Genomic DNA, 53,910 nt, shown 5'->3' on the forward strand with positions numbered 1-53,910 from the left:
GCGGCGTTTTCAAAGCCGTCAGTGACGGAAGGAGACCTTAGTCTTCCTTCGGCGTCAGGATCTGCTTGCCGTTGTACATGCCGGTCTTCAGATCGACATGGTGCGGACGGCGGAGCTCACCGGTGTCCTTGTCCTCGACGAACGAGTTGGCGCCCAGGGCGTGGTGCGACCGGCGCATGTTCCGGCGAGAAGGCGAAGTTTTTCTTTTGGGAACGGCCATCGAAGTGACTCTGCTCGCTGAGCGTGAAAATTAGGAGCGGCGACTAGGGTTCGACCCAGGCCGCCGCGTGAGCGGGGGCTTATGCCCGAATCTCTCCACGGATGCAAGCACCCGGGGAAAAAGCGTCACACAAGCCTTCCGTGCTCCTTCGCCGCGGCGATGAAGCTTGCGAAAAGCGGGTGTGGCGCGAACGGGCGGCTCTTCAGTTCCGGGTGGTACTGGACGCCGATGAACCACGGATGGTCGTCCCGCTCGACGATCTCGGGCAGCACGCCATTGGGCGAGCGGCCGGTCAATTTCAGGCCGGCGTCCTCCATCAGGTGGGCGTAGCCGATATTGACCTCGTAGCGGTGCCTGTGGCGCTCGCTGATCTCGGTGCCGCCATAGATCTCGGCGACCTTCGAACCGGCCGTCAGGACCGCCTCGTAGGCCCCCAGGCGCATGGTGCCGCCCAGATCGTCGTTGGCGCGGCGCTGGACGGTCTCGTTGCCCTTGATCCACTCGGTCATGATGCCGACCACGGGACGCTCGGTCGGACCGAACTCGGACGAGCTGGCGTCCTTGATGCCGGCGACGTTCCGCAGGGTCTCGATCACCGCCATCTGCATGCCGAAGCAGATGCCGAAGTACGGCACCTTGCGCTCGCGAGCGAACTGGGCCGCGCGGATCTTGCCCTCCGCGCCCCGCTCGCCGAAGCCGCCGGGCACCATGATGGCATGGGCGTTTTCGAGACGGGCCGCGGCCGCGCCCTCGTCGCCCTCGAAGGTCTCGCTCTCGACCCAGTCCAGGTTGACCTTGACCTTGTTGGCCAGGCCGCCGTGGTGCAGGGCTTCGATCAGCGACTTATAGGCGTCCTTCAGGACGGTATATTTGCCGACGACGGCGATGGTGACCTCGCCGTCGGGGTGCTGAACGGTGTCGTCGATGGTCTTCCAGCGCGTCAGGTCCGGCGCCGGGGCGTCGTGCATGCCGAAGACGTCGAGAACCTCGGCGTCCAGGCCTTCCTGGTGATAGTCGATCGGCACGGCGTAGATGGACGATGAGTCCATCGCCTGAATGACCGCGCTGGGACGCACGTTGCAGAACTGCGCGATCTTGCGCTTTTCCTCGGCCGGAATCTCCTGCTCGCAGCGGCACAGCAGGATGTCGGGCTGGATGCCGATCGAGCGCAGTTCCTTGACCGAGTGCTGGGTCGGCTTGGTCTTCATCTCGCCGGCCGTCTTGATGAACGGCAGCAAGGTCAGGTGCACGTAGCAGCTCTGGCCGCGCGGCAGGTCCTGGCGCAGCTGGCGGATGGCCTCGAAGAACGGCAGGCCCTCGATGTCGCCGACGGTGCCGCCGATCTCGACCAGCACGAAGTCGACCGGCTTGCCGCCCGTCTCGTCCATGGCGGGCGACAGGACGAAGTCCTTGATCTCGTTGGTGACGTGCGGGATCACCTGGACGGTCGCGCCGAGATAGTCGCCGCGGCGCTCCTTCTCGATGATCGTCTTGTAGATCTGGCCCGTCGTGATGTTGTCGGCCTTCTTGGCCGACACGCCGGTGAAGCGCTCGTAGTGGCCAAGGTCCAGGTCGGTTTCCGCCCCGTCGTCGGTCACGAAGACCTCGCCGTGCTGATACGGGCTCATCGTGCCCGGATCGACGTTGAGATAGGGGTCGAGCTTACGAAGGCGAACCGTGTAGCCACGCGCTTGCAGCAGCGCGCCGAGCGCCGCCGAGGCCAAACCCTTGCCAAGCGAGGAAACCACGCCGCCGGTGATGAAAATGTACCGCGTCATGGGCGATCAGATTACCCGTGATTCGACGACGCCGGTGAAAAGACCTGCGTTCATCAACAAGATTAAACCCCCGAGGTTGCCCTCGGGGGTCGGTTCAGATCCGTCTTGGGACGGTTATTGTTTCGGTTGCTCAGTCGGCGGAGCCGCGACCGTCGGGGTCGCTGCGGGCGCCGGAGCCGTCTCGGCCGGCTTGGCCGCCGCCTTCGGAGCCGCGGCCGGCTTCTTGGCCGCTTGAGTCGGGGCCGGCGCCGCCGGTGCCGGAGCCAGCAGCGAGGGCTGCGGCGCGGTCGGGGCCGGGGCGTTGATCTGCGGGGCCGGAGCCTGGATGGCGCCCGGCTGGGCGGCCGCCGGATCGGTCGCGGGAGCCTGAGGCAGCGGCGCCGCGTTCAGGGTCTTGGCGTCCAGGCTCTGGATGTTCAGGCGGTCGGTGACCGAGCCGCCGGTGTTGGAGCGACCGGTCAGGATCGTCAGCGTCAGGCTGATCACGAGGAAGATGGAGAACAGGATCCAGGTGATGCGGGTCAGCAGGTCGCCGGCGCCGCGGGCGGTCATGAAGCCGGTGTTGCCGCCGCCCATGCCCAGCGCGCCGCCTTCCGAGCGTTGCAGCAGGACGACCCCGATCAGACCGAGGCAGACGACGATATTGATGGCCAGCAGGACGCCGATGAGCATGACGAAGTTGTTCTCGATCCGGGCGCGGGCGAAATGCCACGCGAAAAACGAAGCGGCCCCTCTACCACTAGAGGCGGCTACGCGCCATAGCTGGGAAGCGTGCTCTCCCACGCAAGCCCCCCAAGTCCCTTAAGTCCCCCAAGCCAATTCTCCGGACCGCATGATCCTCGAGACCGAACGCCTGACCCTCGCTCCCCTGACGGTCGACGACGCGCCCCTGATCTATCCGTTCCTCAGTGATGCGGAAGTGATGTCGAACCTGGACCAGGAGCCGATCGAGGATCCTGACGAGGTGACCAGCCGCGTCGCCGCCCAGGTCGACCAGATGGTCGCCGGCGACGCCGCCTACTGGTGCATCCGCCATACGACCAGTGGCGCGTTCCTGGGCTATTGCGAGTTCATCGACATCGACAAGCGCCACGACCGGGCCGAGATCCGCTTCGTGGTCGACCGCAAGGGCTGGGGCCAGGGCTTCGGCGCCGAGGCGGTCAGCGCCCTCCTCGCCTATGGGGCCAGCAGCGGCCTCAAGAGCCTGGTGGCCAGCACCCACGTCGGCGACAACCGCGCCGAGCACCTGCTGCAGAAGCTGGGCTTCAAGGCCGAGGGCTATCTGAAAGGCGCCGTGCACCGCGACGGCGAGCGTCGCGACCGCCGTCTCTACGCCCTGGATCTGTAGTCGGAAGTCTAGAGTCTGGGTGCGGCGATCAGTATTATCGACCCGAGAGATTAACGCAGGCATGGTCTGCGTTAACCGTCGCACCCCGAATCGGGTGCGTCCGGAACGGAGATCCCGATGCGCTCGCCCGCCGACATGGACATCGTCCAGATCGACATCAGCACCAAGTGCCACTTGGCCTGCAGCAATTGCACGCGGCTGATCCCGCACCAGACCCAGCGCCGCGACATGGAGCTGGAGACCTTCGAACGCTCGGTAAAGAGCATGGAAGGCTGGAACGCCCCGAACAAGGTGATCGGCGTCATCGCCGGCGAACCCACCCTGCACGGCAATTTCGAGCAGATCTCGCGCCGGTTCGCCGAGCTGTGGGGCGGCCCGAACACCAATAACGGCAAGGCGCCGATCAAGGACTTCAACGACTTCGCCACGCAGCGCCTGTTCGACCGCTCGAACGGTCGCGGGCTTTGGACCAGCCTCGGGAACGGGTTCTACAAGAACTACGAGACCATCATGGAGGTCTACAGCCACTTCAACACCAACACCCACGAGACCGCGGGCCAGCACCAGGCGCTGCTGATCAGCCGCAAGGACTACACCCAGGCGACCGGCATGTCGGACGCCGAGTGGGAGTACAACCGCGACAACTGCTGGGTGCAGAAGCTGTGGTCGGCGACGATCAACGACAAGGGCGCCTATTTCTGTGAAGTGGCCGGCGCCATCGACCGCCTGTATTTCGACGGCCAGCGCGCCTGGCCGGTCGAGCACGGCTGGTGGCAGCGCACGCCCGAAGACTTCAAGGACCAGCTGGACCTCTGCAACTATTGCGGCCTGGCCCAGCCGGGTCCGTCGCAGCTTGACCTGCTGGACCGCGACATCATCTCGGCCGAGCACAAGCAGATCCTCAAGAAGCTGGGCAGCCCGGCGATCCGCAAGCGCGCCTATGAGATGTTCGACCCCGCCCTGCACATGCAGAAGCGCCAGGTCGAGACCCGCGACAATTACGTGGGCGACGCCAGCTCGGGCCGCCGCGTCGGCATCGGCCACAACTCGACCAAGCCGCGCAAACTGGCCTGCGTCCTGACCTCGGTCGGCTACGGCGACGACCTGGCCCTGACCCTGCCGCAGAACATGCGCGAGTTCGACGAGATGATCGTCGTCACCTCCAGCGACGACCTGCGCACCCAGGAAGTGGTCAAGGAAAACGGCGCGACCCTGGTGATCTCGGACCGCTGCTTCGACGACGACCACGCCTTCAACAAGGGCAAGATGCTGAACGACGGCCTCAAGGGGCTGAAGGACGCGGACTGGATCGTCTTCACCGACGCCGACATCGTCATGTTCGAGGGCTTCTACGAGCTGTTCATGTCGCACTCGTGGAACCCGGGCTGCCTGTACTTCACCAGCCGCGTCGACAGCCAGAAGGTCGAGGGCAAGGGCGAGCAGACCAATTTCGAGCCGAACGGCTACTTCCAGCTGTTCAACGCCAAGGCCACGGCCATCCGCGACAGCTGGCCCAATATCGTCAGCGAGAACTTCTGCTCGGCCGGCAGTGTCGACAGCTGGTTCTATCAGCAATGGCGCCGCGACAACCTGTTCGGCATCAGCGACATCCCGGTCCAGCACATCGCCAGCGCCCGCCTGGGCGAGAACTGGAACGGCAAGCAGGCCAAGCCCAAGAAGTGGCGCCAGTTCGGCATCCTGACCACCAACGGCTTCACCTCGCTGGACTCGACCGCCACCCAGGTGCCCGAGACCATCCGCCTGACCGACACCTGTAATGGCGACACGATCGAGCTGCACCGCGACGACCTGGACAAGCACGTCCACATCGGCCCCAACGGCCTGGTCTTCGGGGGCAAGGATATCGGTCACATGCACGTCCACGTGGCTTACTTCGCGGATTGATGGAGTCTTCTCCCTTCCCCTTGATGGGGAAGGGTTGGGGATGGGGTGACCTGCTGAGCTGGACGCCGTGCGCGGCATCCGACGCCGTAGTCACCCCCACCCCTGCCCCTCCCCCATCGAGGGGGAGGGAACGTGTTTCATCGCCCTCGCGCCCCGAAGCTGCGAGTGGGTGGAAAGGGACGCGGAGCGCCGGGCCGCGCCCGGACTGTGTTTGAGTTAGTACCGTTTCGACGAAGCCAGACGCTCCGCGCGATCGTTATCCGCCAGCGTCCCGTCAGGTGGCCCTGTTCAGGCCTTACCGGGAGCCGGACCCCGCCGTTTCCGGCAAGTTCCAACGGTCGAAGAAGGCGAGCCAAAAATGGCTAAGACACACCCCTTTGCCTTCGACCACGCCAACGGCGGGCGGGTTCAGCCAGCACGCTGAAGCCCCGGACCGTCCGAGTATCCCCCTCGGACCTTCACCGCTCGATCACACCCCGCCGCCGCAACGGTCGCTGGCCATGCGCCCTTTCCTCGCGACGAGGTGGGACCATTGTCGAGGGGTTCTGAGCGCGGATCATTCGGAGGCGCGTAAAATCGACAGGGCGTTGATTTTACAGAAGTCTATATCGCGAATTCCGAGGATAGAGGCCGCTTAATCCCCATAAAGCTCCCTCTCTCTTAGAGAGAGGGTTGGGGTGAGTGGTTAGGACGTCTGACGGAGTGCCGGCACGCCGTCGACCGGCGTACCCACTCACCTCCCACCGCTTCGCGGCGGGCCCCTCCCTCTCTCCATGAGAGAGGGGTTTTTCCATCGAATCCGCTATGCCTGCGCCCCTGGTCTCCGGAGTACCCGCCATGCCGTTCCGTCAGTTCGTGGCGCTCGCCTTGTCCGTCGTCGCGTTGGCAATCTGCGGAACCGCCTCCGCCGCCGAATACGGCTTTAAGGATCTGCTCAAGGACCCCGGCGTTCCGCGCCTCGGCGCGACAGCTCCCGACGTCGTCATCGTGATGTACGGCGACTACAACTGCGGCTACTGCAAGCGCATGGAGCCGGTCCTGGCCGATGCGCTGAAGACCGACAGCCGGCTGGCCGTCGTCCACAAGGACTGGCCGATCTTCGGCGACGTGTCCGAGCACGCCGCGCGGGTGGCGCTGGCGGCGACCTATCAGGGCCAGTACGAGGCCGTGCATCGGGCCTTCATGCTCTCGCCTACCCGCCTCAGCGACAAGCCGATGGTCGACGCCGTCGCCAAGCAGGCTGGCGTGGACTGGGCCCGACTGACCCGCGACCTCAAGGCCCGCGGCGGCGAGATCGACGCCATCCTGGCGCGCAACGCGCGCGAGGCGGCGCTGCTGCAATTTCAGGGCACGCCCGGCCTGGTGATCAACGGCTATCTCATCCCCGGCGCGCTGTCGGGCGAGGAGCTGAAGGGCGTGCTCCAGAAGATCCGCACCGCCAAGAAGCCGGGGGTCTAAGAGCCCCTACTCCTTGGCCAGTTTCGCCAGCACCGCCAGGATCTTCTCGGCCGCGTCCAGGCGCTGAGCGGGGGTGTCCCACTCGCCCTTGACCACGACCTTCTGGTCCGGACGCACCTTCCAGATGATGCTGTTCTTGCCGACGTACTGCATCAGCCCCAGCGGGTTGGCGTAGGTGTCGTTGCGGAAGCTTGCGACGGCGCCCTTCGGGCCGACATCGATCTTGGCGACATTGGCTTCGCGGCACAAACCCTTGATGGCGACGACCTTGAGCAGGCTGTCGGTCTCGGGTGGCAGCGGGCCGAAGCGGTCGATCATCTCGGCGGCCAGGGCTTCGCGATCGGCGGCCTGCTCGGCGTCGGACAGGCGGCGATAGAGCGACAGGCGGACGTTCAGGTCCGGGACGTACTCGTCCGGGATCATCACGGCCGCGCCGGTGTTGATCTGCGGCGACCAGCCCCGATCCTCCAGCAGGGCTTCCTGACCTTGGCGTTGGCGGAGTTCGGCGACCGCGTCCTCCAGCATCTGCTGGTAGAGCTCGACGCCGATCTCCTTAATGTGGCCGCTCTGCTCGTCGCCCAACAGGTTGCCGCCGCCGCGCTGGTCCAGGTCGTGACTGGCCAGCTGGAAGCCGGCGCCCAGGCTGTCCAGCGACTGCAGCACCTGCAGGCGCTTCTCGGCCGACAGGGTCAGCGACTTCTCGACCGGCGTGGTCAGATAGGCGTAGGCCCGGGCCTTGGACCGGCCGACGCGACCCCGGATCTGGTAGAGCTGGGCCAGGCCAAACATGTCGGCGCGGTGGACGATCAGGGTGTTGGCCGACGGGATATCCAGCCCACTTTCGACGATAGTCGTCGCAAGAAGCACGTCGTACTGGCCCTCGTAGAAAGCCGTCATCACGTCTTCCAGCTGGGTGGCCGCCATCTGGCCGTGGCCGACGACGTACTTCACCTCGGGCACCTGGGTGCGGAGGAACTTCTCGATGTCCTCCAGGTCCTTGATGCGCGGCACGACGTAGTAGGACTGGCCGCCGCGATACTTCTCGCGCAGCAGGGCCTCGCGCAGGGTCACCGGGTCGAACGGGCTGATATAGGTGCGCACCGCCAGGCGATCGACCGGCGGGGTGGCGATGATCGACATCTCGCGGATGCCCGACAGCGCCATCTGCAGGGTGCGCGGGATCGGCGTGGCGGTCAGGGTCAGCATGTGCACGTCGGCGCGAAGCTCCTTGAGCTTCTCCTTGTGCTTGACCCCGAAGTGCTGCTCCTCGTCGACGATGACCATGCCCAGGTCCTTGAACGAGACCTGCTTGGACAGCACCGCATGGGTGCCGACCACGATCTCGATCGTGCCGTCGGCCAGGCCTTCGCGGGCCTCGGCGGCTTCCTTGCCGGTGACCAGGCGCGACAGGCGCGTGACCTTGATCGGCCAGCCCTGGAAGCGGTCCTTGAAGGTCTTGTAGTGCTGGCGGGCCAGCAGCGTCGTCGGGCAGACGATGGCCACCTGCTTGCCGCTCATCGCCACCACGAAGGCCGCGCGCAGGGCCACTTCGGTCTTGCCGAAGCCGACGTCGCCGCAGATCAGGCGGTCCATCGGCTTGCCGGACGCCAGGTCCTCCAGCACGTCGTGGATGGCGCTGAGCTGGTCGTCCGTCTCCTCGTAGGGGAAGCGGGCGCAGAACTCGTCGAACACGCCCTGGGGCGCGTCAGTCTCTTCGACGGACTTCAGCTGCCGGGCGGCGGCGATCTGGATCAGGCCCTCGGCCATGACCCGCAGACGCTCTTTCGCCTTGGCCTTGCGACCCTGCCAGGCCGCGCCGCCCAGCTTGTCCAGCTGCACGCTCTCGGGGTCCGAGGCGCCGTAGCGGGTCAGCAGGTCGATATTCTCGACGGGCAGGTACAGCTTAGCCTCGCCGCCGTACATCAGGTCCAGGCAGTCGTGCGGCGCGCCCTGGACGTCGAGGGTCTTCAGGCCCTCGTAGCGGCCGATGCCGTGGTCGATGTGGACGACCAGGTCGCCTGGCGTCAGGGCCGAGGCCTCGGCCAGGAAGTTGGCGGCGCGGCGCTTCTTGCGCGGGCGGGCCAGGCGGTCGCCCAGGATGTCGGTCTCGGAGATGACCGCCAGCTGGTCGGTCTCGAAGCCATGGTCCAGCGGCAGCACGACCCGCTGCGGGGTCTTCGGGTCATTGGCCTTGGCAGCTTGCCAGTAGCCGGCATAGGGGATCTTCTTCAGGCCATGGTCGGCCAGCATGGTCCCCAGGCGCTCGGACGAGCCCTCGGACCACGAGGCGAACAGCACCCGCTTGCCCTCGGCGGCCAGCTTCTTGGCGTGGTCGGCGGTGGCCTCGAACAGGTTGACGCTGTCCTGGGCGCGCTCGGCGGCGAAGACCCGGCCCAGTTTGGCGCCCATGTCGACCACGTCCAGGCCCTGGGGCTGGAACGGTGTGAACAGGCGGTGCGTGCGGTCGGTGAGCTCGCGGTCCCACTCGGCGGCGGTCAGGTAGAGAGCCTCAGGGGCCAACGGACGATAGGCCGACTTGCGGTCGGCGCTGGCGCGGGCGTCATAGGCGTCGGCGATCATCGCCAGGCGTTCGTCGCGGGCCTCGGCGGCCTGGTGGTCGACGCCGATCAGGGATCCGGCCGGCAGATAGTCGAACAGGGTCGCCATCCGCTCGTAGAACAACGGCAGCCAGTGCTCGAGCCCGGCGCGACGGCCGCCCTCGCTGACGGCGGCGTACAGCGGATCATCGCCCGGCGCGCCGAACTCGGCGACATAACCCTTGCGGAACCGCGAGATGCCGTCGGCGTCCAGCAGAGCCTCGCTGACCGGCAGCAGGTCGATTTCCTTCAGCTGCCTGGTCGAGCGCTGGGTCTCGGGATCGAAAGCGCGGATGCTTTCCAGCGTGTCGCCGAACAGGTCCAGACGCACCGGCTCCTCGGCGGCCGGCGGATAGACGTCGATAACGCCGCCCCGGATCGCGAACTCGCCACGCTCCGACACCGTCGAGGCGCGGGTGTAGCCGTTGACGGCGAAATAGCGTTCCAGATCCTTGATATCGACGACATTGCCGACCTTGGCCGAGTAGGAGGCGCGCAGCAGCACGTCCTTGGTCGGCACGCGCTGCAGCAGGGCCGGCGCGGCGATGACCAGGATGGCCGGCTTGCTCTCGCCCAGGCCTCGGGCCAGGCGCGACAGCGTCGCCATCCGTGTGGCCGAGACGCCCGAGGACGGACCGATGCGGTCGTAAGGCAGGCAGTCCCACGACGGGAACAGCACGGCCTCGATCTCGGGCGCGAAGAACTTCAGGGCGTCGATGAAGGCGCCGGCGCGAGCGGTGTCGCGGGCCACGAACGCCGTCAGGCCGCCGCGCGCCCGGGCGATGTCGGCCATCACCAGCGCGTCGAAGCCCTCCGGCGCGCCGGCCAGGGTCAGGCCGCCCGCGGCCTTGGCGATCTGTTTGGCGTCGTAGCTCATGCTTTTAAGCGCCGTCTCCGGTCGGGCGCGAGGCGTGCGCCTCGAACCTGAACGCACGGATCATCGCCAGGACGTCCGTCTCGAACTTTTCAGGGGTCGGCTCCTGGCCGACGATCCAGGCGTAGATCTCGCGGTCCGACTCCTCGAGCAGGGTCTCCAGCGTGTCGATCTGCTCTGGGGTGAGGTTCGGGCCATGGACATCCGCGAACGGGCCCAGAATGAGGTCCGCTTCCCGGAAGCCGCGATGCCAGGCGCGGAAACGAAGGCGCCGAAGGCGGGAGTCGTGGTCGATCGTCATGTGCTGGCGGATATAGAGGGGCCTTAAGGCTTGCGCCACTCCATGATGAGGTACCAGGGCACGCGCCGGTATCTGTCAGCACGCTCGGCCGGCCCACCATGCGGCGCGGGCTCGTCGAAGTGGGTCAGGACAAGCCCCTGGCCCAGGAACCAATGCATGTAGTCCTTCAGCGGACGGTGCCAGTTGAGGATACGAATGCCGCGCCATTCCTCCCAGCTGGCGCGAGGCTCCAGATAGTGGTCGATGGCGAACTGGGTCTTGTGGCCCAACACGTTCTTTTGCCAGCCCCCATGCGCGCGGGCCGTCGAGAAACTGGTCAGATTGGCGATCAGCAGCGTCCCACCAGGCCTCAGGACCCGGGTCATCTCGGCGATGGCCCGGTCGGCGGCTTCGATGTCGATCAAGGACAAGCAGCTGACCACCAGATCGAAGCTGGCGTCGGGGAAGTCCAGGACCTCGGCTTGGCCGTGGACATAGATCCCGTCCGGATCCTTCGCTCGCGCCGCGTCCAGCAACTCCGCGGTCGGGTCCAGGCCCACGGGGGCGAAGCCCTCGCGGCGCAGGATCCGGCAGAACCGCCCTTCCCCGCAGCCCACATCCAGGGCCTGGCCGGGCGTCAGCAAGCGCAGGCGCTCGGTCATAGGCGCGTCCAGCACCCACTGGCGTCCGTAGTCTCCAGCCTCGCCCATGTCGGCGATCCAGGCCTTGGCGGAATCTTTCCAGCCGTTGTCGCTCATCTTCCGAATACCCCCTATCGCCTTGTGGCGATTGACTTTGCCGACTTTACGCCTATTTATCCCCACCTTCGGAGCAGGTCTGGCGAATCCGCGCCGCCCGCTCGCCCAAGCACGGGCGGCTCCGATCAGACCAGCGTGTAATGACCGAATTTACCGACCTCGGGCTTTCGCCCACGACCCTGCAGGCGGTCGCCGACACCGGCTATACCACTGCGACGCCCATTCAAGCCCAGGCCATTCCGGTCGCCCTCGCGGGCCAGGACGTGCTTGGCATCGCCCAGACGGGCACCGGCAAGACCGCCGCCTTCACCCTGCCGCTGATCGACCGCTTGCAGTCGGGCCGCGCCAAGGCCCGCATGCCGCGCGCCCTGGTCATCGCCCCGACCCGCGAACTGGCCGACCAGGTGGCCGCCAGCTTCGAGAAGTACGCCAAGGGCACCAAGCTCTCGTGGGCGCTGCTGATCGGCGGCGTCTCGTTCGGCGACCAGGAAAAGAAGCTGGACCGCGGCGTCGACGTACTGATCGCCACGCCGGGCCGCCTGCTCGACCACTTCGAGCGCGGCAAGCTGCTGATGACCGGCGTGCAGTTCCTCGTCGTCGACGAAGCCGACCGCATGCTGGACATGGGCTTCATCCCCGACATCGAGCGCATCTTCAAGATGACGCCGCCCAAGAAGCAGACGCTGTTCTTCTCGGCCACCATGCCGCCGGAAATCACGCGCCTGACCAAGCAGTTCCTGAAGGACCCGGTGCGGATCGAGGTGGCCAAGCCCGCCACGACCAACGCCAACATCACCCAGCTGCTGGTCAAGGTTCCGACCTCTGACCCCAAGGCCAAGCGCCTGGCGCTGCGGGCCCTGGTCGAGAAGGCCGGCATCGAGACCGGCATCGTGTTCTGCAACCGCAAGACCGAAGTCGACATCGTCGCCAAGTCGCTGAAGGTGCACGGCTTCGACGCCGCTCCGATCCACGGCGACCTGGACCAGAGCCAGCGCATGAAGACCCTGGCGGACTTCCGCTCGGGCGCGCTGAAGATCCTGGTGGCCTCGGACGTCGCCGCGCGCGGCCTGGACATCCCGGCCGTCAGCCACGTGTTCAACTACGACGTTCCGCACCACGCCGACGACTACGTCCACCGCATCGGCCGCACCGGCCGCGCCGGCCGCACGGGCGTGACCTACATGCTGGTCACCCCGGCCGACGACAAGGGTTTCGACAAGGTGGTCAAGCTGATCGGCTCGACCCCGGACGAAGAGAAGCTCGAGCTCGACTACTCCAACGCCGTGACCGTCAAGCGCGACGGCGACCGTGACCGCAAGCGCGGTGGTCGTGATCGCGGTGGTGATCGCCCCGACCGTGGCGACCGTCCGTCCCCGCGCAGCCGTGGCCGTCGCACCGAAGAAGCCGCCGCCGACGCGCCGGCCGAGGCCGTCGTCGCCGCGACTGAAGCGCCCGAAGCCGCTGTAGCCGAGGAACGTCCCGCCCGCGAGCGCCGCCCGCGCCGCGAACGCGATCGCGCCCCGCGCGCCGACGCCGCTCCGGCGGTTGAAGCCGAGCGTCCCGAACGCGCGGAACGTCCTGAGCGTGCGGAGCGCCCTGCCCGCGCTGAACGTCCGGAGCGTGCTGAACGCGCCGAGCGTCCGGAACGTAGCGAACGCCCTGAGCGCAGCGAGCGGCCGGAACGCCCCGAGCGTCCTGTGCGCGGCGTCCAGCCGGTCCGCGACCGCGACGACGACGACCGTCGCGTGGTCGGCTTCGGCAACGACGTCCCGGCCTTCCTGGCGCGTCCGCCGCGCGGCAAGTAAGGTTTCGACCTCGATCGAATGACAAAGGCGCCGGACCTCAGGTTCGGCGCCTTTTGCTTGGCCCGCCCTCGTCCTTCGACAGGCTCAGGATGAGGGCTACTTCGATGGTCGTTCAGTAGAGACCTCATCCTGAGCTTGTCGAAGGACGAGGTTTCGGCCCCTCAGTGGAACAGCCGCCCCTGCAGCCACAGGATGGCCGGATAGGCCGCCAGCCAGGTCCAGAAGAACCGGTTAAGGCCAAACAGGCAGGCATTGGCTAGATGGAAGGTCGCAGCGACCACCAACCCGGCGATCAGGGCGGGTTTCCACAACAGCGTCAGCGGGAAGATCAGCTCGAAGCCCATCACCGCCCACGACATCGCCAGCAGCACGCGCGGTCGGTCGGCCCAGGCGCGCAGGGCCTCGCTGACCGGATAGGCCGAGAACCGGAAGACATCGGCCAGTGCGCGGCCCGAGCGCCAATCGGGGTTCACGATCTTGACCCCGCCGGAGATGACGTAGGACAGGATCAGCTGCGCGCCCAGATAGCCGAAGGCCAGCTCCTGCACGGGCGGTGTCGGTAGCAGGCGCGAAGCAGTCAGGCACCACAGGGCCAAGAGGCCCATCCGGTCGCTGCCCCCGTTATACGGGCCCTCGAAGCGATACAGGATCAGCACCGACAGGCTCGCCAGCCCGACCAGCGGCCAGGGCGCTGCGATACCGGCCAGCACCAGCAGGCACAGAGCGATCCGGACGCCGAACAGCAGTTGTTCATTCCGGAACCGCACCAAATGCTCCAGGCTCTGCTGGATCAGCGCCAGGGCCAGCAGAATCTCGGTCAGGCGAGCGGCAAGCTGCAGGCTCATGCGACCACGATCTCAGCCAGAAGGCGCGGTGCGGGCTGGTACTGAACCTCGTCTATCAAGGCCTCGCCTACGCGGCTGACGAAGATCACGCGGAAGCACAGCCAGGGCCGTTCGGCGTCCTGCGGCTCGCGGACCACATCGGCGGCGATGCGTTTGAAGATCTCGCTCTCGCTATGGGCGGTCTCGTCATCGCCCAGGCGCTCGGCGCAGCTGACCAGGAACAGGCTCTCGTTCCAGCGCGGGTTCCAGATCAGGCGCGTCAGCATCTCCAGCGGCGACAGGCGCTCAGGCCGTGGTCGGAACGCCTTCCAGTCGCCTGCCGTGTCGCCGATCGAGCGCAGCCGGGCGTACTCCACGCGCGGCGATGGCGCGATCACGTCGAAGAAGTTCCAGGACGGGATCAGCGCGGGCAGCAGCAGCTTCAGGGGACTGCGCACGGGTCCCTCCAGAATCGCGGGCGAGATTGGAGCCTAACCGGACGGACGCCGCTGGCCCAATGGCCAGGCTCGCGGAACACTGTTATCGTATTGTCCGTTCTCGGCTTTGATCGCGCCGGAGCTCGGCCGGTCCGCCAGAACCCAAAAACGAATGGGAGGACTGCAACGTGGCCGCCATCGAACCCGAACTCGACAAGGAAGCCATCCTGATCTCGCACGAGAAGACCTATCACGCCTTCTCGGTGCTGCTGCGCTGGTCGATGCTGGGCCTCGCGGCCTCGATCAGTGGCCTGACGGTGTGGTTCGCCACGCCAGGCGGCTTCTGGGGCGGCCTGTTCACCTTCGCGATCGTCTGGGTCGCCGGCTACTACGGCATGGTCAAGCGCGAGGAGCAGCAGCCGCTGGACCCGTGGGTCCCGGGCCGCAAGGGCATCCTCTAGAGCGCCGCATCCACAAACGCCAACAGGTCGTCCAAGGGCGGCCTGAAGGCGAACTTGAAGCCTCGGCGGAACCTGGCCAGCAGCGGCGCCTCACGCGCCGGGCATGGTGAGGCGCAGACATAACCGCGCCAGTCGACCCTGACCTGCCGGCAGGCCGCCCTCACCCACTGGCTGGTGAAGTTCAGCGGCTGGATCTCCACGACCCGCGCGCCAGGCTGCAGGAAGACCGCATTGGCCAGGGCCGCGCCGCTGGCGCCGACCAGCACGTCGGCGTCGCGGATCAGGGCGACCTGCTCGCCGGCGCTCAGGGTCTCGGGCCGCACGATGGTGAAGCCGCGCGCGGCCAGGGCCTTCTCGAACGCGGCCTCGCCGACCATCACCCGCATCGATTGGCCCCGGCGGGATAGATAGACGCGCTTGGCGCCCTTGCCGGCCGGCGCCCGCGCCAGGACCCGCGCGGCGACGTCCGCCAGCACGCCGTTCGGGTGGTGCAGGAAGTGGTCCATGCTGGTGGCGAAGACCGCCCGCTTCAGCCGCACGACCGGCGCCTCGACCTCCCGGACCACGAGGTTGGGGAACGCCAGAGCGATCAAGTCGCGCTGCCAGGGCGTCAGTTTCGGGGCCAGCACCGGAACGCCCTCCAGCAGGCCAGCCCGCTCCAGCAGTTGCAGCGAGGTCAAGGCGTCGATGACGAAATGACCGTAGTTGAAGCCCGCGCCCCAAGGCAGGAACACCGCTCCCGCCTCGATCTCGGGCGCCGCGACAGGCGGAGTGAATCGGGTCGTATTCTCCCCGACGCCGGGCAGGATCGACAGATCCTGAGACCCGTGCCGGACCTCGCCGATCGTGGCGTTGTAGAGCGCGCCGTCGGTCCCGATCAGGCCGCCGAAGCGCGGAAACCACCAGGCCTCGCCGATCGCGCAGGTCGCTGGCACGTCCACCGGCGGCGGGTTGGCGAAGTCATACGGCCAGGCAGTCGCTTCCGGACCGCCCAAAACACCCGCCGGCGCGCCGACCGAGGCGTCATGCTCCGGCGACCAGGCGATCCCGGTCTCGCCCCGCGCGAAACGCTCGCGCAGTTCGGGGACCTGCATTCGAGGCAAGTCCTGGGCTTCGACGATGGGACGCAGAGGCAACGACATGCGCCGCTTGGAGCATGCCGCGCCGTCCTGTTGAAGCTACTTCTTGATCTGCCCGGCCAGGTACTTGCGGATCCCCTCCCCGTACGGCGGGCGCAGACCCAGCATCGGGGCGATGTCCTTCTTCAGCTGCTGGAACACCGCCTTGCGGTGGCTGAACTCGCGGAAGCCGTCGTGGCCGTGATAGGCGCCCATGCCGGCCGGGCCGACGCCGCCGAACGGCAGGTCCTCCTGGGCGACGTGGAAGATCACGTCATTGACGGTCACCCCGCCGCTGGTCGTGCGCTCCAGCACCCGGTCTTTCTCGGCCTCGTCGGTCCCGAACCAGTAGAGCGCCAGCGGCCGGTCGTGGGCGTTCACATAGTCCACGGCCTCGTCGACGTTTTTGTAGGTCTTCACCGGCAGCACCGGGCCGAAGATCTCTTCCTGCATCACCTTCATGTCGTCGGTGGGATCCAGGATCAGGGTCGGGGCGATCTTGCGGTGTTCCTGCTGGGTCAGGTCCTCGCCGGCCGGATTGATCTCGACGATCCGCGCGCCCTTGGCCCGGGCGTCGTCGACATAACCCTTCACCCGGTCGTAGTGGCGCTGGGCGACGACAGCGGTGTAGTCCGGGTTGTCCTTGATCGTCGGGAAGTAACGACCGACGGCGGCCTTGGCCTCCTCCACGAAGCTCTCGACCTGGTCCTGCGGGGCGAAGACATAGTCCGGCGCCAGGCAGATCTGGCCCGCGTTCAGGGTCTTGCCGTTCATGATCCGCGCCGCGGCGGTGGCCATGTCGGCCCCGCGCGACAGGATCACCGGGCTCTTGCCGCCCAGCTCCAGGGTCACCGGCACCAGGTTCTCGGCCGCCGCCCGCATCACGTGCCTGGCCACCGAGGTCGCGCCGGTGAAGACCAGGTGGTCGAAGGCTAGCCCCGCGAAGGCTTGACCCACTTCGGGGCCGCCGACGAACACCGCGACCTCGTCCTCGGCAAACGCCTTGGCGAACATCGCCTTCAGCAGCTCGGAGGTGGCCGGCGTAAATTCCGACGGCTTGATCATCGCCCGGTTGCCGGCCGCGAAGATCCCGGCCAGCGGGGCGAAGGTCAGGTTGACCGGGAAGTTCCACGGGCTGATCACGCCCACCACCCCCTTGGGCTGCCACTGCACAGTGGCCTTGGCGCCGAACAAACCCAGGATCGCCGGCGTGGTCTTGCGCTTCTCGGGGCGCGTCCATTTGGCGACGTTTTCACGGGCGAATTTCAGCGGCCCGATCGAGCCGGCGACATCGGTCAGCGCGGTCGCTTCAGGCGAGCGCGAGCCGAAATCTTCATTAACGGCGCGGGCGATTTCGGCCTGATGACCGATCAAAAGATCGATCGAGCGGTTGAGCCAATCGATACGCTTTTCGACGCTCGGCGGCCCATTTTTTAGGTGCGCGGCCTTTTGGCGCTGCAACACGTCGTTCATCGCCGCCTTGTGGGCGTCGAAGGACAGATTCACCGGTGCATTCATGGCGTTGTCGCTCCTCCCCGGGCCCCGCGTTCCGGCGCGAAGCCAATCTTATCATTGATCACCATGAGCGAGCCGAAGACGAGGCGCAAGCGAACGTTGTTCGTTCTTAACGCCTCGTAAGAACTCTCCAGTTTAAGGTCAGGCTCCAAGCGATCGGGGTTTCCGCAAGGGAAAGCACCGATGGGGGAAGAAAAGATGTCGGACGTCGAAACCACGCTGCGCGGTCCCGAGGCCTACAAGATCGCCTCGCGTGCGCTGGAGCTCATGGAACGCCACCAGGTGTGGCCGACCGCGCTGAACTTCGAGCTGTGGACGCATTACGTCGCCGACCCGGACGGCGCGCTGGCGCGTGAGCTGACCCGCCTGATCTCCCTGGGCGAACCGATGACCGAGCTGGTCAGCGAAGAGCTGGCCGCCACCTATCTGCCCAAGGCCCGCCTGAACGAACAGATCCGCGACGCCGGCGACATCCTGTCCAAGGAACTGGAAGCCGTCTCCAAGGCCATCCAGAACGCCCAGAAGTCCAACGCCGCCTTCGGCAAGGAACTGGCCGGCGCGACCAAGAGCCTGGACAAGTCGACCGACGTCGAAGCCATCAAGGCCGTGGTCGGCAACCTGGCCGACGCCACCCGCCGCGTGCACAAGGAAAACCAGTCGCTGGAAACGCGCCTGGCCGACTCCACCGCCGAGGTCGAGCGCCTGCGCGAGCACCTGGAACAGGTCCGCCGCGACGCCACCACCGACGGCCTGACCAACCTGGCCAACCGCAAGGCCTTCGACGAAGAGCTGGACCGCGCCTGCCAGGACGCCGACGACACCGGCACGACGATCTGCCTGGCCGTGCTCGACATCGACCACTTCAAGGGCTTCAACGACACCTGGGGCCACCAGACCGGCGATCAGGTCATCCGCTACGTCGCCTCGGTGATCGGCCGCGTCGCCGCCCCGCCGCGCTTCGCCGCTCGTTACGGCGGCGAGGAATTTGCGATGATCTTCCCGCGCGAAAGCGCCGCGGTGGTCGCCACCACCCTGGAAGAGATCCGCGTCGAGGTCTCCTCGCGCATGCTCAAGCGTCGCTCGACCAACGAGGACCTGGGCGCCATCACCATTTCGTCGGGCTTCGCCGAGCGCACGCCGGGCGAGCACGGCCACTCGATCATGGAACGCGCCGACGCGGCGCTCTACGCCTCCAAGCGCGGTGGTCGTAACCGCGTCACGGCGGCGGAATCCATGCCGGCCTCGGCCAACGCGGCCTAAGCTTCTTCAGCAGAAGACCTACCTGGCGCCGCCGCTCCGTGAGGATCGGCGGCGTTTCCTTGTGAAAATTCTACTAGCCTTCCCAAGGGGCAAAGGCGCCTAGACTCTCCCCAACGAACGAAGGGAGAGCCGCTGTGGACTATCAGAAGATCCGTGTCTCGACGCAGGACGGCGTCGCCACCGTCACCCTGGCCGATCCCACGACGCTGAACGCCGCTAGCCTGGAGATCGCCCGCGAACTGATCCACGCCTTCTCGTCCATCGCGGCGGGCAAGATCGAGGCCCGCGCGGTGATCCTGACCGGCGAAGGCCGCGGCTTCTGCTCGGGCGCCAACCTGTCGGGCGGCGGCGCGGCCGGGCGCGAGCTGGACGTCGACGGCAAGCCCGACGCCGGCTCGGCGCTGGAGAACACCTACAACCCGCTGATGACGCTGCTGCGCGACTTCCCGCTGCCGATCGTGACGGCGGTGAACGGTCCGGCGGCCGGCGTGGGCTGCTCGATTGCCTTGATGGGCGACATCATCGTCGCGGCCGAGAGCGCCTATTTCCTGCAGGCCTTCCGCCGCATCGGCCTGGTGCCCGACGGCGGCTCGACCTATCTTCTGCCGCGCCTGATCGGCAAGGCGCGGGCCATGGAGATGATGCTGCTGGGCGGCAAGATCCCGGCCGCCACGGCGCTGCAATGGGGCCTGGTCAACCGCTGCGTCCCGGACGCCGAACTGATCCCGACCGCCCACGCCCTGGCCGTCGAGCTGGCCCAGGGCCCGGCGGCGCTGGGCGCGATCCGCAAGCTGGTCTGGGACAGTCTGGACGAGGACTGGACCGGCCAGCTGCACGCCGAACGCAAGGCCCAGAAGGTCGCCGGCAAGACCGAAGACTTCATCGAAGGTGTCAGCGCCTTCCTCCAGAAACGCGCGGCGGCGTTCAAGGGGCGCTAGCGGCGGCCTGGAGGTCGAGCAGGATCGCGACGGCCTCGTCGGCCCGCTCGAACGGCACGAAGACGTGGTCGTGATTCAGCGCCGCGACCATGTTGCAGGCGATCCCGGCCTGGGCCAGCGCAGTCGCCACGGCGGCGGTCAGGCCGACGCCGTCCAGGGCTGAGTAGACGTTCAGCGTGATCAGGGCCATCAGCCCCTCGACCGGGAAACCGGCCGCCTGGGCGGCGTCGCGCTCGAGGATCAGGCTGACGCCCTCGGCCTCGCGGAACATGGCCAGCGGTTCCAGCGCCGCCCAGTCGCGGTCGCCGGCGGCGCAGAAGACGTAGGCGCCGGGCTTCAGCGCCGGCGTCATCCCGGCGACCATTTCGCGAGCGTCGCGAACGACTTGCGTCATGTGTCTGAGGCGCCGAGATAGGGCTTGTAGCTCTTCTCCTCGACGATGTCGGAGCCGGCGGCCTCGTTGATGGCGCGCTTGATGGCGGCGCGCTGGTCGTTGTCGATATAGACGCGGCGGGCCAGAGCCACGAAGTCCGGGCCGAAGTCCTGCCGGCGTTCGCAGTCGCGCTTGCCGTCCTCGATGTCCCACAAGGCGGCGTTGACCGTCGTAAGCTCTTCGGTCAGGCGGGCGATCTCGGCGTTGTCGGGCAGGTGCTCGGCCGCCGTGGCCTCCAACAGGGCCAGCTCCTTGCGGACATTGGCTTCCTTGGCCGGGTCGCCGATGCGCTGGGCCTTGACCCGCAGGATGGTGATCTTGTCGACCAGTTCGCCCGCCGAGATCGGCGCGAGGATGGACATTCAGGACGCTCCGGAGACCAACTTTTCGAGCGCTTCCCAGGCCGCATCGATCGGCAGGGCGCCCATGCCGCTTCCGTAGTCCTCCGCGACCAGCATCTCAAGCCGCTGGGCGGCCGGGCGGAACTTCACCGACTTGCGGCGGTCCTGTTGCAAGGACAGCAGCGGTGCGCCGCCGGCGGCCAACATGTGGCCGGGACCCGCGTCGTTGGCGACGCCCGCCGCCAGGCGGCTAGCGAGCGAGATGACCAGCAGCGGCCCCTTCACGGTCGTGAAGCCATCCGTGCGGTTACGTTCGGGCTGGAGGGCCTGCGGGACCTCGCGCGCGGCCGTGGCGGCGTCCTCGGCCTCGTCGGGGCCGAAGAAGAACACCGGCGTCCAGCCCTGGACGACCACGCGGCGGGCCAGCTCCAGATAGTTCTCCAACGGCCAGCGCTTGTCCTGCCCGCCCGCGCCGGGCGCCAGGCCCACATAGGTCGGGCCGACAGGCAGCAAGGCCTCGGCGGCCTTCAAGGCGTCGGGGTTGGTCAGGGCCAGGGGACGCGGCGCGCCCTGCCCGTCCGTCGCCAGGTTCAGCAGCCGCGCGAGGCGGTCAGTGACGGCCACGGGCCAATCCTTGTCGCGGGCATGCCGGGCGGCCGAGACGAAGCGACCCGCCGCGCCTCGCCGAGCGACGCCGCTGCGGCCGATGTGTTCCTGGGTGTCGATGACGAGATCGAACTTGCGGCCGCCGAACGGCTTGCGCCACGGCATGGCGTCCAGCGGACGCCCACCGTTCGAGCCTTCAAGGATCAGCTCGTCGATATAGCCGGCCACGACGCCCTTCAGAGCGCCGGCATAGACCGTCTCGACCTTGGCCGCGCACCAGCTGATGCGCGCGTCCGGGAACGCCGCCCGCAGGCCGGCGATGAAGGGCAGCTTGATCAGGCCGTCGCCGATCACCTCGCCCATCGAATAGATCAGAACCGTCTGGACCATGGCCGTGTGTCGCTGCGTCGCTTCTAACTGTCCATCACGAAAATGTAAGTGAACACTCACTTGCAGATTTCAAGTGCTATGAGATGCTCCTCTCATGAGCGCCAAGCCCCGCATCGAACGCGCCGCCCTTGAGGCCTTCGTCGTCGAAGGCGTTGACGCGACCACCACCAAGACCATCGCCGCCCGCGCGGGTGTCTCCGAAGGCGCGATCTACCGCCACTGGAAGAGCAAGGACGAGCTGGCGGTCGGCCTATTCATGGACTGCCACCGCCGTCTCTCGGCCCTGATCGAGGACGAAGCGACCGCCGCCGACGGCATCAAGGCCAAGGCCGCCGCCTTGGTGCAGGCCTATTGCGCTGTGGCCGACGAGGACTGGCTGCTGTTCTCGTTCCACCTGCTGCAGTTGCACCACTTCCTGCCCTACTACCAGGAGGACGGCCGCGACCCGGTCACCCAGGTCGAGACCGTGATCAAGCGGGCGATGATCAATGCCGAGCTGCCGCCGGGCGACCCGCGCGTGCTGGCCGCCATGGCCATCGGCGTGATCACCCAAACCGCCCAGAACAAGGCCTATGGCCGCCTGGGCGCCGACGCCCTATCGGCCCACGCCCCTCTCATGACCGCGGCCGTCCAGGCCGTTCTCTTCGCCCGTTAAAGGACGACACCGACATGCGCAGCGCGCTGTTCAACGCCTACTACTGGGTCCTGTCGATCTTCTACGGCCTGTCGGCCGCTTTCTCCGCTCTGCTGCCCGGCCGCAGGCCGGTGGCCTTCGCCCTGCGGTTCTACAGCCAGCGGATGCTGTGGGCGCTGGGGTTCTTCGCCGGGGTGAAGGTGCAGCTGAAGGGCCAGGAAAACCTGCCCGCCGGCCCCTTCATCATCGCCGCCAAGCACCACAGCTGGGGCGACGGCTTCGTGATGTTCGCCAATGTCGAGAACCTCAGCTTCGTCACCGGCGACCATCTGGAGAAGTTCCCACTGGTAGGGGCGATCCTGAAGAAGTTCGGGGCCATCGTCGTCGACAGCTGCGGCGGTCCCGAAGCGCGTGAGGCCCTGTCCAAGAGCGCCGCCCAGGTCGCGGCCGAGGGCCGGCGCATCCTGATCTATCCCGAAGGCCATCTGGCCAAGCCGGGCGAGCATTTCCGCTACCGCACGGGGGTCTTTTACATGAGCAAGGACTTCGGCCTGCCGGTGGTGCCGGTGGCCACGAACCTGGGCTGCTTCTGGCAGCAGACCGACAAGCAGAAGACGCCCGGCGTGGCGACCGTCGAGTTCCTGCCGCCCCTGCCCCAAGGCCTGGAAAAGGCCGCGTTCATGCAGCGGCTGGAGGCGACCATCGAGGGGCGCACCAATGAGCTGATCGCGGAAGCGCGCGGTGAGCCGGTGAAGGCGTCGGTGCTGGTGGAATCGCCGAAGAAGAAAGCGTCGGAGCCGAAGGCGGCCGAGGCGTCGGCCTAGACCTCGACCGGGCACTCCGCCGGGACGCCCGCGAACGTCCCTTCGGCCCGGCGCTTGGCGAAGTGGGTCTGGGCGCAGCCGCTGGAGCACAGCAGGCCGGTATCCGACCAGTACAGCGGCGCCTCGTCCTCGTGCTTGAAGCGCGGCGCGCCCCAGGCCAGGCCGCATTCCACGCAGGACGGTGTGCGCGCCAGCATCAGTGCTCGCTGTCCATTGGGGCTTCCGGCGCCGGCTGGATCGTCACGCTCTCGCCGCAGCCGCAGGCGTCGGTCTCGTTCGGATTATTGAACACGAACTTCGATGACAGCTTGGTGGTCTCGTAGTCGATCGTGGTGCCGATCAGGAACAACACCGCCTTGGCGTCGATCAGGATGGTGACGTCCTTGTCCTCGACGACCTCGTCCAGCGGGGCCTTCTCGGCGGCGTATTCGAAGATGTACTCAGAACCCGCGCAGCCGCCGTTCTTCACGCCGACGCGCAAGCCCGCATAGGGCTTATCCGCGCGGGCCATGATCTCCTTCACGCGCGCCGCCGCGGCGTCGGTCAGGGTGACGACCTTGGGGCGCGGGCGGCGGGGACGTGCGGTGATCGCGGTTTCCATGGCTCTCGAACCGATCAGAACATGTTCAGTTGCAGCTTGGCCTCATCGCTCATCCGCGAGGCGTCCCACGGCGGCTCGAAGACCAGTTCGACATTGCACGACTTCAGGCCCGGGATCTCCATGACCGCGTCACGCACCCAGCCCGGCATCTCGCCGGCCACCGGGCAGCCCGGCGCCGTCAGGGTCATGTCGATGGCGACGTCCTTGGAGTCGCTGACATCGACCTTGTAGATCAAGCCCAGCTCATAGATGTCGACCGGGATTTCCGGGTCGTAGACGGACTTCAGCTTGTCGATCAGCTGGTCCGTGATCTTGGCGAGCTCTTCCTTCGAAAGCGCCGTGGGCGCTTCAGCGGAAACGGGCTCGGGCGTGGCGGCGGCGTCGGTCATCGGGCGGCTCAACTAAAGAAACTGCGGGCCTTGGCCAGCGCGTCGACGAACGCGTCGGCCTCGGCCTCGGTGTTATATAGGGCGAACGAAGCGCGCGCGCTCGAAGTGACGCCAAATCGGCGCATCAAGGGCTCGGCGCAATGGGTGCCGGCGCGCACGGCGACGCCGTAACGGTCCAGCACCTGGGCGATGTCATGGGCGTGGGCGCCCTCGACCGTGAACGATAGCACCGCGCCCTTGCCGGGCGCCTCGCCCAGGATTCGCACGCCGTTGACGCCGCGCAGCTGCTGGGCGACGCGTTCGTACAGGGCGTGCTCGTGGGCGAAGATGGCGTCGCGATCCAGGCCGTTCAGCCATTCGATCGCCGCGCCCAGGCCGACGGCTTCCAGGATGGCGGGGGTGCCAGCCTCGAAGCGATGCGGCGGGTCGGCATAGGTGATCTTGTCCATCGAGACGGAGCCGATCATTTCGCCGCCGCCCTGATACGGCGGCAGCGCGGCCAGGCGCTCGGCCTTGCCGTAGAGCACGCCGATACCGGTCGGGCCGTACAGCTTGTGGCCGCTGAAGACGTAGAAATCGACGTCGAGGGCTTTGACGTCGACCTTCGCGTGCACGATGGCCTGGCAGCCATCCAGCAGCACCGGCGCGCCGGCCGCGTGGGCCAGGCGGACGATCTCGGCGACGTCGTTGACCGTGCCCAGCACGTTCGACATGTGGGTGACGGCGACCATCTTGGTCTTTTCCGACAACAGGCCCTTATAGGCCTCCATGTCCAGGCGGCCGTCGTCCAGCACCGGGATGAACTTCAGGACCACGCCCTTGCGCTCGCGCAGGAAGTGCCACGGCACGATGTTGGCGTGGTGCTCCATCTCGGAGATCACGATCTCATCGCCAGCGTTCAGGCCAAGGCCGAACGACGACGCGACCAGGTTCACCGCTTCCGTGGCGCTCTTGGTCCAGACGACTTCGGTCGGCTGGGCGCTGATGAACTTGGCGACGGTTTCGCGGGCCTTTTCATAGGCTTCCGTCGTTTCGTTCGCCAGGGTGTGCAGGCCGCGATGGACGTTGGCGTACGAGGTGCGGGCCAGGCCCGTCATGGCGTCCAGCACCGCGTCGGGCTTCTGGGCGCTGGCGGCGCTGTCCAGATAGATCAACGGCTTGCCATGGACGGTGCGCTGCAGGATCGGGAACTGGGCGCGGATCCCTTCGATATCCAGAGCCATTACTCGGGGCTCCCCAGCTTGCGGGCGACCCAGGCGGCGGCGATCTCGCGCGCGGCCTCGTGCTCGATCCGCTCGACCACTTCACCGACGAAGGCGACGGTCAGCATGGCCTTGGCCTCGGCTTCGGGGATGCCGCGCTGGCGGGCATAGAAGATGGCCTGCTCGTCCAGGGCGCCGATCGTGTTGCCGTGGGCGCACGAGACGTCGTCGGCGAAGATCAGCAACTCCGGCTTGGCGTCGATCTCGGCCTTCTCGGACAGGATCAGGGCGTGGTGACCCATGCGCGCGTCGGTCTGGTCGGCGCCCGGCGAGACGACGATGCGCCCCTGGAAGACACCGCGCGCCTGGTCGGTGACCATGCCCTTGGTGAGCTGGCTGGTCGTACCATCGACGCCGGCGTGGGTGACCACGGTGGTCTGGTCAGCATGACGCTGGCCATCCAGCAGATAGGCGCCGTCGAGGCGGGCCTCGGCGTGGGCGCCAGGATGGCTGACGCGCGTCTCGATCCGTTGGCGGCGCGCGCCCGAGGTCAGGACCGTCTGGGCGAACTTGGCGCCGGGGGCCAGGGCGACCTCGGCGGTGACCACGTTGATCGCCTCGGCGTCGTCCTCGACCAGGATGATGCGCTCCAGCGAAGCGCCCTCGCCCACGGCGATGTCCAGGGCGACGTCGGAGACGTAACCCTTGGCGCGGCCTTCGTGGCTTTCCAGCAGGACCAGGGTCTCGCCCGGCTTCACGACCAGCGCATGGCTCGCGCCTTGCGAGGCTTGATCGGCCAGGGCGACGAAGCGCAGAGCCACGACGCCCGAGGTCGCTTCGGTCTCGGCGATCCGGCGGCCGTTGACGAACACCGTCTCGGCGTCAGCCAGACCCGCGAACGGACCAGCCGGAACCTCGCCGTCATGCGCCGGCGCGGCCGGCGGCAGGGTGCGCAGCAGGCCCCGCAGGTCGGTCCAGCGCCAGTCCTCGTCGCGCCGCGAGGGCAGCGCGGTCAGGTCGCCGGTCTTGAGGGCGGTCGAAAGGGTCAAGCCGCCGCTCCGACGTAGCGGTCGTAGCCCTCGGCTTCCAGCTGCAGCGCCAGTTCCGGACCGCCCGAGGCGACGATGCGGCCGGCGGCCAGCACGTGGACCTTGTCGGGTTTGATGTAGTCCAGCAGGCGCTGATAGTGGGTGATCACCAGCATGCCGCGGTCGGGACCGCGCAGGGCGTTGACGCCTTCCGAGACGATCTTCAGGGCGTCGATGTCCAGGCCGCTGTCGGTCTCGTCCAGGATCAGGAACTTCGGCGAAAGCATCGCCATTTGAAGGATTTCCATCCGCTTCTTCTCGCCGCCCGAGAAGCCGACGTTCAGGCCGCGCTTGAGCATGTCGAAGTCGATCTTCAGCGAAGCGGCCTTCTCCTTGGCCAGCTTCAGGAAGGCCGGGGCGGCGATCTCGTCCTCGCCGCGCGCGCGGCGCTGGGCGTTGAGGGCGGTGCGGATGAAGGTCAGGGCCGGAACGCCAGGGATTTCCAGCGGATACTGGAACGACAGGAACAGGCCCTTGGCGGCCCGCTCGTTGGGCTCCAGCGCCAGCAGGTCGTCGCCGTTCAGCTCGGCGGAGCCTTCGGTGACCTCATAGCCGCCACGGCCCGACAGCACGTACGACAGGGTCGACTTGCCGGCGCCGTTGGGACCCATGATCGCGTGGACCTCGCCCGCCGGCACGTCCAGCGTGACGCCCTTCAGGATCGGCTTTTCCTCGACGCGGGCGTGAAGGTTTTGGATCTTAAGCATGGGTCTCGTTGAGTTTTCTGTATTCCGCGTCGTGGCCCGCGAAGGTTCCGGCGACGGCGATCTGGCCTTGGATGGCGGCGTTTAACAGCGAAAGATCCTCGGGCGGGATCCAGTATTCCTCGTGCCCCGGCGTGCCCGAGACCTTGTTCTCGTATTCGTCCAGGAAAGCCTTGCTGACCGCGAACCGGACGACATAGCCGCGCCGATAGGTCGTATGGGCGGCGTTCCAGTTCTGGGCCAGCTGGGCGGCGAAGGCCTCGCTGGTGACGGGGCGGAAGATCGGCTGCTCGATGTCGTGCGGCGGAAAGGCCTTCCAGCCCGACGCCTTGATATCCTGCAGCTCTTCCAGGCTCACCGGCTGGTAGAGCGTGACGGTGGTCATCCGACACTGCCCTCCAGGCTGATCGCCACCAGCTTCTGGGCCTCGACGGCGAATTCCATCGGCAGTTGCTGCAGCACGTCCTTGACGAAGCCGTTGACCAGCAGGGCCACGGCTTCTTCTTGGGAAAGGCCGCGCTGCTGGCAGTAGAACAGCTGGTCGTCCGACAGGCGGGTGGTGGTGGCCTCGTGCTCGAACACCGACTGGCCGTTGCGGGCCTCGATATAGGGCACGGTGTGGGCCGCGCATTCCTTGCCGATCAGCAGGCTGTCGCACTGGGTGAAGTTGCGCGCGCCCTTGGCCTTGGGGTGAGCCGAGACCAGGCCGCGATAGGTGCTGGTCGACTTGCCGGCGCTGATGCCCTTGGCGACGATCCGCGACTTGGTGTTGGCGCCCAGGTGGATCATCTTGGTGCCGGTGTCGGCCTGCTGATGACCGTTGGTCACGGCGATCGAGTAGAACTCGCCCGACGAGCCCTCGCCGCGCAGCACGCAGGACGGATATTTCCAGGTGATGGCCGAGCCGGTCTCGACCTGAGTCCACGACACCTTGGAGCGGTCGCCACGGCAGTCGGCGCGCTTGGTGACGAAGTTGTAGATGCCGCCCTTGCCGGTCTCCGGATCGCCCGGATACCAGTTCTGGACGGTCGAATATTTGATCTCGGCGTCGTCCAGCAAAACGAGCTCGACCACGGCCGCGTGCAGCTGGTTCTCGTCGCGCATCGGGGCTGTGCAGCCCTCCAGGTACGAGCAGTAGGCGCCCTTGTCGGCGATGATCAGGGTGCGCTCGAACTGGCCGCTGTCCTTGGCGTTGATCCGGAAATAGGTCGACAGCTCCATCGGGCAGCGCACGCCCGGCGGGATGTAGACGAACGAACCGTCCGAGAAGACCGCACTGTTGAGGCAGGCGAAATAGTTGTCCGAGGTCGGGACGACCGAGCCCAGGTACTGGCGCACCAGTTCCGGATGCTCGCGGATCGCCTCGCTCATCGAGCAGAAGATGACGCCGACGGCGGCCAATTCCTTCTTGAAGGTCGTGACCACGCTGACGCTGTCGAACACCGCGTCCACGGCGTAGCGCGGCGCCCCCTCGACGCCGGCCAGGACCTCCTGCTCCTTCAGCGGGATGCCCAGCTTGGCGTAGACGGCCAGGATGTCGGGATCGACCTCGTCGAGGCTTTTGGGCCCCTCCTTGGTCTTGGGCGCGGCGTAATAATAAGAGTCCTGGTAGTCGATCTTGGGGAAGTTCACCTTCGCCCAGGTCGGCTCTTCCAGCTCAAGCCAGCGGCGATAGGCCTCCAGGCGCCAGTCCAGCATCCACTGAGGCTCGTCCTTCTTGGCCGAGATAAAGCGCACGATGTCCTCGGAGAGGCCCTTGGGGGCGAACTCCTGATCGATCTCAGTGGTGAAGCCGTGCTCGTATTTCTCGAGCGCGGCGACGGTTTCGACAGTCTCTTTGACCGCGGCCATTACGCCACCTCCCGGCGCCGAGCGCCGATACGCTTCCAGGCGGCGAGCCAGGCGTCGCCGCACTTGATCCAATCTTCTTCCGTGCTGGCCCAGCCGCCGCTGACACGCAGGGCGAACGGAGCCAGGTCGGGCCGGCCCATGGCTTCCACCACGCGGCTGGCCTTGACCTTGCCCGACGAGCAGGCGCTGCCGGCGCTGACCATGACCCCGGCCAGGTCCATGTTCATGACCTGGACCTCGGAACCGAAGCCCTCGCCTGCGAAGCACAACGTTTGGGGTAGGCGATCAGCGCCCTCCCCGAGCACGACCGCGCCTTGGGCCTTGAGCCGTTCGGCCAAGGCGTCGCGCCAATGGGACAGTTCGACCATCGACGCAAGGCTTTCCTGCGCCACGCGGGCAGCCGCGCCGAAGGCTGAGATACCCGCCACGTTCTCGGTGCCGGCCCGGCGGCCGCGCTCCTGACCGCCGCCGTGCTGGCGACGCGTGACGTTGGCGCGCGTGCCGGCGACCAGAGCGCCGACGCCCTGCGGACCGCCCAGCTTGTGAGCCGACAGCGCCATGGTGTCGGCACCGAGGGCGGAGAAGTCGACGGCGATCTTGCCGGCCGCCTGGACGGCGTCGACGTGCAGCAGGCCATCGGCGGCGCGGACCAGGGCCGAAGCTTCGGCGACCAGCTGGATGACGCCCGTCTCGTTGTTGGCCAGCATCAGGCAGACCAGGGCCTTGCCCGGCGCTTCAAGGGCCTGGGCCAGCCAGGCGAGGTCGGCGACGCCATTGTTGTCGACCGGCAGGATCTCGACCGGCAGGCCCGAGACCTTGGCCGTCTCGACCACGGCGTCGTGCTCGACGGCGCTGATGATGATGCGGTCGACCTTGGCGCTTTGAATGGCCAAGGCGTTGGCTTCGGTGCCGCCGCTGACGAAGGTCACGGAACCGGCCGGCACGCCGACCAGGGCCCCGACCTCGGCGCGGGCGCGCTCGACCACGTCGCGCGCGGCGCGGCCGGCGGCGTGGACCGACGAAGGGTTGGCCGGGCTCTCCAAGGCGCGCAGCAGCGCCTCACGCGCTTCCGGCCGCAGAGGGGCCGTGGCGTTGTAGTCGAGATAGACCGATGTGCGGGGGATGCTCACTCGGCCGCCATCTCCAGCGCACGGGTGGGCCGCAGCTCGCCCTTCAGGACGTCGGCGACCGAGACGCTGGCCAGATAGCCGTGGATCTGGCGGCCCATCTCTTCCCACAGCCCGTGGGTCATGCAGCGCTCGCCGCCGGCCATGCAGCCCTTGGCCTGGCCCTTGGTGAAGTTGCACCGCGTGGCGCGCAGCGGCTCGTCGACCGCCAGCACGATGTCGGAGATGAAGGTCTCAGTCGCGGTCTTGGCCAGGCGATAGCCGCCGCCGGGGCCGCGGGCGCTGATCACCAGCCCCTTGCGGCGCAGCCGTGCGAACAGCTGCTCCAGATAGGACAGCGAAATCTGTTGGCGCGAAGCGATCTCGGCCAGGGCCACGGCGCGGCCCTCGCTTTCGTCCTGGCGCTTGGCCAGGTCGGTCATCGCCATGACCGCGTATCGTCCCTTGGTGCTCAGGCGCATCGCCTTACCCCTTGCAGATTCCGCGCGCATCGGCTTTTGCGTGTGCTACAAGCCGCGACTTCGCGTGCGGGCTAGCGGCCCGCTTGCTGGCTGCGATTTAGGAAGACCAAGCGCAGCGGTCAAGTATTCTGGCGACCCAAATCGTCGGAAGATGGACCGCTGCCAGCGCAAGGGAACGATATGCCTGATGTGATTTTGACCGGCGCGTCCGGGCGGATCGAAGGTCGCTACTCGCCGGGCAAGACCGAAACGGCGCCCATCGCCCTCATCTTGCACCCGCACCCCAAGGCCGGCGGTCACATGAACCACCCGGTGGCCGTGCAGCTGTATCACCTGTTCATGAAGCGGGGTTTCGCGACCCTGCGCTTCAATTTCCGCGGCGTGGGCCGCAGCCAGGGCGAGTTCGACGCCGGCATCGGCGAGCTGGCCGACGCGGCGACGGCGCTGGATTGGCTGCAGACCTCGAACCCCGCCGCCAGCCAGACCTGGGTCGCCGGCTTCGACTTCGGCGCCTATATCGGCATGCAACTGCTGATGCGCCGCCCCGAGACGGACGGCTTTATCTCGGTGTCGCCGCCGACCAACATGTACGATTTCAGCTTCCTGGCCCCCTGCCCGGCCTCGGGCCTGTTCCTGACGGGCTCGGCCGACACCATCACCCCGCCGGTCGAGGTGGAGCGCGTGGTCACCAAGCTGCGCACCCAGAAGGGCATCACGATCGACTACGAAGTCATCGACAAGGCCACCCACTTCTGGGCCGAGCACCTGCCCAGCGTCGAGAAGAGCGTCAGCGAGTATCTCGACAAGCGCCTGGCGGAAAACCCGATCTAGACGATGTTTCGAAGGCCTCCCCTCAGGGAGGCCTTTTTCGTTGAACAGCGGTCGCCTATATATTTCATCGAACGATGAATATGGAGATGGTGATGCACTACGACATCGTCATCGTCGGCGGGGGCGCCGGCGGACTGGAGCTGGCGTCGCGGCTGGGCCGCAGGCTGGGTGGTCGACACGGCAAACGCCGGGTCCTGCTGATCGACCGTTCCAGCTTCCACATCTGGAAGCCGACCCTGCACGAGGTGGCGGCCGGCACGCTGGACGTCCACCAAGAAGGCATCTCGTATTCGATCCTGGGCCGCTCGAACGGCTTCAACTTTCTGCTGGGCGAGCTGGAGACCTTCGATCCGACCGCCAAGCGCCTGACCTTGAAGGCGATCACCGACGACAACGGCCAGGTCCTGGCGCCCGAGCGCGCCATCAGCTTCACCTATGGCGTGCTGGCGATCGGCAGCGGCTCGAACCTTTTCGGTACGCCCGGCGCGGAGCAGGCGCACCTGCTGGAACGCACCGAGGACGCCGAGGCCTTCCACACGCGGCTACTGGCGGCCTTCACCAAGGCCTCGTTCTCGGCCGAGAAGATCATGCGCGTCGCCATCGTCGGCGGCGGGGCCACCGGCGTGGAACTGTCGGCCGAATTGATCGAGGCCCATCGTGAACTGCTAGGCAGCCTCGGCGATGAGCAGCGCTTCCGCCTGGACATCACCGTGGTCGAGGCCGCGCCGCGCATTCTGGGCGGCCTGCCGCAGAAGATCGCCGACAAGGCTGCGCTGGCCCTCGAACGCAAGGGCGTGGCCGTGAAGACCGACGCCAAGGTCCTGGCCGTCCATGCCGACCGGCTGGAGACCAGCCAGGGCGACGTGCCCGCCGACCTGATCGTCTGGGCCGCCGGCATCAAGGCGGCCGATACGAACACGGGCTTTGGCCTCGAGACCAATCGCGGCAACCAGTTCGTGGTCAACGGCCACCTGGAGACCTCGGTGCCGGACGTCTGGGCCCTGGGCGACTGCGCCGCCGCGCCGTGGAAGGACGGCAAGACCATCCCTGCCCGCGCCCAGGCCGCGCACCAGCAGGCCAGCTATCTGGAACGCGCCCTGATCGCCCGCCTGCACCAGGGCCGGGTCACGGCGCCGTTCGTCTATCGCGACTTCGGCTCGCTGGTGTCGCTGGGCAACGACAAGGGCGTCGGCGCGCTGATGGGCGGGCTGGGCGGCCCGAACTTCTTCGTCGAAGGCCTGATCGCCAAGTGGGCCTACATGTCGCTGCACCTGGACCACCACCGGGCGATCCTGGGCATCGGCCGCACGGTGACCCTGGCGCTGGCGCGACTGCTACAGCAGCGGGTGTCGGGACGGCTGAAGCTGCACTAGGTGCACCAAGATCCTCCCCCTGGCGGGGGAGGTGGCGCGAAGCGCCGGAGGGGGAACTTGTCCTGGCCCGGCCTCTTCCCCCTCCGTCGGCTGCGCCGACACCTCCCCCGCTGGGGGGAGGATCTCTAATCTTACGGCTGAACGATCCGGCCGCCGGTCATCGGCGCCTTGACCCCCGTCGTGCCGGGGAAGCTGATCGGCAGCCCCTTGGCCGTGCGCGCCGCCAGGTAGGCAAACGCCTCGGCCTCGATGCTGTCGCCGCGCCAGCCGTAGTCCTCGGCGGTCTTGACTGGCACCGGGGCGCGTTCGGTCAGGACCTTCATGATCTGCGGATTGTGGCGCCCGCCGCCGCAGACGATCAGGGCGCTGGGCCGGGCGCCATGCTCGAAGGCCTTGATCACCGCCTCGGCCGTAAAAGCCACCAGGGTGGCGGCGGCGTCCTCGGCCGATAGCGGCTCGACCAGGTCCAGTGGGAAGTCGTAGCGGTCCAGCGACTTGGGCGCCGGGCCGGCGAAGTACGAACTGGCCAGGAAGGTATCGAGGATCGTCTGATCGACGCGGCCCGAGGCGGCCAGGCGTCCGTTCTCGTCGAAGCGGCCCAGGCCCCGCTCCTGCAGCATCAGGTCGATCATGCCGTTGCCGGGACCGGTGTCGAAGGCCAGCAGGTCGTCCTCCCCATTAGAGTTTGGGCCGATCAGGGTGATATTGGCCACCCCGCCGATGTTCAGCGCCGCCACCGGCGCGGCCAGGCCTGAGGCCCGAGCGCGGGCAGCGTGGTAGATCGGGGCCAGCGGCGCCCCCTGCCCGCCGGCCGCCACGTCGGCGGTGCGGAAGTCGAAGGCCACCGGCCGGCCCGTCGCCTTGGCCAGGCGCTCGGCGTCCAAAAGCTGCACCGTGCGGCCGATCCGCTCCGGCGTCGGGCGTTCATGGAAAACGGTCTGGCCATGCACGCCCAGAAGGTCGAAGTCGCTCCAGGCCAAGCCGTGCTCGGCCAGGAAGCTCTCCGCCGCATGGAAATGCTCGTCGGCCACCGCGCGGGCGGCTTCGGCGAAGATCTCCGGCTCGGGCTTGTCGCGCGGCCAGCCTCGGGCGACCTCGGTCGCCACCAGCAACAGGTCGCGGGTCTCTTCGCGCAGTTTACGTTCGCCCGCCGGGCCAAAGGCCTGGATCTCGTGGCCGTCGGTTTCCAGCACCGCCATGTCGACCGCGTCGAGCGAGGTGCCGGTCATGAATCCAAGGATACGCATGAACCGTTGACTGCCACGGTCGCGAAACGGTAGCTAGGCCCCATGATCGACGCTTTCGTCCTGGCCCGTCCCTATTACCGCCCGCTGCCATAGCGGGAGGACGATCAGCCACGTCGCCACCCCGCCTCGCCGGGGTCGCTCTATTCCAAGTCGATCATGCGCTCCGGCTTCCTGCCTGGAGTCACGAAATGAAGCCCCCACAATCAGACCTCGCCGTGCTAGACGGCCCGTCGTTCAATTCAGAGAGTCGATCCATGTCCGCCGCCACGTCCTTCAAGTCGGAGTTCCTGCGAACCCTGGAGGCGCGCGGCTACATCCACCAGATCACCCACCCGGAAGAACTGGACAACGCTGCGGCCAGCGGGATCGTCACGGCCTACATCGGCTTCGACGCCACGGCGCCTAGCCTGCACGTCGGCAGCCTGATCCAGATCATGATGCTGCGCCGCCTGCAGCAGGCCGGTCACAAGCCGATCGTCCTGATGGGCGGCGGCACGACCAAGGTCGGCGACCCGACCGGCAAGGACGAGAGCCGCAAGCTGCTGTCGGACGCCGACATCCAGGCCAACATCGCCGGCATCAAGCAGGTCTTCGCCAAGTTCCTGACCTTCGGCGACGGCCCGACCGACGCCATCATGGTCGACAACGACGAGTGGCTGAGCAAGTTCGGCTACGTCCAGTTCCTGCGCGACTACGGCGTGCACTTCACGGTCAACCGGATGCTGGCCTTCGACTCGGTCAAGCTGCGGCTCGAGCGCGAGCAGCCGATGACCTTCCTCGAATTCAACTACATGCTGATGCAGGCCACCGACTTCCTGGAGCTGAACCGCAAGTACAATTGCGTTCTGCAGATGGGCGGCTCGGACCAGTGGGGCAACATCCTGAACGGCGTCGAGCTGACCCGCCGCGTCGACCAGAAGGCCGCCTTCGGCCTGACGACGCCGCTGCTGGCCACGGCCTCGGGCGCCAAGATGGGCAAGACCATGTCGGGCGCGGTGTGGCTGAACGCCGAGCAGCTCTCGCCGTACGACTACTGGCAGTTCTGGCGCAATGCCGAGGACGCCGATGTCGGCCGGTTCCTGCGCCTGTTCACCGACCTGCCGCTGGACGAGATCGCGAAGCTGGAAGCCCTGGAAGGCGCCCAGATCAACGACGCCAAGAAGGTGCTGGCGGACGAGGCCACGCGCATGGCGCACGGCGACGAAGAGGCTCGCAAGGCCCGCAACGCCGCCGAGAAGGCCTTCGAACAAGGCGCGCTCTCGGCCGACCTGCCGACCTTCGCGGTGCCCGCCGCGGACCTGGAAGCCGGCATCGTGCTGGCGGCGCTCTTCACCGACGCTGGCTTGGCCGGTTCGCGCGGCGAAGCCCGTCGACTGGCCCAGGGCGGCGGGCTGAAGGTCAACGACAAGGCCGAGGCCAGCGCCGACCGCGTGATCACGTCGGCCGACCTGGTCGAAGGCGTGGTCAAGCTGGCCGCCGGCAAGAAGAAGATCGTCTTGGTGAAGCCTGTTTAGTTATGGGTTGATTGTGCTCCCGGCCCTGGCGTAGCCAAGGGTCGGGGGTTCCCCCTTCTGGAGACGCGTTCGATGCTGCAGCCCGGCGACAAGGCCCCTGATTTCGACCTGCCGACCGACACCGGCCGCGTCAGCCTGGCCGGCCTGAAGGGCAAGAACGTCGTCCTGTACTTCTATCCCAAGGACGACACCGCCGGCTGCACGTCCGAGGCGCTGCAGTTCTCGTCGGAAGTTGAGGAATTCCAGAAGCTGGGCGCGGTGATCGTGGGCGTGTCCAAGGACAGCGCCGCCTCGCACGCCAAGTTCCGCAAGAAGCACGACCTGACCATCGAGCTGGCCGCCGATCCGCTGGGCGACATCGTCGAGGCCTATGGCGCCTGGGTCGAGAAGAGCATGTACGGCCGCAAGTACATGGGCATCGACCGTTCGACCTTCCTGATCGACCGCGAAGGCGTCGTTCGCGAGGTCTGGCGCAAGGTGAAGGTCCCCGGCCACATCAAGGCCGTGATGAACGCCGCCAAGGCCATCAAGTAAAATTTCGTCTCTCAGGGGAACGGTTTGGTCGCGACGGTGTTGTACCGGCGCCTCTACCTGTGACCTTTTCGCGCAAGCACGACCTTAACAGGTGACGCTTGGGGTCAGGAAACGTTAAGGATCGGGGCGCAAAGTAATATTTTGCGACTCGCGCTCACTTCGGGCGCGAAGAGTCTTGCACGTTCCCGCTTTCTCGTAGCATATCGCCGAACCTGAAACGGGGGTTCTCGGGCGATGGCGATTAAGCGCTTCAAGCGACTGCGGCACTCTCTCGAAGCCCTATTTCCCGAACGGCACATCTACATCCGCTCCGGCGGCGAGATGCGCGGCTACGTCTTCTCCACCAACAAGCAACTCCTGGGCGCGACCGGCGTCGCCGTCACGGCTCTGTGGATGGGCGTCTGCACCGCCGCCATGGCGGTCAACGCCCTGGCCGTCAGCTCGACCGACCAGCAGGTGATCAAGCAGAAGGCCTATTACGAGCGCCTGAACGCCGACCGCCAGGCGCGCCTGAACAGCGCCGTCGCCCAGCTGTCGGCCACCAACGGCAATCTGGACGACCTGGCCACCTCGGTCGAAAAGCGCCATGCCGCCCTCGCCCTGCTGGTTTCCGATTTCAAGGGCGTCCCCGGCGCCGCCGACGCCCTGAAGGTCGCCAAGCCTCGTCTGCTGGCCGCCAGCCCGGTGCAACGCATCCAGGCCACGCGCATGGATCAGGAGCGCCTGATCGACGCCGCCGAAGGCTTCGCCAAGAGCCGCGCCGAGCGCCTGCGCCTGGCCATGCGCATGGCCGGCCTGGACGCCTCCAACTTCACCGGTCGCGGTGTGTCGCTGGGCGGTCCGCTGATCGAGGCCAAGGACCCGCGCGCCCTGGCCGCCGTCCTGGACGTCGACGAGGACTTCGCCAGCCGCATCCAGCACGCGGCCAACGACATGTCGGACATGCGCGCCCTGGGCGCGGCCAGCAAGAAGCTGCCGTTCTACCGTCCGACCAGCAATCCGGCCCTGTCGTCCAGCTACGGCGTCCGTTTCGACCCGTTCACGCGCCGCCCGGCCTTCCATTCGGGCCTGGACTTCCCCGGCGCCTTCTACACCCCGATCATGGCCACCGCGCCGGGCGTCATCTCGTTCACGGGCGTGCGTTCGGGCTACGGCAACACCGTCGAGATCGACCATGGCGGCGGCTTCAAGACCCGCTACGCCCACCTGGCCACCATCGGCGTTCGCGTCGGCCAGCGCGTGACCATCGGCACCCGGATCGCGGCCATGGGCTCGACCGGCCGCTCGACCGGTCCGCACCTGCACTACGAAGTCTGGGTCAACGGTAAGGCCCAGAACCCCAATCGTTTCTTGAAGGCTGGTGAGTATGTTCAGCAAGCAAGCTAAGTCCGGCAAGACTCCGGCGCGTATCGAACCCCTGCCCACGCCGATGGCGGTCGCTCCGGTCGATCAGGCCCGCCGCGCTCCGCCGAAAGTGGCCTCGCTGCTGTCGGCCGACATCACCATCGAGGGCAGCGTCACCGGCGAAGGCGAGCTGCAGATCGACGGCGTGGTCAAGGGCGACGTCCGCGTCGGCCGCCTGACCGTCGGCGAGACCGGCCACATCGAAGGCGGCGTCTATGCCGAGGTGGTCGAAGTGCGCGGCCGCGTGGTCGGCGCCATCACCTCCAAGCAGGTCCGCCTCTACGGCACCTCGTATGTCGATGGCGACATCACTCACGAGCAGCTGGCCATGGAAACCGGCGCCTTCTTCCAGGGCCGCAGCCTGAAGTTCCAGCGCCCGGCGCCGGTCCAGCAGCCCGCGCCGCACGCGGAGGCTGCGCCGCTGGCCATCGCCCAGGTCAAGCCGGTCGCCGGCTGAGGTCTTCGGACCTTTCGATACAAAGAACGCCCCGGAGCGATCCGGGGCGTTTTTCGTTTCAGCGGCTCGACAGCACGAAGGTGTTGCCGTCCGGGTCCTTGAACTTGGCGAAGGTTCCCCACGGCTGCTTCTCGGGTGGCCCTTCGAATTCCACGCCCTTTTCGGAGAGCTTGCGATAGGCGTGCTCGACGTCGTCGCAAGCCAGCGAGCCGTTGAAGAAGCTGCCGATGCGGTTCTCGTGCCCCTCGGGCGTGAACAGCACCAGGCCGGTCTCGGCGCCGGGGATGCTCAGCTCGATCCAACGCTGGGCGCCCATCGGCTGGTCGGTGGCGACGCGCAAGCCCACCTTCTCGGTCCAGAAGGCCAGGGCGCGGTCCTGGTCGCTGACCGGAATGCTGACGAACTTTACCTTGCTGATCACGCTCATGGCGCTCCCCTTCCCTGCAAGGCCCAGGGGTTAGCGCGACCGCCTTGCGCCGGTGAAGCCGTGCAGGCAATGCTATAGCAATGACTGCACAAGCCTATGCGATCGACCGCTACGTGCTCGACACCCTGATGGCCGACCTCGTCGGTCACGACCACAAGCCGTCATCGTTCCTGGTCTATCTGGCGATCACGGCCGCGCACACGGGCGGTCGCGCGAGCTTCAGCCACGCGGAGCTGGCAGAACGCACAGGCCAGTCGCGGCGCACCGTCCAGAACGCCGTCGAGAACTTGAAAAGGCGGGGATTGATCGCGGTCAGCCGCCAGGGGCCGACCGAAGCGGCGACCTATGTCCCGCTGACGCCGTGGCGGAAACCTCGCCCTTCGACAGGCTCAGGGTGAGGTTTCTTGAGCGCCGGCGGTTTGCAATGGTCCTCATCCTGAGCTTGTCGAAGGACGAGGACCACGCAGTGCCTAAGCCTCGCCCCCATCACGCGTGTGACCCACGCGCTGGGCCAGCGAAGCGCCCATGAAGGCGTCGAGGTCGCCGTCCAGCACCCCGGCGGTGTCGGAGGTCTCGACGTTGGTCCGCAGGTCCTTGACCATCTGGTACGGCTGCAGGACGTAGCTGCGGATCTGGTGACCCCAGCCGATGTCGGTCTTGGTGTCTTCCAGCGCCTGCTGGGCGGCTTCGCGCTTTTGCAGCTCGGCCTCGTAGAGGCGCGCGCGCAGCATCTTCCAGGCTTCCTCGCGGTTCTGGTGCTGCGAGCGGCCGGCCTGGCAGGCCACCGCGATGCCGGTCGGGATGTGCGTCAGACGCACGGCCGAGTCCGTCTTGTTGATGTGCTGACCACCGGCGCCCGAAGCGCGGTAGGTATCGGTCCGCACGTCGGACGGATTGATCTCGATCTCGATCGTGTCGTCGATCACCGGATAGACCCAGGCCGAGGCGAACGAGGTGTGGCGACGGGCGCTGGAGTCATACGGGCTGATGCGCACCAGACGGTGCACGCCAGCCTCGGTCTTCAGCCAGCCATAGGCGTTCGGGCCCTTGACCAGCAGGGTCGCGGACTTGATGCCGGCCTGGTCGCCGTCGGTCTCTTCGATCAGTTCGGTCGTCATGCCGTGGGCGTTGGCCCAGCGGGTGTACATGCGCAGCAGGATGCCGGCCCAGTCGCACGACTCGGTGCCACCGGCCCCGGAGTTGATTTCGACATAGGCGTCGTTGCCGTCGGCCTCGCCCGACAGCAGGGCTTCCAGCTCGGCGCGACCCGCGCGTTCCCGGATGGCCTTCAGCTGGGCGCGAGCATCGTTCAGGGAATCCTCGTCGGACTCCATGTCGGCCAGCTCGGCATATTCGATCGCGTCCTTGACGTCGCGCTCGATCGCCTGCACGGCCTCGACCTTGGCGGCCAGGGCGGCGCGTTCGCGCGAAACGGCTTGGGCTTCCGACGGGCGGTCCCACAGGGTCGGGTCTTCGACCCGGGCGTTCAGCTCATCGAGCTTTCGGAGGGCGACATCCCAGTCAAAGACGCCTCCTGAGCAGTCCCACGGACTGCTCGATGTCAGCCGCAGCGGCCTCGACATCCGGTCGCATCACGTTACTCCGTGACAGTGTTGAAGGGCGCGGGAGATAACGCGCGTCGCTCTCCCGCGCAATGACGTCAGTACAATCCGCGCTCTAATAGAGACCACTTAGGGGATCTGCCTTGGGCGGCGGCGGCTTGCCGGGTTGCGGCGCTTGCTGGACCGGCTGCGGCAGGCCTGGCGACAGCTGCTCGTACGGGATCGGCCCCGTCGGCGCGACCTCGACCCGCGGCTCGGTGCCCGGACGGAAGGCTTCGCGGATGCCGCGCACCATAGCGAACTTGGCCGTCTTCGGCGGCTTGAAGTCGACGATCGGCTGGCCGTCCAGCGCCACCTTCATGAAGTCGGTGAACACCGGCACGGCGTCAGTGGCGCCGGTCTCGCCTTCGCCCAGCGAGCGGTTGTCGTCGAAGCCGACGAACACACCCACCACCAGGTTCGGCGAGAAGCCGACGAACCAGGCGCTGCGATATTCGTTGGTCGTGCCGGTCTTGCCGGCCAGCGGACGGCCCAGGGAGCTGACGGCGGCGGCGGTGCCGCGCTGGACCACGCCCTGCAGCATCGAGGTGATCTGGTAGGCGGTGACCGGGTCCATGATCTGCTCGCCCGGCGCGGCGAAGCGCGGGCTCTCATCGCCGTTGAAGCCGGCCTCGCAGCGTTCGCAGTCGCGCTTGTCGGCGCGGAAGATCACTTTGCCCTCGCGGTCCTGGACCAGCTCGATCAGGTGCGGGTCCACGCGGCGGCCGCCATTGACGAAAGCGGCATAGGCGGCGGTCAGCTTGAACGGCGTCGTCTCGCCCGCGCCCAGGGCCATGGCCAGCACGGGATCCATGCTCTTCACCACGCCGGCGCGCTGGGCGAAGTCGACGATCTTCTTCATGCCGACGCCCTGGGCCAGGCGCACGGTCATGGCGTTGATCGACTGCTCCAGGCCCTTGCGCAGCGGCTGCGCCCCATAGAACTCCTTGTGGTAGTTCTCCGGGCTCCAGTCCTCGCCGTTCGCGCCCTTGAAGGTGATGGCGCTGTCGACGACGACGCTGGCGGGCGTGTAGTTGTTCTCCAGGGCCGTGGCGTAGACGAACGGCTTGAACGCCGAGCCGGGCTGGCGCATCGCCTGGGTGGCGCGGTTGAAGTTCGACAGCGAGTAGGAATAGCCGCCGACCAGGGCGACGATCCGGCCGGTATAGGGCTCCATGGCCACCATGGCGCCGTTGACGGCGGGCACCTGGCGCAGGCGGAAGCCAGCGTCGGTCTTCTCGACGAACACCAGGTCGCCGGCCTTCAGGCCCTTGCCGTTCTTGGCCCAGGCCATGTCCTCGCCAACGATCTGGCCCTCGCCCTCCTTCTTGACCAGGCGCACGCGCCCGTCATTGGAGACGACCAGGGCCGGACGCCAGTCGCGGCGCTCGGACGGAACCGGCTTGGCCAGGGCGGTCTTTTCCCAGGCCAGGTCCGTCGATTCGACGTGCCCCCAGGCGCCGCGCCAGCCGTGGCGGCGGTCGTACTTTTCCAGGCCGTCCATCAGCGCGACCCGAGCCGCCGTCTGCAGGCGCGGATCCAGGGTCGTGCGCATGTAGTAGCCGCCTTCGTTCAGGCGGGGACCCAGGGTCGCCATGCCGCGCTGGCGCACTTCCTCGACGAAATAGTCGGCGTCGCGATAGGCGGCGCGCTTGGGCGCGGCCTGGACCACCAGGTCTTCGGCCATCGCCTTGGCGGCGTCTTCCTTGGAGACCCAGCCCTGCTCGGCCATCTGGCCCAGCACCCAGTTGCGGCGCCCCAGGGCTTTGGCCTTGTTGCGGATCGGGTGGTAGTTGTCGGGCCCCTTCGGCAGCGAGGCCAGATAGGCGCACTGGGCCAGGGTCAGGTCCGGCAGCGACTTGCCGAAATAGTTGTAGGCGGCCGCGCCGACGCCGAACGAGCGATAGCCCAGCCAGATTTCGTTCAGATACAGCTCGAGGATCTGCTGCTTGGTCAGCGACTGCTCCAGGCGGTGGGCCAGGATCGCTTCCTTGAACTTGCGGCCGACCGTGGCGTCGCTGGTGAGCAGGACATTCTTGGCCACCTGCTGGGTGATCGTCGAACCGCCCTCGAGGCGACGGCCGCGGATGGCGTTGCCGACGTTCTTGATCATGGCGCGCGACAGGCCGCCCACGTCGACGCCGCCATGCTGGAAGAAGTTGCGATCCTCGGCCGCCAGGAAGGCCTGGGCCAGTTGCGGCGGGATCTGATCGTAGGGAATGAAGATCCGGCGCTCTTTGGAGTACTCGCCGATCAGGGTTCCGTCCCACGCATAGACGCGCGTGGCCGTCGGCGGACGATAGTCCTGCAGCTCACCGGCGTCGGGCATGTCGTGGAACAGCCAGGCGGCATAGATCGCGATCGCGAAGCCCGCGACGGCGATAGCCGAAAGCACTGCCACGCCCGCGATGGCCATCCATCGTTCGGTGGGTTTCAGATCCACGCGACCTCCGTCGGGCAGACCCCCTCGCCTGCCGCACACCCTTCACTAGATCGCTTGTCGCCGAACCGTAAGCGGTTTTGCGGTCGCACCTTCGCCAGGCGAAGCGCGAACGATCACCCTGTGATTAGAGCGGCGCGGGGAAAAGGGGAAGCGTAGTCCCCCTTTAAGGGTCAGGACTTCCGCAGACCCGCCGAGAAATAGGCCTCGATCGAGTCGGCCACGGCGCCCACCAGGCGGGCGCGGCTGCTCTTGGTGGTCAGGAAGGCCTCGTCGTCCGGATTGGTGATGAAGCCCATCTCCAGCAGCACGGCCGGCACGTCCGGGGCCAGCAGCACGATGAAGCCGGCGTCGCGGTGGCTGCGGCGTAGCAGCGTCGTTTCCTGGCTGACATTGGCCAGCAGCAGCTGGGCGAAGGCGGCCGAGCGGTTCTTGGTCGCGCGTTGGCTCAGGTCCAGCAGGATCTGGCTGACGGCGCGGTCGCGGCCCGGCGCATTGGCCTTCATCAGCCAATCGTCCTTCTCCAGGACCAGGCCGACCCGGTCGGTCCCCTTGTCCGAGAGCGTATAGACCGACGCCCCGCGGGTGCTGGTGTCGGGGCCCGAGTCGGCGTGCATGGAGATAAAGAGATCCGCGTCGGCGCGACGGGCGATCTGCACGCGCGATTCCAGCGGGATGAAGGTGTCGGTCTCGCGGGTCAGCACGACCTGATAACGACCCGTGCGCTCCAGACGCTCCTTCAGCGCCTTGGCGGCGGCCAGGGTCACGTCCTTCTCGAAGACATTGGCGCCCAGCGAGCCGGGATCCTTGCCGCCGTGACCGGCGTCGATGACGATGACCTTCTTCATGCGTAGCGGCGCGGCCTTGACCGGGCCGCTGGCCACGGTCAGGCGCGGCGCGTTCGGGGCGATGCTAGCGCCCTCCACGGCCTTGAGGTCGATGACATAACGATAGGCGCTGGCGCCGTCGCCGGGCGGCAGCAGGAAGCGGCGGCGAACCTCGGCCTTGCCGGCCAAATCGAGGCGCAGACGCGCGCCGCCGGCGGCCTCGTCGATGACCCAGCGCTTGACCAGGCCCTGGCCGGTGCCCTGCAGGTCGCCGGACACCAGGACGTTGGGCAGCGCCATAACCAGGCGCTGGTCGCTCATGCCGTCGGAAATCAGCTTGCCGGCCGCGGCGCGGTCCAGGTCGATGACCACGCGCGTTTCCATGCGGTCGCCGCCGAAGCGGACCTTCTGCACGCCGGCGGGCGCGGCGGGGCCTTGAGCGGTCGCCACGGCGACGCCGGCCGTCGTCAGGCCGCCGATAATCAGCGCCGCGCGGACCCAGCCCATGCGGGCCAAACTGATAAGAACCTTACGCATACCCGCCCGCGGTATCCGGAACTGGTGAACCGAACGTCAATATCGCTGGGAGGCGGTAGCCAAAGGGTTAAGTCCAGATCATCCGTCGAAAGCTTTTCTTTTGCTCGCCGATGTGGCTACAGTCCCGCCGCGTGCGGAGTCCGTGATCGTCACGACTCCCTGCGAGCCGGTTTTGCCTCGAAAGTGGTCCTGAACCTCTTCCGAAGCGAAGACGGCAGACTAGATAGTTCGAGACGCAGCTGATCTGACGGGCACGACGCCTGCCGAAACGCCGCGCCACGGGGCCCGCGTCGGGCTCAAACGCCTTCCCGGCGACGACGCGCCATCCAATCCGCGCCTGGCGCGGTAGGGACAAACGAAACCTCAATGGGCTGCGCCGCACCCGATCGCCTTTGGCACCCGATCCTCCGCAACCGCGCTGACGGTGCGACGATCGGCGACGCGCGCGCCCTTCATTCAGATCGGCGACCGGGCCTCGCGCCCGCTGCGCGCCGCGGAGACTTCCTTAATGTCGAAGAAGATGCTGATCGACGCAGCACACGCAGAAGAGACGCGTGTGGTCGTCGTGGACGGAACCCGGGTTGAAGAGTTCGACTTCGAGAGCCAGACCCGCAAACAGCTTCGCGGTAACATCTATCTCGCCAAGGTAACCCGGGTCGAACCCAGCCTGCAGGCTGCGTTCATCGAGTACGGCGGCAATCGCCACGGCTTCCTGGCCTTCAACGAGATCCACCCGGACTACTACCAGATCCCGGTCGCGGATCGCGAAGCGCTGATGCGCGACGACTCGGGCGACGACGAGGACGACACCCCGATCTCGCGCCGCGCCTCGGGCGGCGACGACGAGGACGACAACGGCGCCGATCACGCGATCGACGACGATGAAGACGACGTCGAAGAAGAGCTGGCGCGCCGCAAGCGCCGCCTGATGCGCAAGTACAAGATCCAGGAAGTGATCCGCCGCCGGCAGATCATGCTGGTTCAGGTCGTCAAGGAAGAGCGTGGCAACAAGGGCGCGGCCCTGACCACCTATCTGTCGCTGGCCGGCCGCTACGGCGTCCTGATGCCCAACACCGCCCGTGGCGGCGGCATCAGCCGCAAGATCACGGCCGTGTCCGACCGTCGTCGCCTGAAGAGCGTGGTCAACAGCCTGGACGTGCCGCAGGGCATGGGCCTGATCGTCCGCACGGCTGGCGCCAAGCGCACCAAGGCCGAGGTCAAGCGCGACTACGAATATCTGCTGCGTCTGTGGGAAAACATCCGCGACAACACGCTGCACTCGGTCGCCCCGGCGCTGATCTACGAGGAAGAAGACCTCGTCAAACGCGCCATCCGCGACATGTACGACAAGGACCTGGAGGGCATCTGGGTCGAGGGCGACGCCGGCTACAAAGAAGCGCGCGACTTCATGCGCATGCTGATGCCGAGCCAGGCCAAGAAGGTCTTCAACTACCGCGACCCGACCCCGCTGTTCGTGAAGAACAAGATCGAGGACCATCTGGCCCAGATCTATTCGCCGGTCGTGCCGCTGCGTTCGGGCGGCTATCTGGTGATCAACCAGACCGAGGCCCTGGTCGCCATCGACGTCAACTCGGGCAAGGCCACGCGCGAGCGCAACATCGAGGCCACGGCGCTCAAGACGAACGTCGAAGCCGCCGAGGAAGCCGCTCGCCAGCTGCGCCTGCGCGACCTAGCCGGCCTGATCGTCATCGACTTCATCGACATGGATGAAGGCAAGAACAACCGCACGGTCGAGAAGGTCCTGAAGGACGCGCTCAAGGACGACCGCGCCCGTATCCAGATGGGCAAGATCTCGGGCTTTGGCCTGATGGAGATCAGCCGCCAGCGTCGCCGCACCGGCGTCCTGGAAGGCACCACCCACGTCTGCGAGCACTGCGAAGGCACCGGCCGCGTCCGCTCGGTCGAGTCCAGCGCCCTGGCCGCCCTGCGCGCGGTTGAGGTCGAGGCCCTGAAGGGCTCCGGCGCCGTGATCCTCAAGGTCTCGCGTTCGGTCGGCCTCTACATCCTGAACGAAAAGCGCGCCTATCTGCAGCGCCTGCAAGCGACGCACGGCCTGCACGTCACCGTCATGGTCGACGACAGCCTGCACGCCGGCGACCAGGAGATCGAGCGCACCGAGCTGGGCGAACGCATCGCCGTCGCGCCCCCGCCTTATGTCGAGGAAGACGACGACTTCGATCCCACGGCCTTCGAGGACGAGGAAGAAGACGACGAGATCATCTCCGAAGACGACGAAGACGATATCGAGCGCGAGGACTCGGACGACGACGACGCTTCGGCCCGCAAGCAGGCCCGCGACGACGATCGTGGCGACCGCAAGGGCCGCCGTGGCCGCCGCGATCGTGGCCGTGGCCGCAACCGTCGCGACGAGCGCGAGACCGAAGGCGAGGCTCCGGCCGAAGCCGAGAGCGACGAAGAGGAGCTGGAAGGCGACGCCGAAGACCGCGCCGAATTTGGCGATGACGATGACGGCGCCCGCCGTCGTCGTCGCCGGGGCCGCCGTGGCGGCCGTCGCGGCGGTCGCGAGGACGGCGATCGTCCGACCGACGCCTTCGTCTGGATCCGTCCGCGCGTCCCGTTCGGCGAGAACGTCTTCACGTGGCACGACCCGGCGGCTTTGGTCGGCGGCAACAGCGAACCGCGCCGCCCGGCGCCGGAAGCCCGCGCCGATGACTCGGAAGTCGTCGAACGTCCGAAGCGCGCCGAGCATCCCGAGCGCGAAGAGCGTTCGGGCCGTGAACGCGGTCGTCGTGGCCGCGACCGCGGTCGTCGCAACCGCGATGAAGCGCCCGTCGCCGCCGAGACGGTTTCCGCTGTCGAAGTGGTGACTGAAGCCGCCGAACCGGCCGAGCCGTTCGAAGCCCCGATCCTGGCCCCGCCGGTGATCGCAGGCCCGCCGGCCGACGTCTGGGTCGAACTGCCCGAGACCGAGGAAGCGCCCAAGAAGCCCAAGCGCACCCGCGCTCGCGGCAAGAAGGCGACCGCCGAAGCCGCCGAGGCCGCGCCGGAAGCCGTCGAGGCCGTCGCCGAGGCCGTGACCGAGAGCGTCGCCGTGGTTCCGCCAGAACCGACCCCGGAACCGGTCGTCGAGGCTGCTCCGGAACCGGCGCCCGCGCCCGTTGCGTCAAAGACTGTCGCGCCCGAACCCGTCCTGGAGGCCGAACCGGCCGCCCCGGCCGAGCCGGACCCGAACGAGATCACCACCCCGCCCGAAAAGCCCCGCAAGGGCTGGTGGCGCCGGTAAGGTGACCTGATGCTGGCCCGCGCGTCCTTGACCGACGCGCGGGCCAAATTCGTTTCGGCGAGACCTGGAAACCCTTGTTCCCTCGCGCCGGACTTCCAAGTTAGACTGGTCGTGGTTCGCGGGGGCGCGATCTGGAGATCATTCGATGACCTCGCGTAGCGGGCGTGCCGGGAAGACGCTGGGCGTGACTTTGTCCGCCCTGGCCGTGCTCGCGTCCGGAGTTCCCCAGGTCGCCCGGGCCCAGGACGGCGGCCCCTCCCTGATCCGCGACACCGAGATCGAGGAGATCCTGCACCACGACGCCGATCCGATCTTCACGGCGGCGGGGCTGGACGCGCGGAACGTTCGCATCCTGATCATCGGCGACAAGTCCCTGAACGCCTTCGCGACCCAGGGCCTGCAGATGGGCCTCAACACCGGCCTGATCCTGCAGACCGAAAATCCCAACCAGTTGCGCGGCGTCATCGCCCACGAAACCGGACACCTGGCCGGCGGCCACCCGATCCGCTCCGACGAGATGATGAGGGCCGGGCTCAAGCCGATGATCCTGACCATGGGCCTGGGCATCCTGGCGGCCCTGGCCGGGTCCGCCGACGGCGCCGCCATGCTCCTCGGCAATGCGCAGTACGCCGGGGCGCTTGGCGCTCTCGGCTATAGCCGCGAACAGGAATCGCGCGCCGACCAGGCCGGCGCCGGCTTCCTGGAAGCCACCAATCAGTCGGGCCGCGGGCTCGTCGAGTTCTTCGACAACTTCCGCTACCAGGAGGTCTTCGACCAGGCCCGGCGCTTCGCCTATTTCCGCAGCCACCCCCTGTCGTCCGAACGGATCGAGGTGCTGCGCAGCCGCGTCGAGCGCCAGCCGCACTACAGCGCCGTCGACACGCCGGAAGACCTGGCCCAGCACGAGGTGATGAAGGCCAAGCTGGAAGGGTTCCTGAACCCACAGGTCGCCTTGATGAAGTACAAGGAAACCGACACCGGCTTCCCGGCCCGCTACGCGCGCGCCATCGCCTACTACCAGATGAAGGACCCCGACCGGGCCCTGAACCTGCTGCAGCCGCTGATCGACCAGCACCCCGACAATCCCTATCTGTGGGAGCTGAAGGGCCAGATCCTGTTCGAATTCAACCGCATCGCCCTGGCCGAGGAGCCGCAGCGCAAGTCGGTGCAGCTCAAGCCCGACGCCGCCCTGCTGCGCATCAATCTGGGCCAGACCCTGATCAGTCTGAACGATCCCGCCAAGATCGAGGAAGGCGTCCAGGAGCTGAAGCGCAGCCTGCTGAACGATCCCGACAACGCCGTCACCTGGCGCCTGCTGGCCCAGGCCTACGACACCCAGAAGAAGGACGGCCAGGCCCGCCTGGCTACCGCCGAGCAGTATTATTCGCTAGGCGCCGTGCGCGAAGCCAAGGTCTTCGCCATGCGGGCCCGCGAACTGCTGACCAAGAACACGCCCGAATGGCGTCGGGCCACCGACATCGTCCTGGCCTCGCGACCGACCAACCAGGAACTGAAAGACCTGGCCAAGGAAGGCCTCGCCCAATCCAACCTGGCCCAATAGGGCCCTCTCCTATTTCCGAGATCTCGATGACCGTCTTCCGTCGCGCCGCGACCCTCGCCGTTCCGTTCGCCATCGCCGGCCTGACCCTCGCGGGCTGCGGCCCGGCCAAGCCCGACAAGGCATTCGGCGAGAAGGTCCGCGCCTATCTGCTCGAGCACCCCGAAGTGCTGATGGAAGCCAGCCAGAAACTGCAGGAAAAGCAGGCCAAGCAGCAGGCCGTCTCGGCCCAGCAGGCGATCGGCCAGTATCGCCAGGCTATTGAGCGCGACCCGCGCGACGTCGTCATCAACCCGAATGGTTCGATCACGGTCACCGAGTTCTTCGACTACCGCTGCGGCTACTGCCGCCACGCCGCACACGAGATCGTCGAGCTGGTGCAGAAGAACCCCGACGTGCGCCTGGTGCTGAAGGACTTCGTGATCTTCGGCAACGACAGCGAGGCCGCCGCCCGCCTGATGCTGGGCGCCAAGGACCAGGGCAAGAGCCTGGAGCTCTACAAGGCCCTGATGGCCGAGAACGCCCTGGACGCCGCCGGCGCCCTGCGCATCGCGCAAGGCATGGGTATCGACATGGCCAAGGCCCGAGCCGCCGGCGAAAGCCAGGCAGTCACCCAGCACCTGGCCGACACCGAAGCCCTGGCCAAGACCCTGCAACTCTCCGGCACCCCGGCCTTCATCGTCGGCGACACCCTGATCCCGGGCGCCGACATCAACGCGCTGAAGCTGGCGATCGAGCAGACGCGGTCGGGTAAGGCGAAGGCGGGCTGATCCACCTCACCGATCATCCCCGCGAAAGCGAGGATCCAAGCCGAGTCTGGAGATTCTCTCCTACCTTCGAGGCGAGCTGATCTGCCGCTTGGATCCCCGCTTTCGCGGGGATAGTCGGCGTTGGGGTTGGAGCTAGATCAACCCCGCCAGCGGCGAGCTGGGATCGGCATACAGCCGCTTCTGCATCCGCCCGGCCAGATACGCCTCACGCCCCGCGATGACCGCGTGTTTCATGGCCTTGGCCATGCGGATCGGGTCCTTGGCTTCGGCGATGGCGGTGTTCATCAGGATGGCGTCGCAGCCCAGTTCCATGCCGATCGCCGCGTCCGAGGCCGTGCCGACGCCGGCGTCGACCAGGACCGGGACCTTAGCGTTCTCGACGATGATCCGCAGGTTGACTCGGTTCTGGATGCCCAGCCCTGAGCCGATCGGCGCGCCCAGCGGCATGATCGCCACGGCGCCGGCCTCTTCCAGCTTGCGGGCATAGACTGGATCGTCCGAGCAGTAGACCATCACCTGGAAACCCTCGGCGACCAACAGCTTCAGCGAGCGCAGGGTCTCTTCCATGTCCGGGAACAGGGTCTTGGGGTCGCTGAGGACCTCCAGCTTGACCAGGTCCCAGCCGCCGGCCTCGCGGGCCAGGCGCAGGGTGCGCACGGCGTCCTCGCCGGTGAAGCAGCCCGCAGTGTTGGGCAGATAGGTGAATTCGGTGGGCTTGATGTAGTCGACCAGCAGCGGCTGGGTCGGGTCGGTCAGGTTCACGCGGCGCACGGCCACGGTGACGATCTCGGCCCCGGCCGCGCGGGCGGCGGCGGCGTTGGTCGCATAGTCCTTGTACTTGCCCGTGCCGACGATCAGGCGCGAGCGGAAGGTGCGGCCGGCGACGGTCCAGGTTTCGTCGGCGTCAGCGACGGCGGAGTCGGGGGAAACGTGCGCGTTCATGCGGTCGGTTTACGCCCCGTCAGCCCGCGTTTCAAATGCGGATGATCAACCGCCGCCGATGAAAGTGACGATCTCGATGCGGTCGCCGTCCGTCAGCGCGGTCTCGGCATAGGTCGAGCGTGGGGCGATCTCGAGGTTGCGCTCGACCGCCACCTTGCGGGCGTCCAGGCCCAGGGCGGCCACCAGATCGGCGATCGTGACCACCTCGGCCACGTCCCGCTCTTCCCCGTTCAGCAAAAGCCTCATCTCACCTCCGAAGCGAGCCGTGCTTGTGACCCGGCGGAACCGGCTATACAAGACCTCCCGGAATCGACGGCGGAGCCGCATGGTAAAACCGATCCACGTGCTGAGCGGACCCAATCTCAACCTGTTGGGGACCCGCGAGCCCGAGATTTATGGCAAGGACACGCTCGACGATGTCCGTGCGCGCTGTGAGGCGCGGGCGGCTTCGCGTGGCGTCGAGGTGGTTTTCCGCCAGTCCAACCATGAGGGTGTGCTGATCGATTGGGTGCAGGAGGCGCGTGAGTCGGCCTCGGCCCTGATCCTCAATCCGGCCGGCTACGGCCACACCTCGATCGCGCTTCTGGATGCGCTCAAGACCTTGAGCATCCCGGTGATCGAGTGCCACCTGTCCAACCCGGCGGCGCGGGAGGAATTCCGCCGCCACACCTATGTGTCGCTGGCCGCTACGGGGATCGTCTCCGGCTTCGGCGCGGCGAGTTATGAACTGGCGATCGAGGCCGCTTTCGGCCTGATCCGCGTTTAGCAACGATAACGCCCGGCGTTTTCCGCCGCCGGGGCGCTCAGAAGAACAAGGTAAGCTTCCATGTCGAACCCCAAGGCCCCCGCCGATCCGGTCGAAGCTCCGGCCATCGACGCCCGTCTGGTCCGCAAGCTGGCGGACATCCTGAAGGACACGGGCCTGTCCGAGATCGAAGTCGAGCACGCCGGCCTCAAGATCCGCGTCGCCCGCGAACTGCACGCCGCGCCGGTCAACTACGTCCAGGCCGCCGCCCCGGCCTATGCGCCTGCTCCGGTCGCCGCCCCGGCCCCGGTCGCCGCCGCCGCGCCCGCCGCTGAAGCCGCTCCGGCTCCGGCCGCCGCTCGTGGCGACGCCGTGAAGTCGCCGATGGTCGGCACCGCCTACCTGTCGCCGCAGCCGGGCGCCGACGCCTTCATCAAGGTCGGCGATACGGTCTCGGCCGGCCAGACCCTGCTGATCGTCGAAGCCATGAAGACCATGAACCCGATCTCGGCCCCCAAGGCCGGCAAGATCGTCGAGATCCTGGTTGAGGACGCCCAGCCCGTCGAGTTCGGCGAGCCGCTCGTCGTCATCGAGTAACGCTCATGTTCGACAAGATCCTCATCGCGAACCGGGGCGAGATCGCGCTCCGGGTTCACCGCGCCTGCAAGGAAATGGGCATCGCCACCGTGGCGGTCCACTCCGAGGCCGACCGCAACTCCATGTGGGTGCGCCTGGCGGACGAAAGCGTCTGCATCGGCCCCGCGCCAGCCGCCAAGAGCTACCTGAACATCCCGTCGATCATCGCGGCGGCCGAGATCACCGGCGCCCAGGGTATCCACCCGGGCTACGGCTTCCTGTCGGAGAATGCCCGCTTCGCCGAGATCGTCGGCGCGCACGGCTTCACCTTCATCGGCCCGAAGCCCGAGCACATCCGGATGATGGGCGACAAGATCACCGCCAAGCAGGCCGTGAAGGACGCCGGCATTCCGGTCGTCCCCGGCTCGGATGGCGGCGTCTCGACCGAGGAAGAGGCCTTCGAGGCCGCCGAGAAGATCGGCTTCCCCGTGCTGATCAAGGCCGCCGCCGGCGGTGGCGGTCGCGGCATGAAGGTCGCCCAGACGCGTGAAGACTTGGCCGAAGCCGTCTCGACGGCCCGCGCCGAGGCTCGCGCCGCGTTCGGCGACGACACGGTCTATATGGAGCGCTACCTCCAGAAGCCGCGCCACATCGAGCTGCAGGTCATCGCCGACAGCCACGGCAACGTGGTTCACCTGGGCGAACGCGACTGCTCCCTGCAGCGCCGCCACCAGAAGGTGCTGGAAGAAGCCCCCTCGCCGGCCCTGTCGGCCGAAGGCCGCGCCAAGATCGGCAAGGTCGTCGTCGACGCCGTCAAGGCCATCGGCTACCTGGGCGTCGGGACCATCGAGTTCCTGTGGGAGAACGACGAGTTCTTCTTCATCGAGATGAACACCCGCCTGCAGGTCGAGCACCCGGTCACCGAAGCCATCACCGGCATCGATCTGGTCCGTGAGCAGATCCGCATCGCCGCCGGCCTGCCGCTGTCGTTCACCCAGGAAGACGTCGTCTTCGAGGGCCACGCCATCGAGTGCCGGATCAACGCCGAGAACGCGCGGACCTTCACGCCCTCGCCCGGCACGATCACCGACTTCCACGCTCCCGGCGGTCTGGGTGTTCGCCTGGATTCGGCGATCTACACCGGCTATGCGATCCCGCCCTATTACGACAGCCTGATCGGCAAGCTGATCGTGCACGGCCGCGACCGCGCCGAGTGCATCGCCCGCCTGAAGCGCTGCCTGGGCGAAATGGTCGTCGGCGGCGTCGAGACCACGATCCCGCTGTTCCAGGACCTGCTGGTGCAGCCCGACATCCTGGCCGGCGACTACGACATCCACTGGCTGGAACGCTGGATCAAAGCCCAGGAAGCCTAGTCCAGGCGCAACTATGGAAGACGCCTTCACGGTCGACGACCTGATCGCCTGCTACGCGCGTGGCGTCTTCCCCATGGCCGACGCCCGAGAGGACGAAAGCCTGTTCCTGATCGATCCCGAGCGGCGGGGCGTCCTGCCGCTCGGGGACTTTCACATCCCCAAGCGCCTGGCCCGCACCGTTCGCAACGGTCCCTACGAGGTCAAGATCGACACCGCCTTCGACGCGGTGATCGAGGGCTGCGCGGCCTCCAAGCCGGGCCGGGTCGACACCTGGATCAACCACCCCATCCAGCGCCTCTACGGCCAGCTCTACGCGCGTGGCCTGGCCCATAGCGTCGAGACCTGGGAAGGCGACCAGCTGGTCGGCGGCCTGTACGGCGTGGCTCTAGGCGGAGCGTTCTTCGGCGAGAGCATGTTCTCGACGGCGCGCGACGCCAGCAAGGTGGCGCTGGTGCACCTGGTCGCCCGGCTGGTGGCCGGCGGTTATCAGCTGCTCGACACCCAGTTCCTGACCGATCACCTGACGCAGTTCGGGACGATCGAGATCAGTCGCGCGGACTATCGCCGGCGGCTGGCCAAGGCCCTGCTGGCGCCTGGCGACTTCTACGGCTTGGCGGGCGGGGCGACCGGCAGCGACTGCTTGCAGGCGATCAGCCAGGCGTCATAGACCGGGTGCTCCAGCGGGTGCAGGCCCGGCGTGCTGGCGTACATCCAACCCTTGTAGACTTGGCGTCCCGGAGGCGCGGCGCGGCCGGCCTGGGCCTTGGGCTGGGTGTCTATGACGACATAGGCCGAGGTTTCCGGCGCGATCTCGTCCGACGCGGCCGTCTCGCAGGCGCGGACGGTGAAGATCAGGGTCTTGTAGCGGATCGGCTGGCCCACAGGGACCTCGAACCGCATGGTCTCGGTCGTGACCTTGTCCAGCGCCTGGACGATGGCCACCGAGTAGCGCAGGCGCTTGGCGGGTTCGACCGGCTTGGCCGGGGTCGTCGGCTTGGGCGTCGCCACCGCGCCGGGCTTGGGCGAGGCCGGCGGCACAGGATTGGCGACCGCCGGGGTCACTTGGACTGGCTGGGCCTCGCCGGCCGGCGTCGGCGCGGGGGCCGGACGCGGCGCGGGCTGAGCCTGCGGGGCCAGGGGCGCGGCCGGCGGCTGGTACGTCGAGTTCTGGCGCGCCAGGGCGGCGCCCGTCACGGTCAAGCCGGACAGGGCCGCCCCAACCGAGAGAAAAGAGACGGCGACCAGGGACGCCCGACGGGCCA

The 53,910-nt window shown here is 67.3% G+C and carries 56 protein-coding genes and 1 pseudogene (1 of these 57 cut by a window edge); 26 read left to right on the plus strand and 31 right to left on the minus strand.

All coding sequences use genetic code 11. The features are described 5' to 3' along the window. Positions 1–37: 37 nt before the first annotated feature. The 3 genes from rpmF to secG form a co-directional block, all read right to left on the minus strand. Positions 38–220 carry a 50S ribosomal protein L32 gene (gene rpmF / locus AC1RRR_RS04055; protein WP_172263992.1) on the minus strand — a complete coding sequence of 61 codons (183 nt, stop codon included), beginning with the start codon at positions 218–220 and terminating at the stop codon, positions 38–40. Positions 221–345: 125 nt separating this feature from the next. Then, positions 346–1,998, minus strand: coding sequence for a CTP synthase (gene pyrG / locus AC1RRR_RS04060; RefSeq protein WP_492810763.1), 1,653 nt, complete (start codon positions 1,996–1,998; stop codon positions 346–348). 114 nt (positions 1,999–2,112) lie between these two features. After that, the gene (secG, locus tag AC1RRR_RS04065; protein ID WP_492810765.1) at positions 2,113–2,670 is read right to left on the minus strand and encodes a preprotein translocase subunit SecG; all 558 of its coding nucleotides are present in this window, start codon (positions 2,668–2,670) and stop codon (positions 2,113–2,115) included. Between the two features lie 160 nt (positions 2,671–2,830). On the opposite strand from secG, the gene AC1RRR_RS04070 reads away from it, so the two are divergent. The 3 genes from AC1RRR_RS04070 (at position 2,831) to AC1RRR_RS04080 (ending at position 6,709) form a co-directional block, all read left to right on the plus strand. Further along, positions 2,831–3,346 carry a GNAT family N-acetyltransferase gene (locus AC1RRR_RS04070; protein ID WP_492810767.1) on the plus strand — a complete coding sequence of 172 codons (516 nt, stop codon included), beginning with the start codon at positions 2,831–2,833 and terminating at the stop codon, positions 3,344–3,346. Positions 3,347–3,463: 117 nt separating this feature from the next. Further along, a complete protein-coding gene (locus AC1RRR_RS04075; protein ID WP_492810769.1) occupies positions 3,464–5,251 on the plus strand; it encodes a hypothetical protein in 1,788 nt (595 codons plus the stop codon). An 837-nt stretch (positions 5,252–6,088) separates the two neighbouring features. Further along, complete coding sequence (locus AC1RRR_RS04080) at positions 6,089–6,709, plus strand: DsbA family protein (protein ID WP_492810771.1); 621 nt, start codon at positions 6,089–6,091, stop codon at positions 6,707–6,709. Positions 6,710–6,715: 6 nt separating this feature from the next. On the opposite strand, the gene mfd is transcribed toward AC1RRR_RS04080, so the two are convergent. From mfd to AC1RRR_RS04095, 3 genes are read right to left on the minus strand one after another with little or no spacing between them, the layout of a single operon-like run. Beyond that, a complete protein-coding gene (gene mfd, locus AC1RRR_RS04085; RefSeq protein WP_492810772.1) occupies positions 6,716–10,183 on the minus strand; it encodes a transcription-repair coupling factor in 3,468 nt (1,155 codons plus the stop codon). Positions 10,184–10,187: 4 nt separating this feature from the next. Further along, positions 10,188–10,481, minus strand: a complete 294-nt coding sequence (locus tag AC1RRR_RS04090) for an FAD assembly factor SdhE (RefSeq protein WP_125158468.1) — start codon at positions 10,479–10,481, stop codon at positions 10,188–10,190. 23 nt (positions 10,482–10,504) lie between these two features. Then, on the minus strand, positions 10,505–11,236 hold the full coding sequence (locus AC1RRR_RS04095) for a class I SAM-dependent methyltransferase (protein ID WP_492811761.1): 732 nt from the start codon (positions 11,234–11,236) through the stop codon (positions 10,505–10,507). Between the two features lie 122 nt (positions 11,237–11,358). On the opposite strand from AC1RRR_RS04095, the gene AC1RRR_RS04100 reads away from it, so the two are divergent. Beyond that, positions 11,359–13,023, plus strand: a complete 1,665-nt coding sequence (locus tag AC1RRR_RS04100) for a DEAD/DEAH box helicase (protein ID WP_492810773.1) — start codon at positions 11,359–11,361, stop codon at positions 13,021–13,023. Between the two features lie 161 nt (positions 13,024–13,184). On the opposite strand, the gene AC1RRR_RS04105 is transcribed toward AC1RRR_RS04100, so the two are convergent. Together AC1RRR_RS04105 and AC1RRR_RS04110 are read right to left on the minus strand one after the other, a co-directional pair. Next, positions 13,185–13,868, minus strand: a complete 684-nt coding sequence (locus AC1RRR_RS04105; protein ID WP_492810774.1) for an HTTM domain-containing protein — start codon at positions 13,866–13,868, stop codon at positions 13,185–13,187. Beyond that, entirely contained in the window at positions 13,865–14,305 is a 441-nt protein-coding gene (locus AC1RRR_RS04110; RefSeq protein WP_492810776.1) for a hypothetical protein, read from the minus strand. Before AC1RRR_RS04110 ends, AC1RRR_RS04105 begins: the two co-directional genes overlap by 4 nt. A 167-nt stretch (positions 14,306–14,472) precedes the next feature. On the opposite strand from AC1RRR_RS04110, the gene AC1RRR_RS04115 reads away from it, so the two are divergent. After that, a complete protein-coding gene (locus AC1RRR_RS04115; protein WP_454716232.1) occupies positions 14,473–14,745 on the plus strand; it encodes a hypothetical protein in 273 nt (90 codons plus the stop codon). Here AC1RRR_RS04115 and AC1RRR_RS04120 read toward each other — a convergent pair. Continuing rightward, entirely contained in the window at positions 14,742–15,887 is a 1,146-nt protein-coding gene (locus AC1RRR_RS04120) for a glycosyltransferase family 61 protein (protein ID WP_492810778.1), read from the minus strand. The two genes, AC1RRR_RS04115 and AC1RRR_RS04120, sit on opposite strands and share 4 nt — an antisense overlap. Before the next feature lie 36 nt (positions 15,888–15,923). Further along, positions 15,924–17,381 (minus strand): coniferyl aldehyde dehydrogenase, encoded by a 1,458-nt coding sequence (locus tag AC1RRR_RS04125; RefSeq protein ID WP_492810780.1) that lies wholly within the window; start codon positions 17,379–17,381, stop codon positions 15,924–15,926. A gap of 195 nt (positions 17,382–17,576) precedes the next feature. Between AC1RRR_RS04125 and AC1RRR_RS04130 the strand changes: the two genes are divergently transcribed. Together AC1RRR_RS04130 and AC1RRR_RS04135 are read left to right on the plus strand one after the other, a co-directional pair. Then, a complete protein-coding gene (locus AC1RRR_RS04130) occupies positions 17,577–18,638 on the plus strand; it encodes a GGDEF domain-containing protein (RefSeq protein ID WP_492810782.1) in 1,062 nt (353 codons plus the stop codon). A gap of 134 nt (positions 18,639–18,772) precedes the next feature. Further along, on the plus strand, positions 18,773–19,576 hold the full coding sequence (locus AC1RRR_RS04135) for an enoyl-CoA hydratase/isomerase (RefSeq protein WP_492810784.1): 804 nt from the start codon (positions 18,773–18,775) through the stop codon (positions 19,574–19,576). Here the strand turns inward: AC1RRR_RS04135 and AC1RRR_RS04140 are convergent. From AC1RRR_RS04140 to AC1RRR_RS04150, 3 genes are read right to left on the minus strand one after another with little or no spacing between them, the layout of a single operon-like run. Further along, positions 19,563–19,970 (minus strand): ACT domain-containing protein, encoded by a 408-nt coding sequence (locus tag AC1RRR_RS04140; protein WP_492810786.1) that lies wholly within the window; start codon positions 19,968–19,970, stop codon positions 19,563–19,565. The two genes, AC1RRR_RS04135 and AC1RRR_RS04140, sit on opposite strands and share 14 nt — an antisense overlap. Continuing rightward, positions 19,967–20,371 carry a DUF6165 family protein gene (locus AC1RRR_RS04145; protein ID WP_492810787.1) on the minus strand — a complete coding sequence of 135 codons (405 nt, stop codon included), beginning with the start codon at positions 20,369–20,371 and terminating at the stop codon, positions 19,967–19,969. The genes AC1RRR_RS04140 and AC1RRR_RS04145 overlap by 4 nt, the downstream gene beginning before the upstream one ends. Next, entirely contained in the window at positions 20,372–21,346 is a 975-nt protein-coding gene (locus AC1RRR_RS04150; protein WP_492810789.1) for a glycosyltransferase family 9 protein, read from the minus strand. It lies immediately after the preceding gene. Between the two features lie 94 nt (positions 21,347–21,440). Here AC1RRR_RS04150 and AC1RRR_RS04155 point away from each other — a divergent pair, with 94 nt between their 5' ends. Both AC1RRR_RS04155 and AC1RRR_RS04160 read left to right on the plus strand, forming a co-directional pair. Next, a complete protein-coding gene (locus tag AC1RRR_RS04155) occupies positions 21,441–22,001 on the plus strand; it encodes a TetR/AcrR family transcriptional regulator (protein ID WP_492810791.1) in 561 nt (186 codons plus the stop codon). A gap of 14 nt (positions 22,002–22,015) precedes the next feature. Continuing rightward, positions 22,016–22,804, plus strand: coding sequence for a lysophospholipid acyltransferase family protein (locus AC1RRR_RS04160; RefSeq protein ID WP_492810793.1), 789 nt, complete (start codon positions 22,016–22,018; stop codon positions 22,802–22,804). Here the strand turns inward: AC1RRR_RS04160 and AC1RRR_RS04165 are convergent. The 10 genes from AC1RRR_RS04165 to AC1RRR_RS04210 are packed head-to-tail and all read right to left on the minus strand — an operon-like array spanning position 22,801 to position 30,227. Next, entirely contained in the window at positions 22,801–23,001 is a 201-nt protein-coding gene (locus AC1RRR_RS04165) for a hypothetical protein (RefSeq protein WP_492810794.1), read from the minus strand. The two genes, AC1RRR_RS04160 and AC1RRR_RS04165, sit on opposite strands and share 4 nt — an antisense overlap. Continuing rightward, positions 23,001–23,405, minus strand: a complete 405-nt coding sequence (locus AC1RRR_RS04170) for a HesB/IscA family protein (protein WP_492810795.1) — start codon at positions 23,403–23,405, stop codon at positions 23,001–23,003. Before AC1RRR_RS04170 ends, AC1RRR_RS04165 begins: the two co-directional genes overlap by 1 nt. Before the next feature lie 14 nt (positions 23,406–23,419). Next, entirely contained in the window at positions 23,420–23,794 is a 375-nt protein-coding gene (locus tag AC1RRR_RS04175; protein ID WP_492810797.1) for an SUF system Fe-S cluster assembly protein, read from the minus strand. Between the two features lie 8 nt (positions 23,795–23,802). After that, positions 23,803–25,017: an aminotransferase class V-fold PLP-dependent enzyme gene (locus AC1RRR_RS04180; RefSeq protein ID WP_492810799.1), complete on the minus strand. Its 1,215-nt coding sequence runs from the start codon at positions 25,015–25,017 to the stop codon at positions 23,803–23,805. Then, a complete protein-coding gene (gene sufD / locus AC1RRR_RS04185; RefSeq protein WP_492810801.1) occupies positions 25,017–26,045 on the minus strand; it encodes a Fe-S cluster assembly protein SufD in 1,029 nt (342 codons plus the stop codon). Before sufD ends, AC1RRR_RS04180 begins: the two co-directional genes overlap by 1 nt. Further along, positions 26,042–26,791, minus strand: a complete 750-nt coding sequence (gene sufC / locus AC1RRR_RS04190) for a Fe-S cluster assembly ATPase SufC (protein ID WP_492810802.1) — start codon at positions 26,789–26,791, stop codon at positions 26,042–26,044. Before sufC ends, sufD begins: the two co-directional genes overlap by 4 nt. Continuing rightward, positions 26,784–27,173 (minus strand): hypothetical protein, encoded by a 390-nt coding sequence (locus AC1RRR_RS04195; protein ID WP_492810804.1) that lies wholly within the window; start codon positions 27,171–27,173, stop codon positions 26,784–26,786. Before AC1RRR_RS04195 ends, sufC begins: the two co-directional genes overlap by 8 nt. After that, entirely contained in the window at positions 27,170–28,639 is a 1,470-nt protein-coding gene (gene sufB / locus AC1RRR_RS04200; protein ID WP_454716251.1) for a Fe-S cluster assembly protein SufB, read from the minus strand. The genes AC1RRR_RS04195 and sufB overlap by 4 nt, the downstream gene beginning before the upstream one ends. After that, on the minus strand, positions 28,639–29,769 hold the full coding sequence (locus AC1RRR_RS04205) for a cysteine desulfurase family protein (protein ID WP_492810806.1): 1,131 nt from the start codon (positions 29,767–29,769) through the stop codon (positions 28,639–28,641). The genes sufB and AC1RRR_RS04205 overlap by 1 nt, the downstream gene beginning before the upstream one ends. Continuing rightward, on the minus strand, positions 29,766–30,227 hold the full coding sequence (locus tag AC1RRR_RS04210) for an Rrf2 family transcriptional regulator (RefSeq protein WP_492810808.1): 462 nt from the start codon (positions 30,225–30,227) through the stop codon (positions 29,766–29,768). The genes AC1RRR_RS04205 and AC1RRR_RS04210 overlap by 4 nt, the downstream gene beginning before the upstream one ends. Positions 30,228–30,407: 180 nt before the next feature. Here AC1RRR_RS04210 and AC1RRR_RS04215 point away from each other — a divergent pair, with 180 nt between their 5' ends. The 3 genes and pseudogenes from AC1RRR_RS04215 to AC1RRR_RS04225 form a co-directional block, all read left to right on the plus strand. Then, positions 30,408–31,058, plus strand: a complete 651-nt coding sequence (locus AC1RRR_RS04215) for an alpha/beta hydrolase (RefSeq protein ID WP_454716254.1) — start codon at positions 30,408–30,410, stop codon at positions 31,056–31,058. A 92-nt stretch (positions 31,059–31,150) separates the two neighbouring features. Next, positions 31,151–32,431: an NAD(P)/FAD-dependent oxidoreductase gene (locus AC1RRR_RS04220; RefSeq protein WP_492810809.1), complete on the plus strand. Its 1,281-nt coding sequence runs from the start codon at positions 31,151–31,153 to the stop codon at positions 32,429–32,431. After that, a pseudogene (locus AC1RRR_RS04225) lies at positions 32,431–32,557 on the plus strand (NlpC/P60 family protein); the annotation flags it as partial. The gene AC1RRR_RS04220 and the pseudogene AC1RRR_RS04225, both read left to right, overlap by 1 nt. Positions 32,558–32,562: 5 nt before the next feature. Here the strand turns inward: AC1RRR_RS04225 and AC1RRR_RS04230 are convergent. Further along, complete coding sequence (locus tag AC1RRR_RS04230; protein WP_492810811.1) at positions 32,563–33,678, minus strand: anhydro-N-acetylmuramic acid kinase; 1,116 nt, start codon at positions 33,676–33,678, stop codon at positions 32,563–32,565. 42 nt (positions 33,679–33,720) lie between these two features. Between AC1RRR_RS04230 and AC1RRR_RS04235 the strand changes: the two genes are divergently transcribed. The 5 genes from AC1RRR_RS04235 (at position 33,721) to AC1RRR_RS04255 (ending at position 37,587) form a co-directional block, all read left to right on the plus strand. Next, entirely contained in the window at positions 33,721–33,771 is a 51-nt protein-coding gene (locus tag AC1RRR_RS04235) for a hypothetical protein (RefSeq protein ID WP_024265744.1), read from the plus strand. 95 nt (positions 33,772–33,866) lie between these two features. Then, a complete protein-coding gene (gene tyrS, locus AC1RRR_RS04240) occupies positions 33,867–35,192 on the plus strand; it encodes a tyrosine--tRNA ligase (protein WP_492810813.1) in 1,326 nt (441 codons plus the stop codon). 72 nt (positions 35,193–35,264) lie between these two features. Next, positions 35,265–35,726, plus strand: a complete 462-nt coding sequence (locus AC1RRR_RS04245) for a peroxiredoxin (RefSeq protein WP_172271364.1) — start codon at positions 35,265–35,267, stop codon at positions 35,724–35,726. 234 nt (positions 35,727–35,960) lie between these two features. Then, complete coding sequence (locus tag AC1RRR_RS04250) at positions 35,961–37,112, plus strand: M23 family metallopeptidase (RefSeq protein ID WP_492810814.1); 1,152 nt, start codon at positions 35,961–35,963, stop codon at positions 37,110–37,112. After that, on the plus strand, positions 37,093–37,587 hold the full coding sequence (locus AC1RRR_RS04255) for a bactofilin family protein (RefSeq protein ID WP_492810816.1): 495 nt from the start codon (positions 37,093–37,095) through the stop codon (positions 37,585–37,587). Before AC1RRR_RS04250 ends, AC1RRR_RS04255 begins: the two co-directional genes overlap by 20 nt. Positions 37,588–37,645: 58 nt before the next feature. Here AC1RRR_RS04255 and AC1RRR_RS04260 read toward each other — a convergent pair whose 3' ends face one another. Next, positions 37,646–38,014 carry a VOC family protein gene (locus AC1RRR_RS04260; protein WP_492810818.1) on the minus strand — a complete coding sequence of 123 codons (369 nt, stop codon included), beginning with the start codon at positions 38,012–38,014 and terminating at the stop codon, positions 37,646–37,648. Positions 38,015–38,094: 80 nt separating this feature from the next. On the opposite strand from AC1RRR_RS04260, the gene AC1RRR_RS04265 reads away from it, so the two are divergent. Then, positions 38,095–38,412: a helix-turn-helix domain-containing protein gene (locus tag AC1RRR_RS04265; protein ID WP_492810820.1), complete on the plus strand. Its 318-nt coding sequence runs from the start codon at positions 38,095–38,097 to the stop codon at positions 38,410–38,412. 72 nt (positions 38,413–38,484) lie between these two features. On the opposite strand, the gene prfB is transcribed toward AC1RRR_RS04265, so the two are convergent. The 3 genes from prfB to AC1RRR_RS04280 form a co-directional block, all read right to left on the minus strand. Beyond that, a protein-coding gene (gene prfB / locus AC1RRR_RS04270; RefSeq protein WP_454716264.1) for a peptide chain release factor 2 occupies positions 38,485–39,607 on the minus strand; the annotation gives its coding sequence in 2 pieces (ribosomal slippage) (positions 38,485–39,537 and positions 39,539–39,607; 1,122 coding nt in all). Positions 39,608–39,691: 84 nt separating this feature from the next. Further along, positions 39,692–42,058 carry a penicillin-binding protein 1A gene (locus AC1RRR_RS04275; protein WP_492810822.1) on the minus strand — a complete coding sequence of 789 codons (2,367 nt, stop codon included), beginning with the start codon at positions 42,056–42,058 and terminating at the stop codon, positions 39,692–39,694. A 170-nt stretch (positions 42,059–42,228) separates the two neighbouring features. After that, positions 42,229–43,419: an N-acetylmuramoyl-L-alanine amidase family protein gene (locus tag AC1RRR_RS04280; RefSeq protein ID WP_492810824.1), complete on the minus strand. Its 1,191-nt coding sequence runs from the start codon at positions 43,417–43,419 to the stop codon at positions 42,229–42,231. A 366-nt stretch (positions 43,420–43,785) separates the two neighbouring features. Between AC1RRR_RS04280 and AC1RRR_RS04285 the strand changes: the two genes are divergently transcribed. From AC1RRR_RS04285 to AC1RRR_RS04300, 4 genes are all read left to right on the plus strand, one after another. Beyond that, positions 43,786–44,004: a hypothetical protein gene (locus tag AC1RRR_RS04285; protein WP_291878285.1), complete on the plus strand. Its 219-nt coding sequence runs from the start codon at positions 43,786–43,788 to the stop codon at positions 44,002–44,004. Continuing rightward, positions 43,928–46,684 (plus strand): Rne/Rng family ribonuclease, encoded by a 2,757-nt coding sequence (locus AC1RRR_RS04290; RefSeq protein ID WP_492810825.1) that lies wholly within the window; start codon positions 43,928–43,930, stop codon positions 46,682–46,684. Before AC1RRR_RS04285 ends, AC1RRR_RS04290 begins: the two co-directional genes overlap by 77 nt. Before the next feature lie 145 nt (positions 46,685–46,829). After that, positions 46,830–48,245: a M48 family metalloprotease gene (locus tag AC1RRR_RS04295; RefSeq protein ID WP_492810827.1), complete on the plus strand. Its 1,416-nt coding sequence runs from the start codon at positions 46,830–46,832 to the stop codon at positions 48,243–48,245. A gap of 26 nt (positions 48,246–48,271) precedes the next feature. Beyond that, on the plus strand, positions 48,272–49,012 hold the full coding sequence (locus tag AC1RRR_RS04300; RefSeq protein WP_492810829.1) for a DsbA family protein: 741 nt from the start codon (positions 48,272–48,274) through the stop codon (positions 49,010–49,012). 132 nt (positions 49,013–49,144) lie between these two features. On the opposite strand, the gene AC1RRR_RS04305 is transcribed toward AC1RRR_RS04300, so the two are convergent. Beyond that, positions 49,145–49,954 carry a thiazole synthase gene (locus tag AC1RRR_RS04305; protein ID WP_454716272.1) on the minus strand — a complete coding sequence of 270 codons (810 nt, stop codon included), beginning with the start codon at positions 49,952–49,954 and terminating at the stop codon, positions 49,145–49,147. Between the two features lie 45 nt (positions 49,955–49,999). Beyond that, positions 50,000–50,200 carry a sulfur carrier protein ThiS gene (thiS, locus tag AC1RRR_RS04310; RefSeq protein ID WP_492810831.1) on the minus strand — a complete coding sequence of 67 codons (201 nt, stop codon included), beginning with the start codon at positions 50,198–50,200 and terminating at the stop codon, positions 50,000–50,002. A 79-nt stretch (positions 50,201–50,279) separates the two neighbouring features. Here thiS and aroQ point away from each other — a divergent pair, with 79 nt between their 5' ends. The 4 genes from aroQ to aat are packed head-to-tail and all read left to right on the plus strand — an operon-like array spanning position 50,280 to position 53,315. Next, positions 50,280–50,720, plus strand: coding sequence for a type II 3-dehydroquinate dehydratase (aroQ, locus tag AC1RRR_RS04315; protein ID WP_454716275.1), 441 nt, complete (start codon positions 50,280–50,282; stop codon positions 50,718–50,720). Positions 50,721–50,780: 60 nt separating this feature from the next. Beyond that, positions 50,781–51,296, plus strand: coding sequence for an acetyl-CoA carboxylase biotin carboxyl carrier protein (accB, locus tag AC1RRR_RS04320; protein WP_492810834.1), 516 nt, complete (start codon positions 50,781–50,783; stop codon positions 51,294–51,296). A gap of 5 nt (positions 51,297–51,301) precedes the next feature. Then, complete coding sequence (gene accC, locus AC1RRR_RS04325; protein WP_223395677.1) at positions 51,302–52,648, plus strand: acetyl-CoA carboxylase biotin carboxylase subunit; 1,347 nt, start codon at positions 51,302–51,304, stop codon at positions 52,646–52,648. A gap of 13 nt (positions 52,649–52,661) precedes the next feature. After that, positions 52,662–53,315 (plus strand): leucyl/phenylalanyl-tRNA--protein transferase, encoded by a 654-nt coding sequence (gene aat / locus AC1RRR_RS04330; protein ID WP_492810836.1) that lies wholly within the window; start codon positions 52,662–52,664, stop codon positions 53,313–53,315. Here aat and AC1RRR_RS04335 read toward each other — a convergent pair. Then, positions 53,252–53,910, minus strand: the 3' portion of a protein-coding gene (locus AC1RRR_RS04335) for a DUF2155 domain-containing protein (RefSeq protein WP_492810838.1). 1 nt of this gene lie beyond the right edge of the window; the window shows 659 of its 660 coding nt (coding positions 2–660); the start codon is cut by the window's right edge — 2 of its three bases fall inside, at positions 53,909–53,910; the stop codon is at positions 53,252–53,254. The genes aat and AC1RRR_RS04335 overlap by 64 nt on opposite strands.

The sequence above is a fragment of the Caulobacter sp. GW821-FHT12D05 genome (genome assembly GCF_058807295.1).

What these genes read in the sequence shown, in the direction of transcription:
- AC1RRR_RS04090 (WP_125158468.1), bottom strand. Translation starts at nt 10,481, where the DNA reads ATGACGATCGACCACGACTCCCGCCTTCGGCGCCTTCGTTTCCGCGCC.
- sufB (WP_454716251.1), bottom strand. Translation starts at nt 28,639, where the DNA reads ATGGCCGCGGTCAAAGAGACTGTCGAAACCGTCGCCGCGCTCGAGAAA.
- rpmF (WP_172263992.1), bottom strand. Translation starts at nt 220, where the DNA reads ATGGCCGTTCCCAAAAGAAAAACTTCGCCTTCTCGCCGGAACATGCGC.
- AC1RRR_RS04165 (WP_492810794.1), bottom strand. Translation starts at nt 23,001, where the DNA reads ATGCTGGCGCGCACACCGTCCTGCGTGGAATGCGGCCTGGCCTGGGGC.
- AC1RRR_RS04265 (WP_492810820.1), top strand. Translation starts at nt 38,095, where the DNA reads ATGACTGCACAAGCCTATGCGATCGACCGCTACGTGCTCGACACCCTG.
- AC1RRR_RS04210 (WP_492810808.1), bottom strand. Translation starts at nt 30,227, where the DNA reads ATGCGCCTGAGCACCAAGGGACGATACGCGGTCATGGCGATGACCGAC.
- aat (WP_492810836.1), top strand. Translation starts at nt 52,662, where the DNA reads ATGGAAGACGCCTTCACGGTCGACGACCTGATCGCCTGCTACGCGCGT.
- sufC (WP_492810802.1), bottom strand. Translation starts at nt 26,791, where the DNA reads ATGCTTAAGATCCAAAACCTTCACGCCCGCGTCGAGGAAAAGCCGATC.
- AC1RRR_RS04070 (WP_492810767.1), top strand. Translation starts at nt 2,831, where the DNA reads ATGATCCTCGAGACCGAACGCCTGACCCTCGCTCCCCTGACGGTCGAC.
- AC1RRR_RS04245 (WP_172271364.1), top strand. Translation starts at nt 35,265, where the DNA reads ATGCTGCAGCCCGGCGACAAGGCCCCTGATTTCGACCTGCCGACCGAC.
- tyrS (WP_492810813.1), top strand. Translation starts at nt 33,867, where the DNA reads ATGAAGCCCCCACAATCAGACCTCGCCGTGCTAGACGGCCCGTCGTTC.
- AC1RRR_RS04300 (WP_492810829.1), top strand. Translation starts at nt 48,272, where the DNA reads ATGACCGTCTTCCGTCGCGCCGCGACCCTCGCCGTTCCGTTCGCCATC.
- AC1RRR_RS04105 (WP_492810774.1), bottom strand. Translation starts at nt 13,868, where the DNA reads ATGAGCCTGCAGCTTGCCGCTCGCCTGACCGAGATTCTGCTGGCCCTG.
- AC1RRR_RS04285 (WP_291878285.1), top strand. Translation starts at nt 43,786, where the DNA reads ATGGGCTGCGCCGCACCCGATCGCCTTTGGCACCCGATCCTCCGCAAC.
- AC1RRR_RS04150 (WP_492810789.1), bottom strand. Translation starts at nt 21,346, where the DNA reads ATGGTCCAGACGGTTCTGATCTATTCGATGGGCGAGGTGATCGGCGAC.
- AC1RRR_RS04100 (WP_492810773.1), top strand. Translation starts at nt 11,359, where the DNA reads ATGACCGAATTTACCGACCTCGGGCTTTCGCCCACGACCCTGCAGGCG.
- AC1RRR_RS04075 (WP_492810769.1), top strand. Translation starts at nt 3,464, where the DNA reads ATGCGCTCGCCCGCCGACATGGACATCGTCCAGATCGACATCAGCACC.
- AC1RRR_RS04250 (WP_492810814.1), top strand. Translation starts at nt 35,961, where the DNA reads ATGGCGATTAAGCGCTTCAAGCGACTGCGGCACTCTCTCGAAGCCCTA.
- AC1RRR_RS04170 (WP_492810795.1), bottom strand. Translation starts at nt 23,405, where the DNA reads ATGGAAACCGCGATCACCGCACGTCCCCGCCGCCCGCGCCCCAAGGTC.
- AC1RRR_RS04215 (WP_454716254.1), top strand. Translation starts at nt 30,408, where the DNA reads ATGCCTGATGTGATTTTGACCGGCGCGTCCGGGCGGATCGAAGGTCGC.
- AC1RRR_RS04290 (WP_492810825.1), top strand. Translation starts at nt 43,928, where the DNA reads ATGTCGAAGAAGATGCTGATCGACGCAGCACACGCAGAAGAGACGCGT.
- AC1RRR_RS04145 (WP_492810787.1), bottom strand. Translation starts at nt 20,371, where the DNA reads ATGTCCATCCTCGCGCCGATCTCGGCGGGCGAACTGGTCGACAAGATC.
- mfd (WP_492810772.1), bottom strand. Translation starts at nt 10,183, where the DNA reads ATGAGCTACGACGCCAAACAGATCGCCAAGGCCGCGGGCGGCCTGACC.
- AC1RRR_RS04255 (WP_492810816.1), top strand. Translation starts at nt 37,093, where the DNA reads ATGTTCAGCAAGCAAGCTAAGTCCGGCAAGACTCCGGCGCGTATCGAA.
- thiS (WP_492810831.1), bottom strand. Translation starts at nt 50,200, where the DNA reads ATGAGGCTTTTGCTGAACGGGGAAGAGCGGGACGTGGCCGAGGTGGTC.
- AC1RRR_RS04160 (WP_492810793.1), top strand. Translation starts at nt 22,016, where the DNA reads ATGCGCAGCGCGCTGTTCAACGCCTACTACTGGGTCCTGTCGATCTTC.
- AC1RRR_RS04195 (WP_492810804.1), bottom strand. Translation starts at nt 27,173, where the DNA reads ATGACCACCGTCACGCTCTACCAGCCGGTGAGCCTGGAAGAGCTGCAG.
- aroQ (WP_454716275.1), top strand. Translation starts at nt 50,280, where the DNA reads ATGGTAAAACCGATCCACGTGCTGAGCGGACCCAATCTCAACCTGTTG.
- AC1RRR_RS04180 (WP_492810799.1), bottom strand. Translation starts at nt 25,017, where the DNA reads ATGGCTCTGGATATCGAAGGGATCCGCGCCCAGTTCCCGATCCTGCAG.
- AC1RRR_RS04305 (WP_454716272.1), bottom strand. Translation starts at nt 49,954, where the DNA reads ATGAACGCGCACGTTTCCCCCGACTCCGCCGTCGCTGACGCCGACGAA.
- AC1RRR_RS04280 (WP_492810824.1), bottom strand. Translation starts at nt 43,419, where the DNA reads ATGCGTAAGGTTCTTATCAGTTTGGCCCGCATGGGCTGGGTCCGCGCG.
- AC1RRR_RS04230 (WP_492810811.1), bottom strand. Translation starts at nt 33,678, where the DNA reads ATGCGTATCCTTGGATTCATGACCGGCACCTCGCTCGACGCGGTCGAC.
- AC1RRR_RS04130 (WP_492810782.1), top strand. Translation starts at nt 17,577, where the DNA reads ATGTCGGACGTCGAAACCACGCTGCGCGGTCCCGAGGCCTACAAGATC.
- AC1RRR_RS04140 (WP_492810786.1), bottom strand. Translation starts at nt 19,970, where the DNA reads ATGACGCAAGTCGTTCGCGACGCTCGCGAAATGGTCGCCGGGATGACG.
- AC1RRR_RS04125 (WP_492810780.1), bottom strand. Translation starts at nt 17,381, where the DNA reads ATGAATGCACCGGTGAATCTGTCCTTCGACGCCCACAAGGCGGCGATG.
- AC1RRR_RS04155 (WP_492810791.1), top strand. Translation starts at nt 21,441, where the DNA reads ATGAGCGCCAAGCCCCGCATCGAACGCGCCGCCCTTGAGGCCTTCGTC.
- accB (WP_492810834.1), top strand. Translation starts at nt 50,781, where the DNA reads ATGTCGAACCCCAAGGCCCCCGCCGATCCGGTCGAAGCTCCGGCCATC.
- AC1RRR_RS04175 (WP_492810797.1), bottom strand. Translation starts at nt 23,794, where the DNA reads ATGACCGACGCCGCCGCCACGCCCGAGCCCGTTTCCGCTGAAGCGCCC.
- accC (WP_223395677.1), top strand. Translation starts at nt 51,302, where the DNA reads ATGTTCGACAAGATCCTCATCGCGAACCGGGGCGAGATCGCGCTCCGG.
- AC1RRR_RS04295 (WP_492810827.1), top strand. Translation starts at nt 46,830, where the DNA reads ATGACCTCGCGTAGCGGGCGTGCCGGGAAGACGCTGGGCGTGACTTTG.
- AC1RRR_RS04260 (WP_492810818.1), bottom strand. Translation starts at nt 38,014, where the DNA reads ATGAGCGTGATCAGCAAGGTAAAGTTCGTCAGCATTCCGGTCAGCGAC.
- secG (WP_492810765.1), bottom strand. Translation starts at nt 2,670, where the DNA reads ATGCTCATCGGCGTCCTGCTGGCCATCAATATCGTCGTCTGCCTCGGT.
- pyrG (WP_492810763.1), bottom strand. Translation starts at nt 1,998, where the DNA reads ATGACGCGGTACATTTTCATCACCGGCGGCGTGGTTTCCTCGCTTGGC.
- AC1RRR_RS04220 (WP_492810809.1), top strand. Translation starts at nt 31,151, where the DNA reads ATGCACTACGACATCGTCATCGTCGGCGGGGGCGCCGGCGGACTGGAG.
- AC1RRR_RS04080 (WP_492810771.1), top strand. Translation starts at nt 6,089, where the DNA reads ATGCCGTTCCGTCAGTTCGTGGCGCTCGCCTTGTCCGTCGTCGCGTTG.
- AC1RRR_RS04120 (WP_492810778.1), bottom strand. Translation starts at nt 15,887, where the DNA reads ATGTCGTTGCCTCTGCGTCCCATCGTCGAAGCCCAGGACTTGCCTCGA.